This is a genomic window from Flavobacterium sp. (assembly GCF_025352425.1).
GTDB lineage: Bacteria > Bacteroidota > Bacteroidia > Flavobacteriales > Flavobacteriaceae > Flavobacterium.
On the sequence record NZ_JANXTI010000082.1, the window covers coordinates 1 to 56,034 of the forward strand.

Annotated in this window: 55 protein-coding genes and 1 tRNA gene; 27 read left to right on the forward strand and 29 right to left on the reverse strand. The window is 36.3% G+C overall.

Annotation, left to right across the window (positions count from 1 at the left end):
• Positions 1–320 precede the first annotated feature (320 nt).
• Together Q0Q99_RS10495 and Q0Q99_RS10500 are read right to left on the reverse strand one after the other, a co-directional pair.
• The gene (locus tag Q0Q99_RS10495) at positions 321–2,825 is read right to left on the reverse strand and encodes a TonB-dependent receptor (RefSeq protein ID WP_293895434.1); all 2,505 of its coding nucleotides are present in this window, start codon (positions 2,823–2,825) and stop codon (positions 321–323) included.
• A gap of 81 nt (positions 2,826–2,906) precedes the next feature.
• Positions 2,907–3,251, reverse strand: coding sequence for an ArsC/Spx/MgsR family protein (locus Q0Q99_RS10500; RefSeq protein ID WP_293895437.1), 345 nt, complete (start codon positions 3,249–3,251; stop codon positions 2,907–2,909).
• Between the two features lie 63 nt (positions 3,252–3,314).
• Between Q0Q99_RS10500 and Q0Q99_RS10505 the strand changes: the two genes are divergently transcribed.
• Both Q0Q99_RS10505 and Q0Q99_RS10510 read left to right on the forward strand, forming a co-directional pair.
• A complete protein-coding gene (locus Q0Q99_RS10505) occupies positions 3,315–4,265 on the forward strand; it encodes a type II CAAX endopeptidase family protein (RefSeq protein ID WP_293895440.1) in 951 nt (316 codons plus the stop codon).
• Entirely contained in the window at positions 4,258–5,298 is a 1,041-nt protein-coding gene (locus Q0Q99_RS10510) for an AMP-binding protein (RefSeq protein WP_293895443.1), read from the forward strand. Before Q0Q99_RS10505 ends, Q0Q99_RS10510 begins: the two co-directional genes overlap by 8 nt.
• A gap of 14 nt (positions 5,299–5,312) precedes the next feature.
• Here the strand turns inward: Q0Q99_RS10510 and Q0Q99_RS10515 are convergent, their stop codons facing one another.
• From Q0Q99_RS10515 to Q0Q99_RS10525, 3 genes are all read right to left on the reverse strand, one after another.
• Entirely contained in the window at positions 5,313–5,738 is a 426-nt protein-coding gene (locus Q0Q99_RS10515; protein ID WP_293895446.1) for a DoxX family protein, read from the reverse strand.
• A gap of 81 nt (positions 5,739–5,819) precedes the next feature.
• On the reverse strand, positions 5,820–7,445 hold the full coding sequence (locus Q0Q99_RS10520; RefSeq protein ID WP_293895449.1) for a M1 family metallopeptidase: 1,626 nt from the start codon (positions 7,443–7,445) through the stop codon (positions 5,820–5,822).
• A gap of 53 nt (positions 7,446–7,498) precedes the next feature.
• Positions 7,499–9,127: an acyl-CoA carboxylase subunit beta gene (locus Q0Q99_RS10525; RefSeq protein WP_293895452.1), complete on the reverse strand. Its 1,629-nt coding sequence runs from the start codon at positions 9,125–9,127 to the stop codon at positions 7,499–7,501.
• A 170-nt stretch (positions 9,128–9,297) separates the two neighbouring features.
• On the opposite strand from Q0Q99_RS10525, the gene Q0Q99_RS10530 reads away from it, so the two are divergent.
• From Q0Q99_RS10530 to Q0Q99_RS10545, 4 genes are all read left to right on the forward strand, one after another.
• On the forward strand, positions 9,298–9,939 hold the full coding sequence (locus Q0Q99_RS10530; RefSeq protein WP_293895455.1) for a DUF47 domain-containing protein: 642 nt from the start codon (positions 9,298–9,300) through the stop codon (positions 9,937–9,939).
• A gap of 19 nt (positions 9,940–9,958) precedes the next feature.
• A complete protein-coding gene (locus Q0Q99_RS10535; protein WP_293895458.1) occupies positions 9,959–11,314 on the forward strand; it encodes an inorganic phosphate transporter in 1,356 nt (451 codons plus the stop codon).
• A 250-nt stretch (positions 11,315–11,564) separates the two neighbouring features.
• Complete coding sequence (locus Q0Q99_RS10540) at positions 11,565–12,074, forward strand: hypothetical protein (protein WP_293895461.1); 510 nt, start codon at positions 11,565–11,567, stop codon at positions 12,072–12,074.
• A 114-nt stretch (positions 12,075–12,188) separates the two neighbouring features.
• A complete protein-coding gene (locus tag Q0Q99_RS10545) occupies positions 12,189–12,956 on the forward strand; it encodes a dienelactone hydrolase family protein (RefSeq protein WP_293895464.1) in 768 nt (255 codons plus the stop codon).
• A gap of 165 nt (positions 12,957–13,121) precedes the next feature.
• Here the strand turns inward: Q0Q99_RS10545 and lpxD are convergent, their stop codons facing one another.
• Both lpxD and prfB read right to left on the reverse strand, forming a co-directional pair.
• Positions 13,122–14,120, reverse strand: a complete 999-nt coding sequence (gene lpxD, locus Q0Q99_RS10550; RefSeq protein WP_293895466.1) for a UDP-3-O-(3-hydroxymyristoyl)glucosamine N-acyltransferase — start codon at positions 14,118–14,120, stop codon at positions 13,122–13,124.
• Between the two features lie 71 nt (positions 14,121–14,191).
• A protein-coding gene (gene prfB / locus Q0Q99_RS10555; protein WP_293895469.1) for a peptide chain release factor 2 occupies positions 14,192–15,287 on the reverse strand; the annotation gives its coding sequence in 2 pieces (ribosomal slippage) (positions 14,192–15,223 and positions 15,225–15,287; 1,095 coding nt in all).
• Between the two features lie 168 nt (positions 15,288–15,455).
• Here prfB and Q0Q99_RS10560 point away from each other — a divergent pair.
• The 3 genes from Q0Q99_RS10560 to Q0Q99_RS10570 all read left to right on the forward strand — a co-directional run bounded on the left by Q0Q99_RS10560 (position 15,456) and on the right by Q0Q99_RS10570 (position 19,817).
• Positions 15,456–16,481 (forward strand): low specificity L-threonine aldolase, encoded by a 1,026-nt coding sequence (locus Q0Q99_RS10560; RefSeq protein WP_293895471.1) that lies wholly within the window; start codon positions 15,456–15,458, stop codon positions 16,479–16,481.
• Positions 16,482–16,646: 165 nt separating this feature from the next.
• Positions 16,647–18,698, forward strand: a complete 2,052-nt coding sequence (locus Q0Q99_RS10565; protein ID WP_293895474.1) for a S9 family peptidase — start codon at positions 16,647–16,649, stop codon at positions 18,696–18,698.
• A 78-nt stretch (positions 18,699–18,776) separates the two neighbouring features.
• Complete coding sequence (locus Q0Q99_RS10570) at positions 18,777–19,817, forward strand: PLP-dependent cysteine synthase family protein (protein ID WP_293895477.1); 1,041 nt, start codon at positions 18,777–18,779, stop codon at positions 19,815–19,817.
• Between the two features lie 71 nt (positions 19,818–19,888).
• Here the strand turns inward: Q0Q99_RS10570 and Q0Q99_RS10575 are convergent, their stop codons facing one another.
• The 5 genes from Q0Q99_RS10575 to fahA form a co-directional block, all read right to left on the reverse strand.
• Positions 19,889–20,308 (reverse strand): hypothetical protein, encoded by a 420-nt coding sequence (locus Q0Q99_RS10575; RefSeq protein WP_293895480.1) that lies wholly within the window; start codon positions 20,306–20,308, stop codon positions 19,889–19,891.
• A gap of 84 nt (positions 20,309–20,392) precedes the next feature.
• On the reverse strand, positions 20,393–21,103 hold the full coding sequence (locus Q0Q99_RS10580; RefSeq protein WP_293895482.1) for a YebC/PmpR family DNA-binding transcriptional regulator: 711 nt from the start codon (positions 21,101–21,103) through the stop codon (positions 20,393–20,395).
• Positions 21,104–21,200: 97 nt separating this feature from the next.
• Positions 21,201–23,225, reverse strand: a complete 2,025-nt coding sequence (locus Q0Q99_RS10585) for a S41 family peptidase (RefSeq protein ID WP_293895485.1) — start codon at positions 23,223–23,225, stop codon at positions 21,201–21,203.
• Positions 23,226–23,231: 6 nt separating this feature from the next.
• A complete protein-coding gene (gene gcvT, locus Q0Q99_RS10590; RefSeq protein ID WP_293895487.1) occupies positions 23,232–24,314 on the reverse strand; it encodes a glycine cleavage system aminomethyltransferase GcvT in 1,083 nt (360 codons plus the stop codon).
• A gap of 90 nt (positions 24,315–24,404) precedes the next feature.
• Complete coding sequence (gene fahA, locus Q0Q99_RS10595) at positions 24,405–25,688, reverse strand: fumarylacetoacetase (protein ID WP_293895490.1); 1,284 nt, start codon at positions 25,686–25,688, stop codon at positions 24,405–24,407.
• Positions 25,689–25,796: 108 nt separating this feature from the next.
• Here fahA and glyA point away from each other — a divergent pair, with 108 nt between their 5' ends.
• The 3 genes from glyA (at position 25,797) to Q0Q99_RS10610 (ending at position 29,008) form a co-directional block, all read left to right on the forward strand.
• Positions 25,797–27,071 (forward strand): serine hydroxymethyltransferase, encoded by a 1,275-nt coding sequence (gene glyA / locus Q0Q99_RS10600; protein WP_293895492.1) that lies wholly within the window; start codon positions 25,797–25,799, stop codon positions 27,069–27,071.
• A 67-nt stretch (positions 27,072–27,138) separates the two neighbouring features.
• The gene (locus Q0Q99_RS10605) at positions 27,139–27,732 is read left to right on the forward strand and encodes a tRNA-(ms[2]io[6]A)-hydroxylase (RefSeq protein ID WP_293895495.1); all 594 of its coding nucleotides are present in this window, start codon (positions 27,139–27,141) and stop codon (positions 27,730–27,732) included.
• Positions 27,733–27,967: 235 nt separating this feature from the next.
• A complete protein-coding gene (locus Q0Q99_RS10610) occupies positions 27,968–29,008 on the forward strand; it encodes a GMP reductase (RefSeq protein WP_293895498.1) in 1,041 nt (346 codons plus the stop codon).
• A 1-nt stretch (position 29,009) separates the two neighbouring features.
• On the opposite strand, the gene Q0Q99_RS10615 is transcribed toward Q0Q99_RS10610, so the two are convergent.
• The 4 genes from Q0Q99_RS10615 to Q0Q99_RS10630 form a co-directional block, all read right to left on the reverse strand.
• Complete coding sequence (locus tag Q0Q99_RS10615) at positions 29,010–29,582, reverse strand: pentapeptide repeat-containing protein (RefSeq protein ID WP_293895501.1); 573 nt, start codon at positions 29,580–29,582, stop codon at positions 29,010–29,012.
• Between the two features lie 89 nt (positions 29,583–29,671).
• The gene (locus Q0Q99_RS10620) at positions 29,672–30,394 is read right to left on the reverse strand and encodes a DUF72 domain-containing protein (protein ID WP_293895504.1); all 723 of its coding nucleotides are present in this window, start codon (positions 30,392–30,394) and stop codon (positions 29,672–29,674) included.
• Positions 30,391–31,122 (reverse strand): DNA-formamidopyrimidine glycosylase family protein, encoded by a 732-nt coding sequence (locus Q0Q99_RS10625; RefSeq protein WP_293895507.1) that lies wholly within the window; start codon positions 31,120–31,122, stop codon positions 30,391–30,393. Before Q0Q99_RS10625 ends, Q0Q99_RS10620 begins: the two co-directional genes overlap by 4 nt.
• A 325-nt stretch (positions 31,123–31,447) precedes the next feature.
• A complete protein-coding gene (locus Q0Q99_RS10630; RefSeq protein WP_293895510.1) occupies positions 31,448–31,783 on the reverse strand; it encodes a hypothetical protein in 336 nt (111 codons plus the stop codon).
• Between the two features lie 507 nt (positions 31,784–32,290).
• Between Q0Q99_RS10630 and Q0Q99_RS10635 the strand changes: the two genes are divergently transcribed.
• Both Q0Q99_RS10635 and Q0Q99_RS10640 read left to right on the forward strand, forming a co-directional pair.
• Positions 32,291–32,614 (forward strand): hypothetical protein, encoded by a 324-nt coding sequence (locus Q0Q99_RS10635; RefSeq protein ID WP_293895513.1) that lies wholly within the window; start codon positions 32,291–32,293, stop codon positions 32,612–32,614.
• 82 nt (positions 32,615–32,696) lie between these two features.
• A complete protein-coding gene (locus Q0Q99_RS10640; RefSeq protein ID WP_293895515.1) occupies positions 32,697–33,473 on the forward strand; it encodes a Ku protein in 777 nt (258 codons plus the stop codon).
• Positions 33,474–33,616: 143 nt separating this feature from the next.
• Here Q0Q99_RS10640 and Q0Q99_RS10645 read toward each other — a convergent pair.
• From Q0Q99_RS10645 to Q0Q99_RS10655, 3 genes are all read right to left on the reverse strand, one after another.
• Positions 33,617–33,690 (reverse strand) — tRNA-Arg (locus tag Q0Q99_RS10645).
• Positions 33,691–33,747: 57 nt separating this feature from the next.
• Positions 33,748–33,897, reverse strand: a complete 150-nt coding sequence (locus Q0Q99_RS10650; RefSeq protein WP_293895518.1) for an SsrA-binding protein — start codon at positions 33,895–33,897, stop codon at positions 33,748–33,750.
• Positions 33,898–33,962: 65 nt separating this feature from the next.
• Positions 33,963–35,186 carry an MFS transporter gene (locus Q0Q99_RS10655; RefSeq protein ID WP_293895521.1) on the reverse strand — a complete coding sequence of 408 codons (1,224 nt, stop codon included), beginning with the start codon at positions 35,184–35,186 and terminating at the stop codon, positions 33,963–33,965.
• 136 nt (positions 35,187–35,322) lie between these two features.
• Between Q0Q99_RS10655 and Q0Q99_RS10660 the strand changes: the two genes are divergently transcribed.
• A complete protein-coding gene (locus Q0Q99_RS10660) occupies positions 35,323–35,913 on the forward strand; it encodes a DUF1684 domain-containing protein (protein WP_293895524.1) in 591 nt (196 codons plus the stop codon).
• The gene (locus Q0Q99_RS10665; RefSeq protein WP_293895527.1) at positions 35,913–36,557 is read left to right on the forward strand and encodes a TatD family hydrolase; all 645 of its coding nucleotides are present in this window, start codon (positions 35,913–35,915) and stop codon (positions 36,555–36,557) included. The genes Q0Q99_RS10660 and Q0Q99_RS10665 overlap by 1 nt, the downstream gene beginning before the upstream one ends.
• Before the next feature lies 1 nt (position 36,558).
• Here the strand turns inward: Q0Q99_RS10665 and Q0Q99_RS10670 are convergent, their stop codons facing one another.
• The 3 genes from Q0Q99_RS10670 to Q0Q99_RS10680 form a co-directional block, all read right to left on the reverse strand.
• The gene (locus tag Q0Q99_RS10670; protein WP_293895530.1) at positions 36,559–37,110 is read right to left on the reverse strand and encodes a ferritin; all 552 of its coding nucleotides are present in this window, start codon (positions 37,108–37,110) and stop codon (positions 36,559–36,561) included.
• A gap of 308 nt (positions 37,111–37,418) precedes the next feature.
• The gene (locus Q0Q99_RS10675) at positions 37,419–38,018 is read right to left on the reverse strand and encodes a CPBP family intramembrane glutamic endopeptidase (RefSeq protein ID WP_293895533.1); all 600 of its coding nucleotides are present in this window, start codon (positions 38,016–38,018) and stop codon (positions 37,419–37,421) included.
• Positions 38,019–38,168: 150 nt separating this feature from the next.
• Positions 38,169–38,729 (reverse strand): dihydrofolate reductase family protein, encoded by a 561-nt coding sequence (locus tag Q0Q99_RS10680; protein WP_293895536.1) that lies wholly within the window; start codon positions 38,727–38,729, stop codon positions 38,169–38,171.
• 158 nt (positions 38,730–38,887) lie between these two features.
• Here Q0Q99_RS10680 and Q0Q99_RS10685 point away from each other — a divergent pair, with 158 nt between their 5' ends.
• Both Q0Q99_RS10685 and Q0Q99_RS10690 read left to right on the forward strand, forming a co-directional pair.
• Positions 38,888–39,610 (forward strand): tRNA threonylcarbamoyladenosine dehydratase, encoded by a 723-nt coding sequence (locus Q0Q99_RS10685; RefSeq protein WP_293895588.1) that lies wholly within the window; start codon positions 38,888–38,890, stop codon positions 39,608–39,610.
• Between the two features lie 76 nt (positions 39,611–39,686).
• Positions 39,687–40,349, forward strand: coding sequence for an HAD family phosphatase (locus tag Q0Q99_RS10690; RefSeq protein WP_293895539.1), 663 nt, complete (start codon positions 39,687–39,689; stop codon positions 40,347–40,349).
• A gap of 32 nt (positions 40,350–40,381) precedes the next feature.
• Here Q0Q99_RS10690 and Q0Q99_RS10695 read toward each other — a convergent pair whose 3' ends face one another.
• The 4 genes from Q0Q99_RS10695 to Q0Q99_RS10710 all read right to left on the reverse strand — a co-directional run bounded on the left by Q0Q99_RS10695 (position 40,382) and on the right by Q0Q99_RS10710 (position 43,164).
• Positions 40,382–40,624, reverse strand: coding sequence for a hypothetical protein (locus tag Q0Q99_RS10695; RefSeq protein WP_293895542.1), 243 nt, complete (start codon positions 40,622–40,624; stop codon positions 40,382–40,384).
• Positions 40,625–40,701: 77 nt separating this feature from the next.
• On the reverse strand, positions 40,702–41,988 hold the full coding sequence (locus Q0Q99_RS10700; RefSeq protein ID WP_293895545.1) for a deoxyribodipyrimidine photo-lyase: 1,287 nt from the start codon (positions 41,986–41,988) through the stop codon (positions 40,702–40,704).
• Positions 41,989–41,993: 5 nt separating this feature from the next.
• Positions 41,994–42,692, reverse strand: coding sequence for an SDR family NAD(P)-dependent oxidoreductase (locus Q0Q99_RS10705; protein ID WP_293895548.1), 699 nt, complete (start codon positions 42,690–42,692; stop codon positions 41,994–41,996).
• A 1-nt stretch (position 42,693) separates the two neighbouring features.
• Positions 42,694–43,164: an SRPBCC family protein gene (locus tag Q0Q99_RS10710; RefSeq protein ID WP_293895551.1), complete on the reverse strand. Its 471-nt coding sequence runs from the start codon at positions 43,162–43,164 to the stop codon at positions 42,694–42,696.
• A gap of 135 nt (positions 43,165–43,299) precedes the next feature.
• On the opposite strand from Q0Q99_RS10710, the gene Q0Q99_RS10715 reads away from it, so the two are divergent.
• Positions 43,300–44,154 carry a DUF2911 domain-containing protein gene (locus Q0Q99_RS10715; protein WP_293895554.1) on the forward strand — a complete coding sequence of 285 codons (855 nt, stop codon included), beginning with the start codon at positions 43,300–43,302 and terminating at the stop codon, positions 44,152–44,154.
• A 58-nt stretch (positions 44,155–44,212) separates the two neighbouring features.
• Here the strand turns inward: Q0Q99_RS10715 and Q0Q99_RS10720 are convergent, their stop codons facing one another.
• Together Q0Q99_RS10720 and Q0Q99_RS10725 are read right to left on the reverse strand one after the other, a co-directional pair.
• Positions 44,213–45,934: a sodium:solute symporter gene (locus Q0Q99_RS10720; RefSeq protein WP_293895557.1), complete on the reverse strand. Its 1,722-nt coding sequence runs from the start codon at positions 45,932–45,934 to the stop codon at positions 44,213–44,215.
• A gap of 113 nt (positions 45,935–46,047) precedes the next feature.
• On the reverse strand, positions 46,048–48,540 hold the full coding sequence (locus Q0Q99_RS10725; protein ID WP_293895560.1) for a PIG-L family deacetylase: 2,493 nt from the start codon (positions 48,538–48,540) through the stop codon (positions 46,048–46,050).
• Between the two features lie 187 nt (positions 48,541–48,727).
• Here Q0Q99_RS10725 and Q0Q99_RS10730 point away from each other — a divergent pair, with 187 nt between their 5' ends.
• Genes Q0Q99_RS10730 through Q0Q99_RS10750 form a run of 5 tightly spaced genes read left to right on the forward strand, consistent with a single transcriptional unit; the run spans position 48,728 to position 50,204 of the window.
• Positions 48,728–48,970 carry a hypothetical protein gene (locus Q0Q99_RS10730; protein ID WP_293895563.1) on the forward strand — a complete coding sequence of 81 codons (243 nt, stop codon included), beginning with the start codon at positions 48,728–48,730 and terminating at the stop codon, positions 48,968–48,970.
• Positions 48,963–49,118: a lmo0937 family membrane protein gene (locus Q0Q99_RS10735; protein WP_293895566.1), complete on the forward strand. Its 156-nt coding sequence runs from the start codon at positions 48,963–48,965 to the stop codon at positions 49,116–49,118. The genes Q0Q99_RS10730 and Q0Q99_RS10735 overlap by 8 nt, the downstream gene beginning before the upstream one ends.
• Before the next feature lie 39 nt (positions 49,119–49,157).
• Entirely contained in the window at positions 49,158–49,484 is a 327-nt protein-coding gene (locus tag Q0Q99_RS10740) for a YtxH domain-containing protein (protein WP_293895569.1), read from the forward strand.
• Between the two features lie 27 nt (positions 49,485–49,511).
• The gene (locus Q0Q99_RS10745) at positions 49,512–49,859 is read left to right on the forward strand and encodes a phage holin family protein (protein WP_293895572.1); all 348 of its coding nucleotides are present in this window, start codon (positions 49,512–49,514) and stop codon (positions 49,857–49,859) included.
• 9 nt (positions 49,860–49,868) lie between these two features.
• Positions 49,869–50,204 carry a hypothetical protein gene (locus Q0Q99_RS10750; RefSeq protein WP_293895575.1) on the forward strand — a complete coding sequence of 112 codons (336 nt, stop codon included), beginning with the start codon at positions 49,869–49,871 and terminating at the stop codon, positions 50,202–50,204.
• Positions 50,205–50,323: 119 nt separating this feature from the next.
• On the opposite strand, the gene ccsA is transcribed toward Q0Q99_RS10750, so the two are convergent.
• Positions 50,324–53,527, reverse strand: a complete 3,204-nt coding sequence (gene ccsA / locus Q0Q99_RS10755; RefSeq protein ID WP_293895578.1) for a cytochrome c biogenesis protein CcsA — start codon at positions 53,525–53,527, stop codon at positions 50,324–50,326.
• A 155-nt stretch (positions 53,528–53,682) separates the two neighbouring features.
• Here ccsA and Q0Q99_RS10760 point away from each other — a divergent pair, with 155 nt between their 5' ends.
• The 3 genes from Q0Q99_RS10760 to Q0Q99_RS10770 are packed head-to-tail and all read left to right on the forward strand — an operon-like array spanning position 53,683 to position 55,902.
• Positions 53,683–54,444, forward strand: coding sequence for a Rossmann-like and DUF2520 domain-containing protein (locus Q0Q99_RS10760; protein ID WP_293895581.1), 762 nt, complete (start codon positions 53,683–53,685; stop codon positions 54,442–54,444).
• The gene (locus tag Q0Q99_RS10765; RefSeq protein WP_293895584.1) at positions 54,428–54,955 is read left to right on the forward strand and encodes an HAD family hydrolase; all 528 of its coding nucleotides are present in this window, start codon (positions 54,428–54,430) and stop codon (positions 54,953–54,955) included. Before Q0Q99_RS10760 ends, Q0Q99_RS10765 begins: the two co-directional genes overlap by 17 nt.
• 23 nt (positions 54,956–54,978) lie before the next feature.
• Positions 54,979–55,902, forward strand: a complete 924-nt coding sequence (locus Q0Q99_RS10770) for a geranylgeranylglycerol-phosphate geranylgeranyltransferase (protein ID WP_293895586.1) — start codon at positions 54,979–54,981, stop codon at positions 55,900–55,902.
• Positions 55,903–56,034: the final 132 nt, after the last annotated feature.

Below are 56,034 nucleotides of genomic sequence, written 5' to 3' on the forward strand. Positions count from 1 at the left end.
AAAAGGAAATCAACAAGATGACAATGGTGATTTTCCCGGATAATAAAATAAAAAAAGCCTCGAAATTCGGGGCTTTTTTTAAACAAAAAGTTTAAATTTAAACTGTTTGTCCTGCGTCTCTCTTTGCTTTTCTTTCCTGCAATAATTCCTTAACGCCTCCAAAGATCCAATAAGGAACAACAAAGGTAATTAAGAACATCATCAACCAAAAACCAATGGTTAAGATGGATAAGAAAGCCAAGAAAGACGCAGGACAAACAGTTTAAATTTAAACTTTTTGTTTAAAAAAAGCCCCGAATTTCGAGGCTTTTTTTATTTTATTATCCGGGAAAATCACCATTGTCATCTTGTTGATTTCCTTTTTGTTTCTTGTCTTTATCTTTGTCGTTTGTTTTTAGTTTGTTAAATCTGTACGTAAACGAAAGATTGATTTGACGTTGTCTCCATTGTTGTTCACTATAAGAATTTAATCTTGCCAAATGCGTTTCATTGATTCTTCTTCTGGAATTGAAAACATCATTCACGTTTAAGGCGATGGTTGCCTTGTCTTTCAAAATATCTTTACTGAACGCTAAATTAGCACTCAAAACGCCAAGGCTTCTACCTTGCGCATTACTTTGCGGCGCATTATATGTCGCATTAGTTTGCCAATCAATTTTATAAGGCAATGCTATTTTTGAAGACACTCGGGTAAACCAACTTGCGGCTGTATTGTCAAAATTTTCATTGATTACTTCTCCGGTATTTTCTAGTGTATATGAGTAATCACCATTTATTTTACTTTGGAAAAAGTTGAAGTTTCCGTTTAATTTCCACCATTTGTATGGTGTGTAATTTACATTAAATTCAAATCCGAAACGATCTTCGCGAGCCAAGTTGATAGGTGTTGATAAAATTACCGGCGTTACAATTGTTACTCCATCAACAACAGTAGTTACAGATTCTCCGTTTGGTCTTCGGATGAATTGAAAAACATCATTGGTTCTATTAAAATACATTGACGTGCTAAACGTTACTTTGTTCCATTTGTTCATATAACCAATATCAACAGCATCCGTAAGCGATGGATTGATGTCCGGATTTCCCTGGAAAATATTTACGTTACTCGAATAATTCGAAAACGGATTGATAAATCGGGAACGAGGTCTGGAAATACGCTTACTGTAGTTAAGCGAAATGGTACTGCTCTCCTTTAATTGATAGGTTAGGAAAGCGCTTGGAAATAAGTTGTTGTATTTTTTATTGTTAAAATCATTTGTTGTCAATAGGTTAATATCGATATTGGAATCTTCGTATCTCAACCCTAACAAATAAGAGAACTTATTAATTTTAGAACCAAATTGCGTGTACACCGCATTTATTTTTTCTTTGTAATCTAATTTGTTGGTGTAATTTGAATTCGGAATATAATTTCCGCTTCCGTCAATATCGCCCACATTATAATCAGTAACCAGTTCATTAAAATCGCCTTTGTAACCTGCTTCAAACTGACTGTTTTTACCAATAGGCAGCACATAATCGGATTGAATTAAATTTCTGCTTTGTGTTTGAAAATTCTTTGATGATTCTTTGGTCGCCATAGTTTCTTGTCCCACTACAAAATCGGTTATGGTCGAAGAATCGTTATCTAAATTCTTCGAAGACGAAATGTCGACAGTTAGTTTATGACCGTCTTTCTTAAATTTTTTGGTAAAATTAGTCGAATACTCAATATCCTGCGTTCTTGTAAACTGATCGTTATACCTGTTACGAACAAAATCGTTACTGCTAACAGGAAAATAATTGTATAAAAAAACATTATCCGGATTGGAGCCGTCATTTTTTCTGTAATTAAAAGAGTTCGTCCATGTTAAGGTTTTGTCCAAATACCAATCTACACCAATGGTATAATTAAAGCCTTTCCTGCCTCTTTCTCTGGCGCTTCTTTCGTTTATCGTTTTTTGGATGCTGCCATCAGGATTTAAATAATCGGTATCCGTTTTCGATTTTCCCGGTGCTTTGCTATCATTGTATCCTAATGTTGAGAATAGATTGAAGTTTTCGCTTTTGAAATTTACATTCGTTACTAAGCCATAATTTCTCGGATTACCAACGGTACCAATGATAGTTCCGTTGATTCCTTGATTTTTTCCTTTTTTTAATAAAATATTAATTATTCCGCCACCGCCTTCAGCATCATAACGTGCGGATGGATTGGTAATCACTTCAATTTTATCTAAAGCATCCGCGGAAATTGTTCTTAGTGCATCAGCAATGTTAATCGCATTTGATGGTCTTCCGTCAATGAGTATTTTTACATTATCATTGCCCCGCAAAGCTACATTTCCTTCAGCATCAACAGTAACCGAAGGCACATTGTCCAATACATCACTGGCAGTTCCGCCTTTTACAATCATATCCTGGCCAACATTGTAAACTTTTTTGTCGAGTTTTATTTCAACAGTAGTCTTTTCGGCACGAACTATTACTTCGTTTAATTGGGTAGCGTCTTCTTCCAAACCTATTGTTCCCAGATTTGTAGATTCTGTTAATTGTTTTTGGGTGATAGTTGTTGGTTTAAAAGAGATGAATTCCAAAGTAATATCATAAATTCCAGGAACAATATCGATGCTGTAATCTCCTTTATTATTGGTAATTCCGCCAAAAATCAGTTTTGGATTTTTACTGTTTTTTAAAGTTATGGTTGCGTATTCAAGCGGAAGTTTACTTGTCTTTTCAATGATTTTCCCAGTGATGGCAATCTTGGCCCGTTCAGTTTTTTCTTGTCCGAAAACAGTAATTGAGAGTAATAAAAGTGTAGATAAAAGATAATGAAACTTTTTCATGTAGGCATAAATAGTTAAGCAGTTTAGAGGCCACAAAAATACTGCTTGGATTATGCCTGTTCTCCCAAATCTTTGTTAATTTTATCTAAATAAATCATCCAGTTTGTCTTTATCTCGAGCAATTATTGCATTGTCTACATCAATGATAATAGGTCTTTGTATCAAAATTGGGTATTTTGATAAGGCATTTATGATTTGCGTATTTGTCAAAGATTTGTCTTTATATTTTTCAATCCAAATCGGTTCTTTTTGACGAACAATTTCAATTGGTTTGATTTTCAATTTTTTAAGCAAAACTTTTAATTCGGCAACCGATAACGGATTTTCTAAGTAATTTATGATTTCAAATTCCAGTTGCGATTCTGTTGCGAAAGCCAAACAGTCTCGCGATTTTCCGCATCTTGGATTGTGGAGTATTTGTAACATGTTTTTTTTGCAAAGTAATTGATTTTAGTAGAAAAAAGTTATCTTAGGCGAAACAAAAAAGCTATGTTTTTAGAGAAAGGATTTTTACCTGCAAATAAATTCTGGAAGTATTTAGTGGGCTCTACGATAATTATTATTGCGGCAACTATTGGTCAAATGCCTTTGGCAGTCGCTATTTTGATTAAATCATTCAAAACAGGGAAGCCGTTTCCAAAGACAGAAACCGATATGATGACTTTTTTGTCATTAAATACAACCTTATTTTTATTGTTGTTTTCTTTCGTGGTTGCTTTTATCTCTATTGTTTTAGTAGTCAGGTATTTCCACAGGCAAGCCTTTTTATCGGTCACGACATCCAGAGAAAAAGTGGATTGGAAAAGGATATTTTTTGCGTTTTCGTTGTGGGGACTTTTTACGGTTGCTTCCACATTAATAATGTTCTACAGCAGTCCTGAATCTTTTATTTTAAATTTTAAACCAATTCCATTTTTAATACTAGCGATTATTGGCATTCTTTTAATACCAGTTCAAACCAGCACCGAAGAATATGTTTTTAGAGGCTATTTGATGCAGGGATTTGCAGTTTTGGCTAAAAACAGGTGGTTTCCTTTGGTGATGACTTCGGTTATTTTTGGAACGATGCATATTGCCAATCCCGAAGTTGAAAAAATGGGTTATATTGTTCTGGTATATTATATTGGAACAGGCTTTTTCCTCGGAATTATTACGCTGATGGATGAAGGAATGGAATTGGCTCTTGGATTTCATGCAGCGAATAATTTAATGACAGCCTTATTGGTAACTTCAAATTGGTCTGCTTTTCAAACCAATTCTATATTTAAGGATGTTTCGTCACCATCAGCCGGATTTGAAATTTTGGTGCCAATCTTTATTATTTTTCCAATGCTGTTATTTATCTTTAGTAAAAAATACAACTGGTCAAACTGGAAAGAAAAACTAACCGGAAAAATTGAAGTGCACAAACCAATCACAAACGTTGAAGAATATGAGTAATCCAACCTATGAAAACGTACACAATTTATTTAAGCTGAGCGGATTTCATCTCGACAGGGAAGACTTATGCCGTGTGGCATATAGTTTTATTAAAGAAGGAGAAGATTTTGAAAAGCCGGTCGGCGATTTCCTTTTAGATTGGTTTGATAGTAAAAATTTTATAGAAATGGAAACTTCGGGTACAACCGGAACTCCAAAGAGGATTTCTGTAAGCAAACAAGCCATGGTTGATTCCGCATTGGCAACGGGCGATTTTTTTGATTTGCAACCTGGAGATAAAGCACTGCAATGTTTACCCGTAAAATATGTAGCCGGAAAAATGATGTTGGTTCGGGCTATGATTTTAGGGCTAGATTTAGAGTTTGTGGCTCCAAGTTCACATCCATTAGACAACAACGAAATTGATTTTGATTTTGTGGCAATGGTACCTTTGCAGGCGCAAAATTCAATCCCTGAATTAAAGAAAGTAAAGAAATTGATTGTTGGTGGTGCAGCCGTAAATAAAACATTGGAAAAACAATTACAAAAATTGCCAACTCAAGTTTATGAAACTTATGGTATGACAGAAACGATTACACATATTGCAGCCAGGAAACTAGGGGAAAAAGCATTTACCGTTCTGCCTTATGTTACAATCTCGTATGATGATAGAAACTGTTTGGTTATCCATGCCCCAAGAATTTCAGATGAAGTTATTATCACTAATGATATTGTTGAATTGGTCAATGAAAATCAATTTATTTTCCTTGGCAGAATGGATAACGTTATCAACAGTGGTGGGATTAAATTAATTCCGGAGCAAATTGAAGAGAAGTTAGCCAGCAAAATTCACCAACGCTTTTTTATTGCATCAAAATCAGATAATGAATTAGGGGAGAAAGTAGTATTGGTTATTGAAGGTGAAAAACAGGAATTGGATGATTCAATTTATGAAGCTCTGGATAAATATGAAAAACCAAAAGAACTTGTTTTTGTTCCTAAGTTTAAAGAAACTACAACCGGAAAAATTTTGCGGAAAGAAACATTCCAATAATAAAAGCATCTATCTTATTTTTCCATTTTGAAATAGTAATCTGCTGAATGTTTTCCGCTACCATAGACGGTATAAAAGGTACTTACTGCCAAAGTTACTAATGAAATAATTAAATTGACTACATTCATTTCTCCAACAAAATTTATTAAGACCGCACCAATGAGAATTGGCAATTGTGCTATTAATGCCCAACGTGTCAACAATCCGAAAACAATCATAATGCCACCCATAATGTGAGCTGCAGCAATATAATGGAAGGTTAACATACCGCCCATGAAATTACTTACGGGAGCAATTACATCTTCAAAGTCCCGACTATTGCTGACGAAGTAGCCTCCTTTATAAATTAAAAAAATGCCTAAAATAATTCTGCCGGCGTCGAACCAAATAGTAGAATGTGCATTTGCCCATTTGTTCAAACTTTTCACTGAAGTATCCATAATAACATAGTTTAAAATTTAGTCTAAAATACTAATTTTTAATTATATATAAAAGATTCCAACAATAAAGTTGTGGGTGTGTTAATTAACATTGATAAAAAAATCATTGGTCAGAACTTCTACATCTTTGGTTTTACTGATATTGTATTTAGTATTATGCCAGGTATTTGTTGGATAAAGGCGAATTTTTTTTCCTTTAACTTTAATGTCCACAGGCATATTGAATTTAGCTTCCTCTGTTTTCCACCGAACCACTAATTTTCCTTTGGTTTTTTTCCATTCCAATTTTGGAATAGCGGCATATCTAAGATACTGATTAAAAACAGGCGTGAGATTCATTCCAGTTTCGGCACTAAAAAAGTTGACAACAGTTTCGGTATCAATTATTTTATAATGGAAAGTTTTAGAGTATTTTAATAACATTTCCCACCATTTATCATCATTGTTTACAACATGTCTTAGTGTGTTTAACATCAAAGCTCCTTTGTCATACATATCTCCGGAACCTTCTTTATTAACTCCATAAGGACCAATAATTGGTTTGTCATTATCAACATTATTTTTCAAACCGTTTATGTATTGTTGCCCTTTATCATAACCATATTGACATTCAACAAAAACAGATTCACTGTAAGTTGTAAAGCCTTCGTGAATCCACATATCTGCAGAATCTTTTGAAGTAATGCTATTGCCAAACCATTCGTGCCCACTTTCGTGAATAATAATGTAGTCGAAAAGCAACCCAATTCCGGTTCCGGATCTATCGGTTCCCAAATAACCATTTACATATTTATTCCCGTAAGCCACAGCACTTTGATGTTCCATACCTAAATAAGGAGTTTCCACCAATTTGTACCCGTCATTGAAAAAAGGATATTTTCCAAATTTAGTTTGAAAGCAATCCATCATCGGTTTTACCTGCGCAAAGTGGATTCTGGCTGCAGTTTCATTATCACGGAGAACATAATAATCCAAATCCAGGCCCTTATAATTTTCGTGAATGTTCACATAATCGCCAATGCTAACGTTAATGGAATAGGTATTTATCGGATTGTTAACTTCCCAATCCCAGCGTGTATAGCCATTTTTTAAATCTTCGCTACCTGTCAATCTTCCATTGGATACATTCATCAAACCATTAGGAACTGCCACTTTAATTGTAGTGCCAAAATCAGGCTCGTCGGTTTGAGAATCTTTGCATGGATACCACAAACTGGCTCCGGTTCCCTGACAAGCTACACCAATCCAAGGTTTTCTTTGACTGTCTTGAGTAAATACAAAACCTCCATCCCAAGGAGCATTTCTGGCAATTATGGGTTTTCCGGAATAATAAAATCTAATAATTTTTCCTTTATTTCCAATGCTCTGTAATACTTCTGGGAAATCAATAAACACCGCATTGAATTCCCTTTTATAGGTGAGTCTTTTAGAATTATAGATAATGGAATCTACTTTCATATTATCAAATAAATCTACTTGAATAACATCGCTTTTTCCCTCCATTCCGAAAGTGATTTCGTTATAACCTACAATCGATTTGTCTTCAGGATTGATTTTGATATTCAAATCATAATGCACCACATCATAACAAGTTCTTTCGGGACGTAAACCACCCTGAAGCGAGTCTTTACGCGTAGTTGTTTCTTGTGCTATGAGGTTCTGGAAACCAATAAAAGTGATGCAAAGGAGCAGGATTTTGTTCATCATATAAGAATAGAATCTAGAGCATAGTAGGTTTGATTTGGATTTTGTTACGATTATCAAACCTGGATCACACCCAAATTAAATTTCTTTTCAATAGGTGAGTGGTTTGCAGCTTCGATTCCCATTGAAATCCAAGTGCGTGTTTCTAAAGGATCAATAATCGCATCTGTCCATAATCGAGCAGCAGCATAATACGGAGAAACCTGTGCATCGTAGCGTGCTTTAATTTTGTTAAATAATTCTTGTTCTGCTTTTTCGTCCACAGTTTCGCCTTTGGCTTTTAGAGAAGATGCTTCTATTTGTGCCAATACTTTAGCGGCTTGTGTTCCGCCCATAACGGCTAGTTCGGCACTTGGCCAAGCGAATATTAATCGAGGATCATACGCTTTTCCACACATGGCATAATTTCCGGCACCATACGAATTACCAACAATAACCGTAAATTTTGGTACAACCGAATTAGAAACAGCATTCACCATCTTGGCGCCGTCTTTAATAATTCCGCCATGTTCTGATTTGCTTCCAACCATAAAACCGGTAACATCCTGTACAAAAACCAATGGTATTTTCTTTTGGTTACAATTGGCAATAAAACGTGTGGCTTTATCTGCAGAATCAGAATAAATCACACCGCCAAATTGGATTTCGCCTTTTTTAGTTTTAGAAACAGTTCGTTGATTAGCAATTATTCCCACCGCCCAACCGTCTATTCGGGCATAACAAGTGATAATGGATTTCCCATAATCGGGTTTGTACATATCCATTTCTGAATTGTCAACCAAACGTTTTATGATTTCCATCATATCATATTGATCTGTTCTTGATTTTGGAATAATTCCATAAATATCACTTTCTGGCAATGCGGGTTTTTGAGGAGTTTCCCTATTGAAACCCGCTTTTTCGTAATCACCAATCTTGCCTACAATACTTTTAATTCTATCCAAAGCATCTTTATCGTCTTTGGCTTTATAATCGGTAACGCCTGAAATTTCGCAATGTGTTGTTGCTCCACCAAGCGTTTCATTATCTATATTTTCACCAATAGCTGCTTTTACCAGATAACTGCCGGCAAGGAAAATACTTCCGGTTTTATCAACAATCATCGCTTCATCACTCATAATTGGAAGATAAGCGCCACCGGCAACACAACTTCCCATAACTGCCGCAATTTGTGTAATTCCCATACTGCTCATAATGGCGTTGTTTCGAAAGATGCGTCCGAAATGTTCTTTATCAGGAAAAATTTCATCCTGCATTGGCAGATAAACGCCGGCAGAATCAACCAGATAAATTATTGGTAACCGATTTTCCATTGCAATTTCCTGTGCGCGAAGGTTCTTTTTAGCGGTAATCGGAAACCAAGCTCCCGCTTTTACAGTAGCATCATTGGCAACGACAATGCATTGTTTTCCTTTGATGTAACCCATTTTTACCACAACGCCACCGGAAGGGCAGCCGCCATGTTCGGTATACATTCCATCTCCAACAAAAGCGCCAATTTCTATACTTTTAGCTTTGTCATCAAGCAAATAATCAACGCGTTCCCGAGCTGTCATTTTTCCTTCGGAATGAAGTTTTTCGATGCGTTTTGGTCCGCCACCCAGTTTTACTTTGGCAAAATGATTTTTTAAATTGGCTAATAAAAGTTTGTTGTGATCTTCGTTTTTATTGAAGTTGATATCCATGATAGTATATTTGTACTGCGTTTAGTGTGTGCTAAAATACAAAAACGTTTTCAATAAGATAATTTCGATTGATTTGAATTATAAATCAATAAAAAAAGCCATATTTTTGATGAGTTAATATTCACTTAACATTAGAAAAATACATTTGCACCTATATAAATAGAAAAACGATGACTCTTAACAATATTTTCCAGTTTTTGGTTCCAAAGGATAAAAAGTTCTTTCCTTTATTCGAACAGGCTGCGGCAGGTTTGATTTTATTGGCTGAAACACTTCATGAAGCTGTTAATGCACCAAAGGCAGAGAGAGAAGAATATTTTAGGAGAATAGAAGAACTAGAAGCAGAAATTGAAGAGATTACACATAAAACCCATTTGGAATTAAGCAGAAATTTCATCACGCCTTTTGACAGAGAAGATATTCACTCGTTGATAAAAGCTATGGATAATGTTGCCGATAATATGCATGGCGCTGCCAGCAGAATGCGTTTGTATCAGGTAGAGAAAATCACCAAATCAATCCGTAAATTAACTGAAATTAACCTGGAAGCTTGTCAATTAATTGGTATTGGTATTAAGGAATTGAAAGAGATGAATCATAAAAATATAAAAGATACCTGCAAAAAAATAAACAAATTAGAAAGTAAGGCAGATTCGGTATTTGATAAAGCCGTTGCCGACATTTTTGAAAATGAAACCGATGCTAAAAACGTTATCAAATATAAAGAAGTGCTTTCTGCATTGGAAATGGCATCAGATAAATGTAAAAGTGTTTCCAACGTAATGGAACAGATTTCAGTTAAACACTCTTAATATAATCGATTAGGAAATTATGACTTTACTAATTGTAATTATAGTTCTTGCCTTAATATTTGATTACATTAATGGTTTTCACGATGCCGCTAACTCGATTGCGACTATTGTTGCCACAAAAGTACTGACGCCATTTCAGGCTGTATTGTGGGCCGCTTTTTTTAACTTTTTAGCGTATTGGGTTTTTGGTTTTGGTGTTGCCGATACTGTTGCCAAAACAGCGAAAACCGATAGTATTAACCTCACGGTTATATTAGCCGGAGTTGTTGCTGCTATTATTTGGAATTTAATGACTTGGTGGAAGGGAATTCCATCTTCGTCTTCACATACTTTGATTGGCGGTTTTGCAGGAGCAGCATTAGCTCATGCAATTTCACTTCATGGGTTTTCTGATTATTTCGTGGTAGAAGATGGTGTGCAGGTCACAAAGCATTGGTATAATATTGTCAATTGGTACAAACCCGGAGAGGACGGAAGTTTGCCTTCCGGCGTGTCAATAATTATAGCTTTTATAGTATTGGCTCCATTGCTGGGAATGTTAATTTCCTATTTTGTTTCGCTTTGGCTCATGTATTCTTCCAAAAAAAGCATTTATCCCAAACTATTTACCGTATTCTTAATGCTATTGGTAGCCTGGTTTTTGTCAACCGTTTTGGTGGGTTATGATGATATAAAAAAACCGCGGTTTGAGGGCCATTTTTGGAGCGTAATTTTTGAACCTTCCAATATCAAATGGTCATTAGTGGCAATCATCTTTTTTAGTATAGCTATATTCAATTTGGTGTTTAGTAGTTTTTCGACAGCAAAGGCAGAAAAGATCCTCAGGAGAATGCAGTTATTATCTTCAGCTTCTTTCAGTTTGGGCCATGGCGGAAATGATTCACAAAAGGTTATGGGAATAATCGCAGCCGCTGTAGCGGTTTACTTAAATACACATCCCAATACTAATATGTCTTTTGGATGGTTAGACTTGGATGTGGTATTACCTTCAGAAAAAAATGGTATTAAGATAGATGGGAAAATGCCTTCCTGGATTCCGCTGACATGTTACACTGTTATCGCCTTGGGGACCTTGAGCGGTGGATGGAAGATTGTAAAAACCATGGGTTCAAAAATCACAAAAGTAACTGCCTTTGAAGGAGTTGTAGCCGAATCTGCAGGAGCCCTGACCTTATTTATTACGGAGCATTTTAAAATTCCGGTATCAACAACGCATACGATAACTGGTTCCATTATTGGAGTAGGCGTTACCAAGAGGGTTTCCGCCGTCCGATGGGGAGTTACAGTTAAACTCCTATGGGCATGGGTTTTGACCATTCCTGTTTCGGCAATAATAGCAGGACTAACATATCACTTCCTGAAAATATTTATATAAATACATACAATTAAAGCTAAACTCCTATTGAATCTTCATTAGGAGTTTTTTTTTGTTATTTTTTATCGATTTTCTTAAGTCTATTAATAACAGGGCTTGGCAGGTTTTCAATGTTAAGTTTTTCGCTGAATTGAAAACTTAACATTGGCGAATTACTTTAAAGAGTATTTTTGTTAACATAAAATTTACATCAAATTAACATCAAATTAACATCAAATTAACATAAAGCTTAACTAAACAAAAAATTATTATGATAAAGAGAAGAGTAGTCGCAAACAAACCGACGGTTGCGGAAGAAAATAAAAAGCCATCAATAATTGAACCCACCGATTCTAAGCCTGAAACTGCAGTCACGGAAGCAAACGAATCAGACGCTAAACCAAAAGTAACACCAAGACGTTCAAGAACAAATACCGCAACATCCACGCGCACCAGAACAACAACTGCAAAACCAGAAGTAAAAAAAGAAGTTAAACCGGAAGCAATAGTAGCTATTCCTTCCAATGAAGAAAATGTGCAAAGTATGAAAGATTCGGACAAAGAAAAAGCCAAAAAAGCAAAGGCAAAAGAAAAAGAAAAAAAGGATAAGGCCAAGAAAAAGGAAAAGGCTAAAAAAGAAAAACAAAAAGCGAAAGACAAGGAAAAGAAACAAAAATCCAAAAAGAAAAAAGCTGAAAAGGCGAAAAAGCAAAAAGATAAAGCAAAATCCAAAAAGAAGGATAAAGCAAAGAAAAAATCAAAATCCAAAAAGAAAAAATAATATTCTTTAAAATCAGACCGATAGTTAGCTATCGGTTTTTTTATTTAATACCCAATTAACAATTTTAACTGTTTTAATTTTTTACTTTTATTGATTACATTAACAACTATAACCATGAAAAATAAAATCACTTACCTATTTGTTTTTACCATGATTGTTTCTCACTCTTTCGCTCAACCAACGGCAGTCGAATACAACGACGGCAATCAGGTATTAAGCGGATTATCCATAAAGCCTGCAAAACAGTTAAAAAATAAACCGGGGGTTTTAATCCTTCCTGCGTGGATGGGAATTCAAAACCATGAAAAAGAAGTTGCCTACAAGTTAGCAGAATTAGGTTATCAATCGTTTATAGCGGATATTTATGGTATTGACAAACGTCCATTAAATTATAACGAAGCTGGAAAAAAAGCAGGTTATTTTAAAAAAAACATAAAAGAATATGAAAGCAGAATTCAATTGGCTTTAGATCAATTGATAAAGCAAGGCGCCAATCCCGATGAAATAGTAGTCATAGGATATTGCTTCGGTGGCACTGGTGCCGTAGAAGCAGCGCGAACCAATAAGAATGTGAAAGGCATTGTTTCGTTTCATGGTGGCTTGGGTCGCGATGAAACCAGAACCATAGATTTGATTTCTCCCAAAGTTTTAATACTTCACGGTGCCGACGATCCTTACGAATCAAAAGAAGAGATTGAAAAATTCCAAAACGAGATGCGGACAGCCAAAGCCGACTGGCAGATGGTTTATTATGCTAATGCAGTTCACGCCTTTACCGATAAAAGTGTCGGCAATGACAATTCAAAAGGGGCTGCCTACAACGAAAAAGCAGATGAACGTTCGTGGCAGGCACTGCTTGATTTTTTAAAGGAAGTGTTATAAAATACAAAAGTCGATCTGGAGCGATCGACTAGTGCGGTGAGGTGTAACTCCCTTTCGGAATCCTCGATACAAATATAAAATATAATTACGAATTAGGAATTATAAATTACGAATTCTTTTCTGAAAAATTATTTCAAGCCGTAATTCGTAATTCCTAATTCGTAATTATTTACTTCTGTCTTTTGCTAATCTTTTTAAAACAGCCCATTGTTTAAGAGCATCACGGGCATCAACAGCCGGATAACCTAGAACAACTTTTCCGGCTTCAACATCTGCTGCTACTCCGGAACCCGCACCAACAATAGCGCCGTCGCCAATAGTCAAATGGTCTTTTATGGAAGCGCTTCCGCCAACAATTACGCCGTTTCCTAAGGTTACTGAACCAGCCAGTCCTGAATTTCCTGCCATGATGCAGAATTTACCGAGTTTTGAATTGTGCCCAATTTGTACCAGATTATCAATCTTGCAACCATCACCTAACACTGTTGAACTGAATTTTCCTCGGTCAACACAAGAGTTTGCGCCAATTTCAACATTGTTTCCAATAATAACATTTCCAATTTGTGGAATTTTCACCAAACCTTTTTCCGGGCACGGCCTAAACCCGAAGCCATCCGCACCAATAGTGCAGTTTGGATGCAATATGCAATACGCACCAACATGGCAGCGTTCTCTGATTACCGACCCTGACCAAATAGTGGTGTTCTTACCAATGCTGCATTCGTCAAGTATGGTAACATTAGGATAAATAGTTACGTTTTCTCCTAGTTGAACATTAGGTCCAATATAGCTTCCCGCACCAATTCGTGTTCCGTTTCCAATCGTTGCCGATTTATCAACTATCGCTGTAGGGTGAATATCCACTTCAAAAACAGGCGGAGCAGGAGCAAAGAGTTCGAGCACCTGAGACATCGCCAAGTCGGCATTCTTAACTTTTATAAAAGCGCGGTTTTCACCAGGTTCAATAGAAATATCCTGATTTACTACAGCAACACAAGCTTTTGAGGTTTGCCAAAATCTTTCGTATTTTTTGTTTCCAATAAAAGAAATTTCGGTTTCCGCTGCCGCCTCCAATTGTTCCGGCGCAGTTATTTTGCAGGAAGTTGTCCCAACAATTTCGCCATGTAATATGTCATTAATTTCCTCAATTGAATATGAATTCATAATTTTTCGATTTTAATAGGGTACCAAATAAATGAAATCGAATCTGAATTTCCTAAAAAAGATAGTTAAAACTACTCTTCTTTTTGCCCCATCATCATCAGATAGGCTTTCAGAAATTTATCAATATTTCCGTTCATAACGCCATCAACATCGCTGGTTTCGTGACCCGTACGTACATCTTTAACCAGTTTGTAAGGCTGCATAACATAGTTTCGTATTTGCGAACCCCATTCTATTTTCATCTTTCCGGCTTCAATGTCGGCGCGTTGGGCCTGCTGTTTTTTTAATTCAATTTCGTACAATTGGGAACGCAGCATTTGCATAGCCCGTTGCCTATTATCCTGCTGCGAACGTGTTTCCGAACACTGAACCTGAATCCCAGTTGGTTTATGAACCAACTGCACTTTAGTCTCAACCTTATTTACATTCTGCCCACCGGCACCACTAGAACGTGAAGTCGTGATTTCAATATCTGCTGGATTAATGTCAATTTCAATGCTGTCATCAACCAATGGATACACATAAACCGAAGCAAACGAAGTGTGGCGTTTGGCATTGCTGTCAAAAGGAGAAATACGCACTAATCGATGCACACCGTTTTCTCCTTTTAAATACCCAAAAGAATATTCGCCTTCAAACTCCAATGTCACCGTCTTTATTCCGGCTACGTCACCTTCCTGAAAGTTAAGTTCCTTGATTTTATAACCTTCTTTTTCTCCCCACATCATATACATCCGCATCAGCATCGAAGCCCAATCGCAACTTTCTGTTCCGCCGGCACCGGCAGTTATTTGAACAACTGCGCTCAATTTATCTCCTTCGTCAGAAAGCATATTTCTGAATTCTAAGTTTTCGATATGTGTATTGGTAAGCTCAAAATGAGAGTCGAGTTCTTCTTCGGTAGCATCGCCATCTTTAAAGAACTCATAAATAATCTGAAGTTCTTCGGCCATAGCATTGCCTTTTTCAAAATCTTCTACCCATTTCTTCTTGGAACGCAAAGCCTGAACAATAGCTTCTGCTTCTTTTGGGTTGTTCCAAAAATCGGGAGCAAAAGTTTTTTCCTCTTCGTTAGTAATTTCTATAAGCTTGGCATCAATGTCAAAGATACCTCCTCAACGCACCAAGGCGCTCCACAATACCTTTAATTTGTTCGGTATTTGTCATAAATAGTGTAGTTTTGTGTTTTGTTATTTGAAGCTATTCCCGCTATCCGTTGCAATCTGTCATTGCGAGGCACGAAGCAATCTAATCATGATTGTCTTTCGCAATGCCAGGATTTTCACTGTTATCGGGGCTAGGAATTCACCACAAAAATAGACTAATATTCTTTATATGGAAATAAATTTAATCAGCGATACCGTTACCAAACCTTCTACCGAAATGCTTCAGGCGATGTTCAGTGCCAAAGTAGGCGACGACGTATTCAAACAAGATCCAACCGTAATCGAATTCGAGCGCATCGTTGCCGATTTATTCGGAATGGAAGCCGCCATGTTTTTTCCAACAGGAACTATGGCAAACCAAACAGCGATTAAATTAAATACCAATCCCGGAGACCAGATTATTTGTGATAAATGGTCGCATATTCATTTGTATGAGGCGGGTGGAGCTTCTGCTAATAGTGGTGTAAACTTCAATTTATTGGACGGAAACCGCGGAATGATTACTGCAGAGCAGGTTAAAGAAGGCATTAATGACCCCGAGTTTTATCACGTTCCGCTATCAAAAATGGTTGGGATTGAAAACACTACCAATAAAGGTGGCGGTGCCTGTTATGAAATTGAAGAATTGAGGAAGATAAAGCAGGTTTGCAAAGACCATAACCTTAAATACCATCTTGATGGTGCGCGTTTGTGGAATGCATTGATTGCCAAAAAGCAGCAGCCAAAGCAATTCGGAGAATTATTCGATACTATTTCGGTTTGTTTCTCTAAAGGATTGGGAGCGCCAATTGGTTCCGTTTTACTTTCCGATGCCGAAACAATACATCGTGCTTTGCGTATCCGAAAAATATTTGGCGGTAACCTTCGCCAGTCGGGTTATTTGGCCGCAGCCGGAATCTATGCGTTGCAAAACAACATCAACAGGCTGGAAGAAGACCACCGCAGGGCAAAAGAATTAGGAAGTCAGTTGGCACAATGTTTTTGGGTTGCTATTGTGGAACCTGTAGAAACAAATATTGTGGTATTCTCAGCCCAACCCCATATTAAGGATCAGGAAGTTATAAAAAAACTAAAACAAAAAGGCATTTCGATTAGTTTGTTAGCCAAAGGTAAACTGCGTATCGTTACGCATCTCGATTACCGCCAGGTGATGCATGAATATGTATTGGAAGCTTTAGAAAAGTTAACATTTTAAATCTTATTTCCTTATCCTTTAAAGGTAATTTTTTTCACATAAAACACTCATGAGTAACGTTTCAGTGGATCAGTGTTATGTTAACTTCTAAGTGCATAACTTCTTGAAACATCTAAAACTCACGCTTACATAATACTTATTTTTGTATTGATAAAACGACTGTAAATGCCAAAATCACCGATTGCCAAAATAATTCCACACACTTTGGAAGAACACGGTCATGTTCGCACCGATAACTATTATTGGCTAAATGACCGGGGAAATCCGGAGGTAATTGATTATTTAAATCAGGAAAACGATTACTACCAGCAATCAACTGACCATACCAAAGCTTTTCAGAACGACTTATTTGAAGAAATGAAAGCCCGAATTAAGGAAGATGATGAGTCGGTTCCTTATTTTTACAATGGTTATTACTATATAACGCGTTTTGAAAAAGGAAAGGATTACCCTATTCATTCGCGAAAAAAAGGAAGTCTTGAAGCCAAGGAAGAAATCTTATTTGATTGCAATGAGTTGGCAAAAGGGCATGCTTATTTTAATCTGTCGGGTTTGAGTATCAGCGAAGACAATACAATGGTGGCATTTGGGATAGATACAGTTTCAAGAAGACAATATAGTATCCAAATTAAGAATTTAGTTTCGGGCGAAATCCTTCCTATAAAGTTAGAAAATACCACGGGCGGTTCTACCTGGGCAAGCGATGACAAAACGCTGTTTTATTCCCGAAAGGATGAAGTAACACTTCGTTCCGATAAAATATACAAGCATAAACTTGGCACCGCTGCTGATAAAGACACTTTAGTTTATTTTGAAAAAGATGAAACATTTGACGTTTCGGTTTACAAATCAAAGTCAAAAAAGTATCTGATTATCCATTCGGGTAGTACGATGACCAGCGAATACCAAACGGTTTTGTCGGCTACTCCGGACGCCAAATTTAAAGTTTTTCAAAAAAGAACCCGTGGCCTGGAATATTCTGTTTCGCATTATGGGGAGCATTTTTACATTCTGACCAACAAAGACAAGGCCACCAATTTCAAACTGATGAAGACGCATGAAGACGCAACATCAAAGGAAAATTGGGTTGATCTTATTGTGGATCGAGACGATGTGTTGCTGGAAGATATTGATATTTTTAAAGATTATCTTGTTGTTACGGAACGCTTCGATGGGTTGAACCATATACGTATAATGCCGTGGAGTGGGAAAGGCGAGTACTATCTGCCTTTTGACAGCGAAACCTACATGGCATATACCACAACCAATCTCGATTTTGATACCGAAATACTTCGGTATGGTTATCAATCGCTGGCAACTCCCGCTTCAGTAATTGATTTTAATATGAAGACAAAGGAGAAATCCATACTGAAGGAGCAAGAAGTTTTAGGAGGAAAATTTGATAAGAACAATTATAAAGAAGAGCGCATTTGGGCAACCGTAAAAGACGGTACAAAAGTGCCCATCTCGATAGTTTATACAAAAGAAATTAAAAAAGACGGAAAAAATCCGTTGTTGCTATATGCTTATGGTTCGTATGGTGTGACTATGGATTGCCATTTTTCATCCGTTCGGTTATCATTGTTGGACCGCGGATTTATTTATGCGATAGCGCACATTCGTGGCGGGGAAGATTTAGGAAGACAGTGGTATGAAGACGGAAAGTTGTTGAAAAAGAAAAATACGTTTACGGATTTCATTGATTGTTCTCAGTTTCTAATTGATAAAAAGTACACATCAACCAATCATTTATATGCCGAAGGAGGCTCTGCCGGTGGGCTTTTGATGGGAGTTATTATAAACATGGCACCAAACTTGTATAACGGGGTCGTCGCACAAGTGCCGTTTGTAGATGTTGTTACTACGATGCTAGATGATACAATACCATTAACAACGGGAGAATATGACGAATGGGGAAATCCAAAAGTAAAAAAATATTATAATTATATGCTTTCGTATTCGCCTTATGATAATGTGATTGAACAAGCGTATCCCAACCTGTATATTTCAACAGGTTTACACGATTCTCAGGTACAGTATTGGGAACCAGCGAAATGGGTTGCTAAATTACGGGTTTTGAAAACAAATAATAAGCAATTATATTTGGATACCAATATGGTTGCGGGACATGGTGGTTCATCGGGAAGGTTTGAAGCCATTAAGGAAATCGCCAAAGAGTACAGTTTTTTATTAGATTTAGAAGGAATAAAAAGATAGTTTAAAATATTTTATTAAATTTGCAAAGTTTACAAGCCCGTAAAATTGGCTTCGTAATATGCCTTGACTAGTTTATTTATGAAACAAGATATAAAAGCTCACGATAATGTTTTAAGCCTGATAGGGAATACACCTCTGATTAGACTAAACAAAATCACCGAATCTTTACCAGGAAATTTTTATGCTAAGGTTGAAGCTTTCAACCCGGGACATTCCACCAAAGATAGAATTGCGTTATATATTATTGAAGAGGCCGAAAGACAAGGAATTCTTTCTCCGGGTGATACTATTATTGAAACTACATCGGGAAATACCGGATTTAGCCTTGCAATGGTAAGCATTATCAAAGGATACCACTGTATTTTGGCAGTTAGTTCAAAATCTTCCAAGGATAAAATCGATATGTTGCGCAGCTTAGGCGCAAAAGTATATGTTTGTCCGGCTCACGTTTCTGCAGATGATGAACGTTCTTACTACAATGTAGCCAAGCGTTTGCACGAAGAAACAAAAGGCTCTATCTATATTAATCAATATTTTAACCAATTGAATATTGATGCGCATTATAAGTCGACAGGTCCTGAAATCTGGGAACAAACAAATGGAAAAATTACACACTTAATTGCTTGTAGCGGAACCGGTGGTACCATTTCCGGCGCTGCGAAGTATTTAAAGGAAAAGAATCCAAATATTAGAATTTTAGGTGTTGACGCTTTTGGTTCGGTATTGAAAAAATACCATGAAACCAAAGAGTTTGATGCTGATGAAATCTATCCATACAGAATAGAAGGTTTGGGTAAGAATCTTATCCCTACAGCAACCGACTTCGACTTGATTGATCATTTCATGAAAGTTACCGATGAGGAAAGTGCACATACTACAAGGGAAATCGTCAAAAGAGAGGGATTATTTGTAGGTTACACTTCGGGTGCTGTGATGCAGGCCATCAAACAATATGCAGAAGAAGGAGAATTTACAGAAGAAAGCAATGTTATTGCAATTTTCCCTGATCATGGTTCCCGTTATATGAGCAAAGTATTCAGCGATGACTGGATGAATGAGCAAGGTTTCTTTGACAGCATCAACGCTGAGGAAGTTCAGAAAGTAGAGTTTATAAAGTAGAGTTTATAAAGTAGGCATCAATATTTGTATTAAGATATAAAAAAACCTCCGATAATTTCGGAGGTTTTCTTTTATCTCATCGTTTTGCTAACGTCGTTGTCATCATATTTTGCCTTAAACCGTTTTAGGTTGTCTAGATTGATATCGCCTTTCAGGTCAATTACTTTTTCTTCAAGCAGTAAAGCAATCAGGAAATCCCATTTTCGGTTGCGGAAGGTTTTGGATTGGATAGTTGTATTTTGTTTGGCAAAAACTATTTTCTTTCCGTCGTCAACCTTGCTTTCTGTGTTATTGTTGTCAACAATCATGTTGAGCACTTCTTCTTTGGTGTTGAGTTTGTAAACATACAACTCATTGTTCAGTGATTTTTTGGCAAAGCTGAAAGCAGGTTTATCACTGGAATAAACAACATCATCCTTTAGTTTGATTTCCTGTGCGGTAAGTGAGGCTGTTGTTAAAAGTAGTGCCGCTGTATAAATTAGATATTTCATAGCTTTAGATTTTATATTAGCTAAGATACGAAAAATAAAAACTCCGAGCATCACCCGAAGTTTTCTATGACTAATTGCTAATTTCTATTCCTCCATCGTATGATACACATTCATCACGTCATCATCCTCTTCAATTTTATCGATTAGCTTTTCTACGTCGGCCATTTCAGCTTCGGTTAGTTTTTTGGTAAGCTGTGGAATTCTTTCAAAACCTGAAGATAAGATTTCAATGCCACGGCTTTCCAGTTCTTTTTGAATTGCTCCAAAACTTCCGAAAGGCGCATAGATTAATATTCCGTCTTCATCAGCAAAGATTTCTTCGGCACCAAAATCAATAAATTCCAATTCTAATTCTTCAATATCAACGTTGTTATTCGGTATACGAAAATTACAGGTATGGTCAAACATAAATTCCACCGAACCCTGTGTTCCCATTGTACCGTTGCATTTGTTGAAATAACTTCTGATGTTGGCAACCGTTCTGTTGTTATTATCAGTCGCGGTTTCAATTAAAAGCGCAATTCCGTGTGGTGCATAGCCTTCAAAAAGTTGTTCTTTGTAGTTCGCAGTATCTTTATCAGTTGCTTTCTTAATCGCTCGTTCAACATTTTCTTTCGGCATGTTTGCCGATTTTGCATTCTGGATAACAGCACGCAGACGAGAGTTGGCTTCAGGGTTTGGACCGCCTTCTTTCACGGCCATTACAATATCTTTTCCTATACGTGTAAACGCTTTAGCCATGGCTGACCAACGTTTCATTTTTCGTCCTTTTCTAAATTCAAATGCTCTTCCCATTGCTGCGACTATTTTTTAATGCTAAATTGAGGTGCAAAAATAAGGTATTATTCGGTTATTGCAAATGATAAATAATTCATCAGCTAAGATTACCGCTTTAGGGTTTTAAATTATTTATATCATACAAAATATGAGTCGCTTCGAGAATATGAAAGTTTTGGTGAATATTTTTTATTCTTTCCGTAGTATTGGTTTTCATGAAATCATCCTTTTTCTGATTTTTATCATCGGCTATATTTAGCTCTACAGTTATTGGATATACTTTTTCCGTTTCCTTTTTTATTTCTTTCCAAAGTGAATTAACTCGATTTACGTCATCAAAAACATAAGTAAACTGTAAAACCACAGGTGGCAAATCAGCTTCATATAAAGGAGTGATTTTGGTATTTAAGTTTTCTATTTCAATCGCGTCAATGCTTTCGGCTATTCTTTTTTTACTGGCTGCAATCGCATCGGCATAAATAGGGTTTCTGATGTAATTGTAATTAAAAACCCCGCCGATTTCGTCATTTTTAAGTGCTGTTGCCTCGCTATTTTCCCTTGGCATTTGCTTGTCGAATAACAGTGGAATTTCAACATCTGGTTTAATGCCATTGTATTGATTGCTTTTTCCGGTTATCCGATAAAATTTTTCAAGAGTCAGTTTCAGAAACTGGTCGTTATATAAATTTAAAGGAAGTATTCGCTGCATCGTGGCTTTCCCCAAAGATTTATTTCCGACAATAATTGCCCGATTGTAATCCTGCATCGCGTTGGCGAAAAATTCGCTTGCAGAAGCTGAAAATCCGTTAATCATAATCACCATCGGACCATTGTAAATAGTGCCAAGAATGGAATCTCCGATAATTTGCTTATCGTTCTTATTATTATTCATAATTGCCAACGGACCATCGTTTATAAACAAACTCGAAAGCTGAACAGCTTCTTCCATTGAACCGCCACCATTATTCTCAATGTCAATGATTAGTCCATCGATTTTATCTTCTTGTAATTTATCTAATTCTTTGACTACATCACTTGTAATACTTGACTTTCCATTTTCAAAAGTGGAATAAAAACTAGGGATTTTGATATAACCAAAGGTGGAATTATCTGTTCTCAGTTTGAAACTAAAGACATTGTTTTGGTAATCTTTCAGTACTTTTTTTACCAGTCGGACACTATATATTTCGCCGCTTTTTTTTCTAAAAGTAAAAGTTGCCTTTGTATATTTTTTTGAAGTGATAATTTCATCAATCTTTTTCATCGAAGCACAGGCAATTTCATAGGCTTCATCTTTATACTGGATTTTTAGCAACTGGTCACCAACATCTATTTTATTACTAAAATGGGCTGAACTTCCCGGCATAATACCGTCAATAGTTATTTCATCTTTATCAGACATTGAAACATAGAGTCCAAAAGTCAGATTGTCGGAACTAACTGTTGAGAAAAATTCTGATTTATTATTTTCTGAAAAATATTCGGTATGTGGATCAAAGTAGGAGCAAAAGACAGAGTAAAATATAGCATTAAATTCATCTTCCGACATTTGGTAGCTTTCTGTTTTGCATTCAAATCGGTCGAAAACCTTAAGTTTATTTGAAATGGCAAGTGCGTCAAAATTGGAAACCAACGAATCTTTGTTCGTACTTAACTCGGCTATATCTCGCAAAACATTGAATAGAATTCGCTTTCTGTACATGCGCTTTAACTCTGTTTCATCGGCGGCATAAGGAAATGCCTTTTTGGAGAACACCACTTTTTCTTCACTTGAAAATTGAAAGTTGGAGACTTTCAATTCCGTAATAATAGCAGAATAGCGTGAAACAGATTTAGAATATGTGGAATAAAAATCATGAAGAAAAGAGCAATTATGGGTATTTATGTAATCATCAATTTCGTATTCATGCTTTTTTAACTCGGTGATTTCAGGTGCAATAAATAGCCTGTTTTCCTCATCCAACCGACTTAAAAAGGTTTTGAAAGCATAAACGGATAAACTATCGTCGATTGGTTTTGGACGATAATGATTTTCCTGAATTAAGGCGTTGATGCTTGATAAAGTTTCACATGGGTTTTTCTCTTTTTGGCTTAAAGACAAAAGAGGAAATAAGATTACTAATTGAAACAAATTTTTCACTCACGATTATTTTTTGTAGAAAGGCATTTTTACCACTTTTGCGGCGACTTTGTTGTTGCGAATTTGAATAAAAATGTCACTATCAACTGCCGAGAATTCGGTTTTTACATAACCCATTCCGATTCCTTTACCCAAAGATGGTGCCATTGTTCCTGAGGTGACAATACCAATGTTATTTCCATCGGCATCTACAATTTCATAATCGTGACGTGGAATTCCTCTTTCGGTTAACTCGAAACCAATAAGTTTTCTGGTAACACCTGCCTCTTTTTGTTTTTTCAGATTTTCAGAGTTGGTAAAATCCTTAGTGAATTTGGTAATCCAACCCAATCCTGCTTCTAAAGGTGAAGTAGTATCAGTAATATCATTTCCATAAAGACAGAATCCCATTTCCAATCGTAAAGTGTCACGTGCTGCTAAACCAACCGGTTTTATTCCGAATGCTTTTCCGGCCTCGAAAACTTTATTCCAAACCTGCTCTACATCGGAGTTTTTGCAATAGATTTCAAATCCACCTGAACCAGTATAACCGGTAGCCGAAATAATCACGTGTTCAATTCCCGCAAAATCGGCAACTTCAAAATGGTAATATTTTATGGATGATAAGTCGATAGAAGTCAATGATTGCATAGCTTCAACAGCTTTCGGTCCCTGAATCGCTAACAAAGAATAGTCTTCTGAAATGTTCCGCATTTCAACGCCTAAATCATTATGTGACGAAATCCAGTTCCAGTCTTTGTCAATATTGGAAGCGTTTACCACCAACAAATATTGATTTTCTTTCATACGGTAAACGATTAAATCATCTACGATTCCCCCATCGTTATTTGGCAAACAGGAATATTGAGCACGACCAATTTCCAAAACAGAAGCATCATTGGATGTTACCTTTTGGATTAAAGCCAAGGCATTTTCACCCGAAAGTAAAAACTCACCCATATGTGAAACATCAAAAACGCCCACGCCATTTCTAACAATTTCGTGTTCGGCATTTACTCCTTCATATTGAACCGGCATATTGTATCCTGCAAAGGGAACCATTTTCGCTCCTAAACTTTCGTGAATGTGTGTTAACGCTGTATTTTTCATTGTAATTTATTATAATATTTACCGCAAATCCGCAATTTTTTTAAACTTATATTTTAATTTTCGAATTTGCGGTTGAATTTTAGTTTATATTTATTTTCTAACGAATGGCGGCAATAATTTGCTTGAAACTTCACCAAAACCAATTCGCACCGACCTATTTTCGCAATAGCCTTTCATGGTTACCGTGTCATTATCGTTGATAAATTTTCTATCAGTTCCATCGTTCATTTTGATTGGATTTTTTCCGCCCCAACTTAGTTCGAGCATGGAGCCAAAGCTATCGGGAGTTGGTCCTGAAATTGTTCCGGAACCCATCATGTCACCCGAATTTATTCGGCAGCCATTTGACGTGTGGTGCGTCAGCTGTTGTGACATTGACCAATACATATATTTAAAGTTGGATTTTGAAACCAAAGTAGCCTCTACATTTTCGGGTTGTATATATATCTCTAAGTTGATATCAAAAGCATTTTTACCTTTTTGCTGAAGATAGGGAAGCGGTGTAGGTTCCTGTTTTGGGCCTTTAGCCCTGAAAGGTTCCAAAGCATCCATAGTTACTATCCATGGAGAAATTGATGAAGCGAAGTTCTTGGCTAAGAAAGGTCCGAGCGGCACATATTCCCATTTCTGAATATCACGCGCACTCCAGTCATTCAATAAAACCATTCCGAAAATATAGTCTTCGGCCTCGTTTATGGGAATGTTTTCTCCCATTACATTGGCATCGGTCGTGATAAAAGCCGTTTCCAATTCGAAATCTATCATTCGTGACGGACCAAAAACCGGAGTGTTTTCACCATTTGGTAATGTCTGTCCCATTGGGCGATGCACCGGAATCCCGGAAGGTACAATCGTAGAGCTTCTTCCATGATAAGCCACAGGCAAATGAAGCCAGTTTGGCAATAAAGCGTTTTCAGGATCGCGAAACATTTTACCTACATTCGTTGCGTGTTCTTTGCTTGAATAAAAATCAGTATAATCACCAATCAATACCGGAAGCTGCATTTCTACATCTTCCATTTTGAATATAACAATATCACGGTGTTCCTGATTGTCCCGAAGCGCAGCATTATTCTGTTCAAAAATATCACTAATCCTATTGCGGACTAAACGCCAGGTTTTTTTTCCATCGGATATAAAATCGTTCAAAGTATCCTGCATGAACATGTCATCGGTTAATTCAATTCCCTCGAAATAGTTTAATTGTTGTAAAGCTCCCAAATCGATAGCATAATCACCAATTCGGGTTCCTATGGTGATTACATCTTCCTTGGTTAGGAAAACGCCAAAAGGAATATTCTGAATTGGGAAGTCGCTGTTTTTGGGAACAGTAAGCCAGGATTTCCGATTAGGATTATTTGTATTTATAGGCATTTCGCGTTGAATTAGTTGTTGAAAAATTAGTAATCAAATATATCATTTACTATTAATTTACCAAACGATTTTTGTAATTTTGAACACAATTAAACGAAATATTTTCAAATGCAACGCGACAAACAAATTTTTGACCTTATCCTTGAGGAACAAGACAGACAAATACACGGAATTGAACTTATTGCCTCTGAGAACTTTGTGAGTGATCAGGTGATGGAAGCCGCAGGTTCAGTACTTACAAATAAATATGCCGAAGGTTATCCCGGAAAAAGATATTATGGTGGATGCGAAGTAGTAGATGTTATTGAGCAAATTGCCATCGACCGAGCTAAAGAACTTTTTGGTGCTGATTATGTAAACGTGCAACCACATTCCGGTTCACAGGCTAATACTGCAGTTTATGCCGCTTGTCTGAAACCTGGTGATAAGATTCTTGGATTTGATTTATCACATGGCGGACATTTAACTCACGGTTCTCCGGTAAATTTCTCCGGTAAATTATATTCTCCGGTTTTTTATGGTGTTGATCAGGAAACGGGTGTATTGAATTATGATAAAATTCAGGAAGTGGCAACAAGGGAAATGCCAAAAATGATTATCGCAGGCGCATCCGCCTATTCACGCGATATGGATTTTAAACGTTTCCGTGAAATTGCAGATAGCGTTGGTGCACTTTTATTGGCCGATATTTCGCATCCTGCAGGGTTGATCGCTAAAGGTTTGATGAATGACCCAATTCCACATTGCCATATTGTTACCACTACTACTCACAAAACATTGCGTGGACCAAGAGGCGGAATTATTATGATGGGGAAAGATTTTGAAAATCCATGGGGTTTAAAAACACCAAAAGGAGAAATTAGAATGATGTCACATGTTTTGGATATGTCGGTATTTCCGGGGAATCAAGGTGGTCCGTTAGAACATATTATCGCGGCGAAAGCAGTTGCTTTTGGAGAAGCTTTATCAGATGAGTTTTTTACTTACGCAATGCAGGTCCAAAAAAATGCCAAGGCTATGGCGGCGGCTTTCGTAAAAAGAGGATACAATATTATCTCTGGCGGAACAGACAATCACATGATGCTGATTGATTTGCGTAACAAAGGAATTTCTGGTAAAGATGCCGAAATTGCATTAGGTAAAGCCGAAATAACAGTGAATAAAAATATGGTTCCGTTTGATGATAAATCGCCATTTGTAACTTCCGGAATCCGTGTAGGAACTCCTGCAATCACAACACGAGGAATGATAGAAAGTGATATGGAAGCTATTGTTGATTTAATCGACAGAGCGATTACAAATACTGCAAATGATGAATTATTAGAAGAAATGGCCGATGAAGTAAACGACATGATGAGCGAAAGAGCCATTTTTGTTTACTAGATTTATAAAATAAAAACACTAAAAACCTTCAGAAGCTATTTTGAAGGTTTTTTTAATAAATAATAAAATGGGAGTACTACGATTAGAGTTGCCGACAGACCCAAGATGGGTAAACATTGTTGAAACAAACATTGAAGAAATCCTGACTGATCATGCCTGGTGCGAACAAAAAGCAGCCACCAATGCGATAACTATTATCACAAATAACTCCGAACACGAAGATTTGGTTACCGATTTATTGGCTTTGGCCAAAGAAGAACTGGATCATTTTGAACAAGTACATGATATTATAAAAAAACGCGGTTTAAAGCTTGGTCGTGAGCGCAAAGACGATTATGTAAATGAACTTGCGCAATATATGAAACGAAACAATAACGGAAGCCGAGTTTCGGGATTGGTGGAACGATTACTGTTTTCGGCAATGATTGAAGCCCGAAGTTGTGAACGTTTTAAAGTACTTTCAGAAAACATACAGGACGAAGAACTATCAAAATTCTACAGGGAATTAATGGAAAGCGAAGCCGGTCATTATACTACTTTTATCACATACGCCAGAAAATATGGAAAAGGAATTGATGTTGAAAAACGTTGGCGCGAATGGATTGCCTTCGAAGCTCAAGTAATTGCTAATTACGGAAACAAGGAAACCATTCACGGGTAATGGTATACTGTATTTATTGCACTATTAATTTTTGGTAAGGCTTCAACAAGTTCTCGACAAGGCTTCGATAAGTTCTCGACAAGGCTTCGACAAAATGTTTTCTAATATTAGCGGACAAAATGTTTTTAAGGCTAAAATATTTTGCATGTTGATAAATTACTGATTACTTTTTAGGAATTAGGTTCGATTTCTATCCTCTAAATTCTATATTTGAATTCACCAGAATTTTACCAAAATGAGAATCGAAACCGATATAAAACTAGGATTTAAGGATGTAATGATTCGCCCGAAACGTTCTACGTTAAACAGTAGGGCACAGGTTGCTCTGGAACGGGAATTCAAATTCATGCACAGTACGGTTACGTGGACAGGAATCCCAATTATGGCCGCCAATATGGATACTGTTGGTACTTTCGAAATGGCATTGGCTTTAGCCAAAGAAAAACTCTTTACTGCAATCCACAAACATTATACGGTTCAACAATGGAATGATTTTATCAAATCTGCTCCAAGCGATATCTCCAATTATATTGCCGTCAGCACCGGAACAGGAAAAAATGATTTCAAAAAGATAGCAGAAATATTTGAACACAATCCACAACTAAAATTTATCTGCATTGATGTTGCCAATGGATATTCGGAGCACTTTGTTGACTTTTTGCGTCAGGCGCGAAAACAATATCCGGACAAGGTAATAATCGCCGGAAATGTAGTTACCGGGGAAATGGTAGAAGAATTGCTTTTAGAAGGTGCCGATATTATAAAAGTGGGTATTGGACCAGGTTCAGTTTGTACTACAAGAGTAAAGACAGGTGTTGGTTATCCGCAGCTTTCTGCAATTATTGAATGTGCCGATGCCGCTCACGGACTTGGCGGACATATTATCAGTGATGGTGGCTGTGCAACTCCGGGCGATGTAGCCAAGGCTTTTGGTGCAGGTTCCGATTTTGTAATGCTCGGCGGAATGTTAGCCGGCCATACCGAAAGCGGTGGAAAAATGTTGGAAATTGACGGTGAAAAATTCAAACAATTCTATGGAATGAGTTCCGAAACGGCAATGAAAAAACACGTTGGAGGCGTTGCCGAATATCGCGCCAGTGAAGGAAAAACGGTTCAAGTGCCATTCAAAGGCGATGTAATCGGAACATTGCAGGATATTTTAGGCGGAATTAGAAGTACGTGTACTTATGTTGGGGCTTCTAAACTTAAAGAACTCACCAAACGCACTACTTTTATCAGAGTGATTGAACAGGAAAACCGTGTTTTTACAAAGTAAATTACTTTATAACCAAATCATACTTTTCCAAAAGACCTTTTAAACCGTCGGTTGAGAAAACTGCCTTCTTTAGCTTGTTTTTTTCAGGGTCGATAGTGTAATCATAGCTTGTATAGAAATCCGCTTTGTTGGCAATAGTGTCAATGAAAACAGCTCTTCTCAAATTGCAATTATCAAAAACAACTTCAGTTAAATCGCTTGCCATGAAATCCGCCGAAATCAGGCTGCAATTAATGAACTGCATTTTCTTTAGTTTCAATGCATAGAATTTTGCATAATCCAGCAAACAGTCTTTGAAGTTAAACTCATAAATTACCTGATCTGTCATGGCAAAGTTGACATTGGTAAAATTACATGCCGTAAACTGCACACCGCGTAAGGATACATAATTGATTTTGGTGTCGTTAAAATTGCAATCAAAAAAATTACAATCTACAAAAGTCACCGTTTGAAAAGTACAATCTGTAAAGTCACAGTTGTGAAACTTACAATTTTCATATTCTTTGTATTTAATATCTGCTTCGAGAAAGAAGATATCGTCAAATTTTTCGTCAAGTATATAATCTGATGACATAATAATTTTTAAAAGGGTAAAACTAACGTTTTTTTGAATGTATTAATAACATTTAAATGCTTGAAGTTTTCAGTTTCGATTTAAAAAAACTAAAATAGTTTCTTCATTTCAACTGCGTTTAAGATTCCCGAAATGCTTGCTGTGTTATTAAAATAAACGAAAACTTTCTTTACTGAATTATTATTTAAAATTAAATCTTTAAACTTTTCCAAATCTACTGTGCCGTAATCTGAGTAGAACATACTTGGTCTCCCGTGAAGTCTGAAGTATGTTTGTGAGGAAGCCATAAAAATAGTTTCCGGCAAATTTGGGTGGCTGACACTACATAATGTAATGTTGTTTTCTGCCAATTTGTTCTCTACTTCTGGCATCCACCAGCTTTCGTGGCGAAACTCCAGTACATTGTTATAATACAAATTGAGTTTACTGATTATGAGTTCCAATCTTTCCTGACTATAATGATAACTTGGCGGAAATTGGAATAGAACAGAAGCCAATTTATGTTTTAATCCCTCCAGAGCCCGTGTGTAAAAATCATCAAGCAACCGTTCGCAGTCAATAAATTTATTTATATGGGTTATTAGCTTCGGTGCTTTTACAGAAAGCAAAAAATCATCAGGAGTTCTATTGAACCAGTTTTGAAATATCCTTAATGTTGGAAATTTGTAAAATGTCGCATTGACTTCAAACGTATCGAAATGTTTGCAATAGTAATCAAACCATTCTTTGGTGGGCAATTCTTTTGGATAAAAAACATCTCGCCAGGCTGCAGTGTAAAAACTGGAACAACCTATGTGAACCTCTTTTTTCATTCGTATAGTTTTTGGCAGTTGGTACAGAAAAAGCTTCTGCGTCTTTTTAATCCCGTATGCTTTTTTGTGAAGGGTAAATCGCATCGTGGACATGTTTTTTTTGTATGCGCTAGCCAATGTTTCTTGAGTTCGTATTTCTTTTTCCATTCAAGAAACTGAAAACTGTAAACAACAGCTTCTTTAATGATTTCATTTATCTTACGTGCGGGAATTTTATCAATCAAGGATTCAGGGTGAACATGAACGCGAAACAGAACTTCATTTTTTATAATATTTCCAACGCCCGAGAAAATGTTCTGTTCCAATAAAGCATCGCAAATCATTCTGTCCGGCATATTTTTCAGTTTTTTCTTTGCCGATTTTGGATTCCAATTTTCATTCATCACATCCTCAGTCCAATCATAATGCTGATTAAGATCTCCTTCCAGAAATTTCACGGAACAAGTATAAAAGTTTAGTTCGCCGTTTTCAAATGTCAGACTCAATCGGGGAGGAGAATCCTTTCTTTCATTAATTCGATATGTACCAAACATTAGTAGATGAATCTTTATAGTAAAATCCACAAAGCAAATAAGGAAATTTTTGCCCCAGGTTTTGAATGCAATAACAGTTTGATTTTGTATTCGTTCAATCCCAATTTTACTATTCCCGGAAACGGATATAATTCTTTGGCCGACAAACGGCTGCACTTCTTCCTTTAAAATTACTATGGATGGACCTTCGGGCATTTTTATTAATTAAGAATATAAAAAAAACAGTGTAAAATGAATTACACTGTTTTTCTGTGCAAAAGCACTTCTAATCCGGAGAATTAGTATACATGTGGTATTGTGTTATCAACAACTGTATACGAGCTGGTTGTTATTGCTTCGGAAAACTATTTAAATCTCTCTCTAAAGAGTATCATCTGTAGTTGTTCTTTTATCATCGCACTTTTGTTCATCAATCTGAATCTTGTACATCGAACAGATTGAATTCCCAACCATTGCGCTAACTGAAGCCCTCTGCAGCACTAATCCTGATTATGTTTTTAAGTATTTCACTTATTGGTTATCACATATAGTGATTTCGGTGAGAGCCATTACGCGTCGGACTATTGTATCTGGTCTCATTGTTACTTTTTTCCTGTTCTTCTGAATCAAAATCGGTGCTTTCATTTAATCCAGTCTCATCATTCTCAGGGGTGTCATAATTAAAAGAATCTTCGTCGCCAACAGAAGTTTCATACTCGCTTTCATCACCGCCAATATTGGCATTTCCTTTGGGTGATAACTGCTTATTGTAGCCTTCGTTTGGATTGTTCTGATTGTTTGGATACGCTTTACTTTCGTTGTCACCGCTTAAAAAATCGTCGTCATTTACATCCTCATTGTTTTGAATTGAGCTCATTGTATTGCAATTTAAATTATTTAATTTTCTCATCTAAAGTCTGTGCATGACCAAATGAAGTATTTCCTTGCTGTTATTTTCCTCTGGTTGGGTTTTACTCTGACTACTTACTGTTGTCTCATAGCTTTCCTCTTCCTCTTTTTTGCATGAATTCACTAAGAACAAAGTTATTAATAGCATAATTAAAATGGCTATGGTAAAAAAAGAATTTCGGTTCTCAGAGCTTTGATGTCTCATTTTCATGCTGCTTTGATTATACTTTTGTAACGATTATCATTTACAAATTTGCAATACAATCACAGGAATTTGTTATATAATTATCCAACAATGTTATATGATTTTCGGCTTGATAATAAACAGTATAAGTTCCACCAATTTTTATGACAAGTAACAATACTTTATAATAAAATTATGTAAGATATCCTTAAAAAAGTATAATATGAAAATATAGGAATAGTATAAACTTTGTGGAACGTTTAACTATATAATTTAAAAACTATCATTATTATGGACCTAATTAAAAGTATTGAAAATTTTTTAGGATTTGGTGACGAACCAAACAATGAGCCTGATGTAAAGCAATCAACTTCTGCAAAAGCGCCTAAAAGCAAATCTACAACCGCTAAGCCAACGGTAAGGAAAACTAACTCATCATCTACTGTGAAGACCTCGAAACAGACTAAAGATGTTAAAACTGCTAAGGCGGGAGAGTCTTCAAAAAAACCGGTAAAATCAGCAACTGTGAAAACTACAGCTAAAGACGAAGGTTCTCCAGTTAAAAAAACCGGAAAAACAACAATTTCTTCTAAAAAGAATACTGCAAAAAAATAGCAGTATTAGACAAAAATTGTTCAAACTGAATTGTGATTTCTGTAATATTCTTAATTGAAATTGCTCATTTAAATTTTTAGTGATGAAATCAATATGGACAGGCTCAATTAGTTTTGGATTAATTAATATACCCGTTAAATTGTTTTCGGCCGTTGAAGAAAGTTCATTAGATATGGACATGCTTGATAAAAGTGACCATGCACATATAAAATTCAAACGTGTAAATGAAAACACAGGTAAAGAAGTAACTTTTGGCAATATTGTCAAAGGATACAAGATTGAAGATTCCTATGTAATCCTTGAGGACGCCGATTTTGAAGCTGCAGATGCGGAAAAAACGAAAACTATCGACATACTGAATTTTACCGAAGAAAAGGAAATTGACAGTATCTATTATGAGCAACCTTATTATTTGGAACCTGATAAATCCGCTGTTAATGCTTATGCGCTACTTAGGGATGCATTACAAACCTCTAAAAAAGTTGCGGTTACAAGTTTCGTTTTGCGAACAAAGGAAGGACTTGCAATTTTAAAGCCATATAAAAATGTAATTGTATTAAACAGGATACGTTGGCAACAAGAGATTCGGGACACTTCTGAATTAAAACTTCCACCCGTTTCCAAAACTAAACCCAAAGAAGTTGAAATGGCCCAAAAATTGGTTGACCAACTAACGGAAAAGTTTGATATAAGCAGTTATAAAGACGAGTACACTGCAAAACTGCTGAAGATTATCCTGGACAAAGCGAAAGGCAAAAAACAAGTTGCCCCAAAACTAAAAGTGGTTCACAAACAGAACGATGACTTAATGAGTATGCTGAAAGCCAGCCTCGAAACCAAAAAGAAAAAAACATCTTAATCTCTTTTCTTGCCTTAAAAAAGCATTAAATATTAAGTAACTTTCCGCTTTGAAAAACAATCGCTAGCGAACTGGATAAGCAATACTAAAAACAAAAAAACGCTCAAGTGAACTTGGCGTTTTTTATTATTTGAGTTCATTCGTGACCTCGACTGGATTCAAACCAGTAACCTTCTGAGCCGTAATCAGATGCGCTATTCAGTTGCGCCACGAGGCCTTTTTTGTGGGTGCAAATATAGGTAATACTATTAAATCCACAAATGAATAGGGAACTTTATTTCTTAATTTCCAATGACCGTGTTGTGACATAATAACGCCAGCCAATAATAGCCATCTGCCATTTTTTAGCTTTACTTAAATCCAATTGCTGCCTTGTAAAACTCGGCAACATAAACTTATTTAGCTTGGCTAACATTTTATACATAATTGCTATTTTATACAAAAGTAAAAAGCAAGTAATTACGACTTACTTTTATTATTTATTTTAACTTATAGTATTCTGAGTTCTCTCTGAATTAGGCGGAAAACCCAAATACCCGAAACCATTCCCAATAAACCGAGAGCTCCCATCACAAACCAGTTCATTTGATAACCATAATATTCGATTATTTCCATCCCAACCTTGGAACTTAAGATATGTGCCAGACTAAAACTCATAGTATAAATAGCCATATAGCGTCCTTCATGTCCTTTTGGTGCCCGACTTAGCGCCACCGAATTGGAAAAAGGGAAGGCAAACATCTCTCCAACCGTCATAAAAAGCATCATGACAATTAGTATCCATGCCCAGGAGTTAAGAAGCATAAGGAGTAGGCTGATTGCCATTAAGAAACAGCCTGTCGACACCACTTTAACTTTACTTATTTTATTCCGTTCCACATAGCTAACAATCGGCATTTCGAGAAAGAAAATAAGCAGGCCGTTCATGGTTAAAAGCAATCCGGTTTGAAATTCTGTTAAATTAAATTGCTCTTTATGATACAAGGGAATTGTTGTAAACACCTGAAAGAACAACACGCCCGAGGCCAGACAGGTAAAGAGAAAGATCATAAAAGGTTTGTCCTTAAATACGGAATGTGTCAAAACATCATCGGGATGTTTCTTATCAATAAAAGGCGACTTCTTCTTTTCCTTAACCTTAATCCAAAAAATTAAAATAGCAATAATACACGTAGCGCCATCCACCCAAAACAAGCCACTATAGCCAATCCCCATAATTATTAACCCGCCCAAAGCCGGTCCCGCAGCAAAGCCAAGATTGATTGCCAATCGGACTAAAGTAAGCGCCCGCGTTCTGTTTTCGGGTTTGGCATAAGCACCAATCGACACAAACATGGCCGGTCGAAACATATCGGCAATAATCATCAGCAAAAAGAAACCAATGCAGAGCCCGACAAAGCTGGTAATAAACTGAACAAAAAACAATAAGACACCCGTAGTAAACAAACTGAAAATCATGATTTTATAAAACCCGATTTTATCCGAGAGTTTGCCGCCCAGCCAAGAACCAATAATAGAACCGGTGCCAAAACAAACCATAATCCAGCCTACTTCGCTATAGCTGAAATGCAAATCTTCTTTCAAATACTTCGACAAAAAGGGCAATACCATTGTCCCTGCACGATTTATAAAAGTGACGAAGGTAAGTATCCAAATTTCCCGCGAAAATCCCTTGAAGTTGTTGATATAGCGTTGAAAGGCAGTTTTGAGCATTGATTACTTCGTCTGTTCGAGCGTTGCTCTCGAGTGTTGATTGATGTTGCAAAGTTACAAAGTTTATGAGTTACTGTGTTGCTAAGTTTTTGAGTTATCAAACAAATTTTACATTATTTTTGTTGAAAACTGTCCGATGAAAAACATACTTTTCCTTTTGTTATTGATGAATGTTGTTACGATTTCAGCTCAAGAAACATCTTCAAAAGAATACCAACAAATACTCAATAAAGAATATGGTGATAAAGACGAAAGTCCGCTAACCGAAGAAGATTTTAAGTCATTCAAAGAATTGGATTTTTATCCAATAAGTGAAAAGTTTATTGTCGAAGCAAAGTTCGTCCGAACTCCGGAAGAGAAAGTTTTTAAGATGAAAACTACTGGTACGCGTACACCCGACTATGTGAAATACGGTCAATTGATTTTTAATCTTGACGGAAAAGAATTTAAATTATACCTGTATCAGAATATTGACCTGATTAAAAAAGAAGGCTTTGCAGATTATCTTTTTCTACCTTTTTCAGACTTGACTTGCGGAAAGGATAGTTACATAGGCGGACGCTATATTGATATGCGGATTCCAAAAGAGAAAACAGTGCTCCTTGATTTTAATAAAGCCTATAATCCTTACTGCGCTTATAACCACAAATATTCCTGCCCGATTGTGCCGCTAGAAAATGATTTGCCGATTGAAATCCTTGCGGGTGTCAAAAAGTTCCATGACTGATGCAGTATTACAATTTACATACGCACAAATTCACTAACAATCCTTCCATTTTAGAACTGGTCAATCAATACCCCTGTGAGTTTGATGACAACATTCCGCGGTATTCTATTGGCATTCACCCGTGGCATATCAGCGAAGAAAGATTGGCAAGTGATTTAAAGGTTATTGAGCAGAAGCTAAAGATGGATGAATGTCTCGCGCTAGGTGAATGTGGATTAGACAAGCGCATTAACATCCCAATGGCATTGCAGATTGAAGTTTTTGAAAAGCAGATTGCTTTGGCAGAGAACTATCAAAAGCCGTTAGTATTGCATCTGGTTGCTGCTTTTGATGAACTAATCAAAATCAAAAAACGGCTTGGGATATCGGTGCCAATTATTATTCATGGGTTTTCAAAGAATGAGCAGGTAGCCAGACAATTATTGATTAACGGATTTTATCTCTCTTTTGGAAAGTACCTGTTGCGAAACCCGGAACTTAAGGAAGTGTTTCAGGGGGTTTCGAATGACAGGTTCTTTCTCGAAACGGATACGATTGAGGAAACCTTAGAAGAGGTTTATACGGTGGCTGCGGAATTTAAAGGTATGACTATAGAAGAAATGCAAAAGCAGGTTGCCGCCAATTGGAAAAGCGTTTTTAAATAGCTTACGGATTATCCGTAGTAACATCCTGTGCCAATGTCGCATCATCGGGCATATTTCCTAAATCCTTATTCAATTCATAAAGCGCAACAGGCGTAGCGTTTTCTCCACCCATAATCTTTATTTTGTCCAATAGTTCCAACGCAAGGGTTTCCTCTTCAATCTGTTCGTTTACAAACCACTGCATGAAATTAAAGGTAGCCCAGTCTTCTTCTGTATGCGCCATCTTTACTATCCTGTACACGGGACTGGTGTTGTCAACTTCGTGCTCGAGAACTTTTTCGAAGAGTTGGGGTATTCCTGAGGGGTCTGCTGCAGGAGGTGGAATAGCCATCACTCTGGCTTTGGCGCCTCTTTTTAAAATATACTCCAGTACTTTCATCATATGATTCCGCTCTTCAGCGGCGTGGCGAAAAAGGAAATTGGCTATGCCACCATACCCTTCGTTATCTGCCCAGGCGGCGTAGGATAGATAGATTTGCGAGGCATGTGCTTCCTTTGTCAGTTGGTCGTTTAAGGCTTGAGTGAGTGTTTCGGAAAGTCTGTTTGTTTTCATTTATTGGAAAGGTGTTAATTGGATAGTATAAATTTAGAACTATCCGAAGCAAAAGCGTTTTACAATTTTGCCAACAAATTACAGGATACCCATACAAAATTTTAATGTCTGTTAATACAGACCATATTAGCGTTGTTATAACCTTACAATTTTGTAGTCCCATTCGACACGCCTTTGCGAATTGTAGGATTGGGGAGTGTCTTGACAATGCTGTCTTTTTTGGTATAATAATAGTTTACTGAGACGGCTGAAAATGTTGTTGCTAATTATTATGTTTTAATACTTCCTACAAAATGCACTATTGAATATTAATAATGAGGACTCCGGACCATGAAGCCCAATGCAATCAAATCAATTAGGATATGGCAAGCAATAAGGGCATAAATATTCCTGTATTTCCAATAATGAATGGAGAACACAAGCCCAATGACAAAAGGACCTATCATATTGGTGAGGGTTCCAAAACCGTAATGTATGGCGCCAAACAACGCCGAGCTTATTAACATTCCTGCGACGGGGCTTTTGAAAAGTGCTTCCAAGCGGGGCTGCATGTAGCCTCTAAACACATATTCCTCTACAATGCCTGCCGTTATGGCAACTAGGGGAAGCATGGAGGAATGGTTTACCAATATCGATTTTATATTTGATAGTACCGGACTGACCCGATTAAGCCCGCTTACCGAAATAAGTAACTGTATAGGTATCATCACCAGCAATACGGCTAAATAAAGCAACACTACATGCCCTAAAAAGATGTGGATTTTGAAATTATGGTTTTTCCATAGCAGTAAACCCTGTTTTTCTATTTTGAGGGCATAACCAATGAGTAGGAGTAGCAACATCCATTGCTCTATACGCGACCCCAATAAAATCCAAACGTTTGCTTTTTTCACCCCTAAGTATTCCATCAAGAGCGAATTAAAGAATGTGCAGGTAAGGAGGTATATAAGGCAAAAGACTATTCCGCAAAGCATTAAGCGGTTTGTATTCCTATTGGTTCGAATCATTAAGTTGGTGGTGGTTATAGGGATACATGTCTAAATCAATGTCGGTGAAGTTTAATCTTTTTTGGGTTTGTAACTGAGAACAGTTTTCCCACCAGGATAGAGTTTTGAATGTATGGGTGTAAATTTCCGCATGCTGTCAACAGATTTAAAAATAGTCATACCATTACTAATAGCTGTTGGATTTACAATAAAATGATATTCGTCAATCAGTCCTTCATTTATCAGAGAGGAAACAAAATCTGCACCGCCAAAGACAATAATGTCTTTCCCGTTTTGCTTTTTTAGGTTGGCTACCTCTTCTGCAAGATTTCCTTTTGCTAAAGTGGTGTTGTTCCATGTTGATTTGTCAAGTGTTTTAGTAAATACAATTTTTGGCATAGTAACTATTTGTCTTGCAAATGGGGTGTCCGGATTCTTAACATATGCATCCTCCCAAAACTTTATAAAGCCATCCGCCGCCAATTTCCTTCCAAGCAACATCGTATCTGAAGAATCAATAAGAGAATTGAGGAAAGCCAAAAACTCCGGGTCAGGATTCCAGGTCATCCAGTCGTTTTCACCATTGGGTCCGGCAACATATCCGTTGATGGTCATTTGCATTTGTAATTTCACTTTTCTCATTTTGCTTTGCTTTCTTATTGGTGGCAGCCTCTGGTTTATGCTAACCATCAGTGCGTCCAATATATCTTACAGTAAAAATAGAGAAATAGTTTAACATAAAACATCGCGATGAATTGTTTATTTTTGCCACTTCTATAATGATATTTCAAATGGTTAAATGGCAGGAAAGGACAGAGCTCCTATTTAAAACAGAAGGTTTAAACAATTTAAAGAATTCCAACGTATTGGTTGTCGGACTTGGAGGCGTAGGTTCGTTTGCAGCTGAATTTTTGGCTCGTGCCGGAGTAGGGAACCTGACCATTGTGGATGGTGATGTTGTAGATATTACGAACATCAACCGGCAACTACCGGCGTTGCATTCTACCGTTGGTATGCCAAAAGTCCATATTGTTGGCAATAGGCTGATGGATATCAATCCGGAACTGAATCTGACTAGAGTAGAGGAATTCCTTTCTCCGGAACGCTCTTTGGAAATTGTCACTCCCGATTTTGATTATGTGTTGGACTGCATCGATAGTGTTACACCAAAGCTCAACCTTATTGCGGCCTGCAAAAGAAAACGGGTAAAAGTGATTTCGAGTATGGGAGCTGGAGGAAAGATGGATGCTTCGAAGGTGAAGGTTGCCAATATAAAGAATACCGCGCATTGCCATTTGGCGAAGACCATCAGAAAACGTTTAAAAAAAGTCCATATAGACAAACTTAAAGTAGTCTACTCTTCTGAAATACAGGATGCCAGTAGTTTAAAAATGACAGATGGCACTAATTACAAAAGATCTTTTTATGGAACCAACAGTTATATGCCGTGTCTTTTTGGATTGTATGCTGCGGAGACGGTGATTCGGTATTTGTTAAAGAAAACCGAAGGGTAAGGGAATAGAGATAAATAAAAAGAGTTATTCGTAATTCGTAATTTTTAATTCGTAATTTTTAATTCGTAATTTTTTAATGATACAAACCGTAATCTTCGATATGGATGGGGTAATTGTTGACACGGAACCTGTGCATCACTTTGCCTACAATGAGCATTTCAGGCAACTAAATATTGATGTTAGTCCGGAATTGTATGCATCGTTTACGGGCAATTCGACTAAGAATATATTCGAACGGCTGAAACTTCAGTTTAATCTGGCTGAAGAAGTTAACACCCTGATCGAAACAAAGCGCAACTTGTTTAACGATGCTTTTGACAGTAAAGAAGATTTGTATTTACTGGAGGGTGTAGAAGATTTGATTACCGATTTGCACAGCAACGGAATGCAGTTGGTTTTAGCTTCATCATCGGCAACGGTTACAATCAATAGGATTTTCAATCGTTTTGCATTGCACAAATATTTCAGTCATATTGTTTCGGGAGAAGACTTTCCAAAGTCGAAGCCGCATCCCGCTATCTTCATTAGGGCGGCAGCATTGGCGCAAACTCCGGTTGAAAACTGCATTGTTATTGAGGACAGTACGAATGGAATTAAAGCTGCAAAAGCGGCAGGCATTTATTGCATAGGGTACGATAGTTTTCATTCTAAAATGCAGGACTATTCGCTTGCCGATAGGGTCATTAGTAACTTTAGGGAGTTGAATTATAAGGAAATTGTAAACATTAAAAGCCAGTAGGAACTGGCTTTTAATTTGTTTAGTGTTTATGTTTATTTCTTGATGTTCACATCAACATCTTTACTGTTCATTTCGACCCCGTTTTTGTCTATTTTTACGGATGTCCCTTCTTTAGGCGCTTCATGTTTTACGACTATTGTGTCATTGTTAGGTGCAGGTGCCTCGGTAGTGGTAGTTTCAGTAGTTGTAGTTTCTGTTTGTTGTTCTTCTTTTTTTCCACAGGATGATACTATTAATACTGTTACCAGTCCAAGGCATAAAACGATTTTTTTCATAGTAATATAATTTTGAATGAATGGTAAAGTTACTTAAAAAACAATAATCAGGCAATATTTTTTTTGATTTTTGAAGATTACCCAACTGCAGCTTTATACACTATCAGGCAGCGTTGCCTTGCTTCGTTGTGATCTACAATAGGCTTTGGATAGACATCAGTTCCAAACTCAGGTATCCATTTTTTGATGTAGACTAAGTTTTTGTCAAACTTCTTAACTTGTTCCGCCGGGTTGAATATCCTAAAATAAGGAGCCGCGTCAACACCACTTCCTGCTGCCCATTGCCAGTTTCCAACGTTGCTTGCCTGTTCGTAATCCAATAGTTTTGTTGCAAAGTAGGTTTCTCCCCAACGCCAATCAATTAATAAATGTTTGCACAAAAAACTCGCTACTATCATCCGTACCCTATTGTGCATGTGCCCCGTGGCGTTCAGTTCGCGCATTCCTGCATCTACAAACGGATAACCTGTTTTCCCGTCGCACCATTTTTGGAACAAATCTTCATTATTATGCCATTTGATGTTGTCGTATTTTGGTCGGAAACTAGAATTGACAGTGTGCGGAAAATGCCAAAGGATTTGCATAAAGAACTCTCGCCAGATTAATTCTTTCAAGAAAGTCTCGTTTTTGCTTTCCAATGCTTTAGCCACCATTTGACGAATAGAAACAACTCCAAATCGTAAATAAATTCCAAGATAAGAAGTTTTATCCATTGCAGGAAAATTGCGAGTAACTTCGTAGTTATCGATTAAGGCATCTGAAATATCATATGGCGTTACTTGTATAGAAGAAGGTTCGAAACCAATAGTTTTTAAACTCAAAAACGGATAGGAGTGAAGTGTTATTTTATTTAGTAAATCTTCTGATTTGTAATGAATTAATTTAGTTTTCTTAAAGTTATCTTTCCATTTATTGTAGTAGGGAGTATAGACCACATAGGGAGTTCCGTCATCTTTAACAACGTCACTTTTTTCGAAAATAACCTGGTCCTTACTGGTTTTAAATTCGATGTTGTTATCCTTTAATAAATGATATAATTCCAAATCACGTTTGCGTGCGTAAGGTTCATAATCGTGATTGGTAAATACGGTCGTAATTTGGTTTTCGTTAATCAACTTGCCGAAAACCTCAAAAGGATTTCCGTGAAATACAGCTAATGATTTTCCGACAGCGTGAAGTTGGATTTGTATATTCTCTAACTGTTTATAAATAAATGTTACTCGGGCATCGTCTTTAGGTAATTGCGAAAGAATAGTTTCATCAAAAATAAATATGGGCAACACGTTTTCATCACTATTTAAAGCGTGAAAAAACCCAACATTATCATCTAACCGCAAGTCGCGTCGAAACCAGAATATATTCATAGAAATTATGTGTTTATCAATAAGGCAGACATGCCGCCATCTACATGAAAGATTTGTCCTGATATCCAGGAACTTTTTTTATCCAATAGAAAGCTTGCCATTTGGGCTATATCTTCTGTTGTTCCTACTCTTTTTAAAGGATGACGTTGTGCTGACTTTTCTTTTTTCTCCTCATTACTTAAAAATTTGTCTGCCAATGGTGTATCTGTTAATGATGGAGCAATTATATTAACCCTGATTTTTGGCGCATACTCAGCAGCTAATGCTTTGGCAAAACCTTCAATGGCACCTTTGGCTGCAGCAACGCTGGTATGAAAAGGCATTCCCATTTTAACTGCAACCGAGCTAAACAAAACTATACTTGACTGTTCTGAAGCAGTAAGTTGAGGTAAAACTCCCTGAATAACTTTTACCATTGAAAAGAAATTAAGATGCATATCACTTTCAAATGTTTCTATTTTTAGTCCTCTAAACGGACGGAGGTTAATACTTCCCGGGCAATAAACCAATCCATCAAGAATATCAGGTAACTTCGATGCATCTAAAGTATCAGTAGTGGCATCAAAAGGGATGTGTGTTACCTGTAAACCGAATAGATTTTCGCTGGTTCTGCATGCTACAAAAACGGTATATTCTTGCTGCAATTCTTTTGCCAATTCATAGCCAATGCCATAAGAACCTCCTATTAACAAAATATTTTTCATATTATACTTCTTTAAACTCGCCAAAAAGTTCGATTAGTTTATCTTTACGATAATTAAAGATTTCACTGAGCGTAGGTTTTACTAAAAAGGGATGAACGATTCTACCCAAAAAACCCATCGGAATTTTGTAATCAACAATATCCTCTATTTCAACGCCTCCGGGAATTTCTTTTATAAAATGTTTGTGATGCCAGAAAGCATAAGGTCCAAATCGCTGTTCATCAACAAAAAATTCTTTATTTACAACATGAGTAATTTCTGTAACCCATTTCATTGAGATTCCAAAGAAAGGTTTAACGATATATTGAATAATCTGCCCCGCAAACATATCTTTTTCATCTCCGGAAACGGTTTTAAAGTGCATATATTCAGGGGTAATTGTTTTTAGGTTTTTTGGGTTTGCCAAAAATATCCAAGCCTGGTCTAAGGAAATCGGTAGATTTTGTTTGGTGTGTAATGTGTAAATTTTCATCTCTTATTTTATACAAAAGTAATAATATTTGTTTATTTATTTTTATAAAACGTTAAACAAATATATTTAAGTTATTCTTAACATACACTAATTCTAGTATTTATAAATTTGATAAACTTTCTAAACAATTAACTCATGAAAAGAATTATTTTCGTTTTAGCAACTATAATTGCTAGCTATGTACTTAACGCTCAGGTAAAAACTCCCCAACCAAGTCCCCATTCTACATTAACACAAGTTGTTGGGCTGACTGATGTAACAATAGATTATTCCCGCCCAAGTGCCAAAGGAAGAATTATTTTTGGAGATTTAGTACCTTTCGGTAAACTTTGGAGGACAGGTGCCAATGCAAATACAACCGTTTCTTTTAGTGAAGATGTCGTAATTAATGGTACTACACTAAAAAAAGGTAAATATGCTTTATATACTACGCCAAAAGCTGATATGTGGGAAGTGGTTTTCTATACAGATTCAGATAATTGGGGAACACCGGACAACTGGGATGCTAATAAAGTCGCTGTTTTAGTCAATGTTGATCCTGTTGCCCTTAATAATGCAGTGGAATCATTCACTATTTCGGTTGGTAACCTAACCAATGATAGTGCGACTTTGGATATTGCCTGGGAGAAAACAATGGTTTCTGTAAAGTTTGACGTTCCTACACAAAAAACCGCAATGGCAAGTATCGAAAAAGCGTTAGCCGGGCCAACAGCCGGGGATTATTTTTCTTCAGCTCAATATTACTTTCAATCAAATGGTGATTTGAACAAGGCATTAGAATATGTCAATAAAGCGACTTCTATGACAAAATCCGGAGAAGATGTTCCGTTTTGGTACTTGCGTCAAAAATCGCTAATCCAGGCAAAATTGGGTGACAAAAATGCTGCAATTGCAACTGCAAATTTATCGTTGGCCGGAGCAACTAAAGCCAAAAATAATGACTATGTTAAGATGAATAACGATAGTATAAAAGAATGGAGTAAAAAATAGTTTATTTTTTTATCAATATAATAATAACCACGATTTCCTTATAGGATTTCGTGGTTTTTTATGCAACAACTTTTTGTTTGCTCTTTAAAACGAATTGGGCAAGCATCGATAAAATTACGGTAAGCGAAGCCCCGATAAAATTCAGCCATAGATAACCTAATTTTTCCTGCCCAGTTGGATAGATATGAATGGTGTAGTAGTAAATAAAAAATATAGTAATCTGACTGACAACCGCACTATAGAAAATGGCATTGGCTTTCACAAACTTAATATAAAAGCCAACTAAGAACACACCTAAAACTGTTCCGTAGAAAATGGAACCTACAATATTAACCAACTGAATCAGATTTTCAAACAATGTGCCTACGCAGGCAAAACCAATTGCTATCACGCCCCAAAGCAAGGTGAAAGCCTTTGTAGCATTTACAAAGTGTTTTTCTGTTTTTTCTTCAGTAATGTTTCTTTTATAGATATCGATTGCCGTGGTCGAAGCCAATGCGGTTAAACCGGAAGCAGAAGAAGACATCGCAGCAGAAAGAATTACTGCCAACAAAAGTCCGATTAAGCCTGAAGGTAAATAGTGCAAAATGAAATAGATAAATACATAATCCTTATCATTGGTTTCTGCTTTTTCATCGACTTTGCTGATGATTACCTTGGCTTCCTCATGCAAATCTTTTTCTTTTCCGGATAGTGAAGTAAGCTTGTTTCTAAGAATCGGATTGTCGTATCCCTGATTTAGGTGGTCAATATAAAGCAAATTAAATTCTTTCTTTTCCTCTGACAATTGGGCTAATTGCTTTTCGAGCGAATGATATTCACCAGCATATTTTGATTTTTCAATCGCGGCTTTGTTAACAGGATTGAAATTGAGCGGCACAGGATTGAACTGAAAGAATACAAATACCATTACGCCGGTTAATAAAATAAAGAACTGCATAGGTACTTTCAAAAACCCATTCATGATTAAACCCATTTGACTTTCCCGATTTGACTTTCCGGATAAATATCGACCAACTTGTGATTGATCAGTTCCAAAATAAGAGAGCATCAGGAAGAATCCACCGGTAATTCCGCTCCAGACAGTATACCTGTTTTCAGGATCAAATGAGAAATCTAAAATGTTCATTTTGTCATTGGCACCGGCAATATGCATTGCGTTAGAAAAAGTCATATCGTTTGGCAGCAAATGCAATATCAAAAAAAACGTGATAATCATGCCTAGCATAATGACAAACATCTGTTGTTTTTGGGTAACATTCACGGCTTTGGTTCCACCCGCATAGGTGTAGATCATAACCAAAATCCCAATGATAATATTGAGCATGGTTAAATTCCAGCCCAATATAGAGGAGAGAATAATGGATGGTGCATAAATAGTCAAACCTGTACCTAAGCCTCTTTGAATAAGAAATAAAATCGCAGTGAACGACCGGGTTTTTAAATCAAATCGCTGTTCAAGATACTCGTAGGCGGTAAATACTTTTAGCTTGTGATAGATAGGAATAAATGTCATTGAGATGACTACCATTGCAATTGGTAACCCAAAATAGAATTGCACAAATCCCATTCCGTCATGATAGGCTTGTCCCGGAGTTGAAAGAAATGTAATAGCACTGGCTTGAGTTGCCATTACAGAAAGACCAACCGTCCACCATGGCGTTTCTTTGTTACCCAGAATATAGTCTTCCACATTTTTGCTTCCTTTGGTTTTATACACACCATAAAAAACAATAAATAAAAGTGTTACCGATAAAACAATCCAGTCAAGTTGTTGCATGGCTTAAAAGAATATTTGCATTAAAACGAAAAAGATAATGATGTAAATGGCATTAACCACTAAGAGCCAGGTATACCGGTTTTTCCAAGCAGATGTTTTTCTATTTTTCATAATTATTTTCCTACTGCTATTATATTGGCTAATAATCTAAAAGCGCCGGCAACCCCTTCGGGAAGCTCCCTAAAGAAACTCAATCCGGTGTAAACATAATATCCCTTTCCATATTTTGCGATTAACAAGGCACCATTTTTAGGTGTTTCACCTTTGTCATTAGCAGATAGAATAGGAGTGAAGGCTGCGTTCCATTCGTTCGGATAATATAATCCCTGTTCTTGCTTCCAATCCTTAAAATCATCAGTTGTGATTTTATTTGGATAATTCAATACAGGATGTTTGGGATTCAGAAATCGGACTTCGGCATTTTCTTCGGTTACCCTATCGCGCGAAATCTTTAATGGAAAGGGAGATATATCCTTTGTCACCAAATCGTCTGTAGTGTTGTATTGCACAATCATGGTTTTGCCATTTCTCACAAAATCCAACAACACGTTTTGTTTAAAAGCCAATGCATTAATTACGTTATAAGCACGAATTCCAGTCATAACGACATCATAGTTTTGGAGCTTTTCTGTAGAAATTTCTTCAGGCTTAATGATGTCAACTTCATAGCCCATTTGCGCCAAGCTTTTTGGAACCTCATCTCCGGCTCCCATGATATAAGCAATCTTTTCATTCTTGGTTTTAATTTTCAACCGAATTGCTTTGGCTTCGGCAGGTTTGAGTACCATTTGTTTGTAAATATGAGGATAGTTGATATCTATTTTGTTTAAATTGAAAGTTTGCCCGTCAACGTTTACAATGCTTTTGATGCTTATTTCAGTAGTTTCTTTGGATGGAGATACGTTAAAAACAGCTAATACTTCCTTTCCTTTTTTATCAATGGTAAAAAGATTTTCTGCAGGTGATACTTCCCAACCTTCTGGCACATCCAATTTAATATTGCCATTGATACTGTCTTTACCCGCTTTAACTTTTACGGTGACGGTTTTTTCTCTGTCACTGTTAAAAATATAAACCTTTTCAGCGAATGCTGAAGTCACAACAGGAACAATATCTAGCGGTTGAAACACTTCGCCTTTAACATCGTCATTATATTTATAGGCAACGTTTCTTTCAATTGGAATATCGATACCATCAATGTTTACCCAAATGCCAACTTTTAATTGCCTAATGACATCCGGTAAACCAATATTTTCCTGGTTGTCTACACGATACATTCCCGTTGTTCCTTTTTCGTTAAGCCAATAAGCATTTGTATAATTGAATTCGTTTGGTATGTCTAATTCAATAGCTGTGGTGTAAGGAATATTTTCCCTTAAGTCTGCAATCTTTTGGGAGTCAGAAACATAAACCGGAACAGAGCCTATCCCATTCAATTTCATTTTTATTAAACTTCTGTTTATGACTTCTACTTTTACTTTTAACTTACTGTTTGGGGTAATTTCCTGTACATCAGAAACAGCTTCAAAATAAAGTCCGGCGCAACCTTCAATAATTTTTATAAGCGCTGCAGATTTTACTGTTTGCCAATGTGAATTGTCTAAGTTTTCAATTAAACCATACGCTTTTATTAATTCAGGGATACTGGCTGACGGGTTTTTAAAATCAAAGTTTTTTTCGACACCAGAAAGAATATCTCCGATTGCTTTTCCGCCTTTTATCCGATTCCAAGTGGTGTCAATACCATCAAAAATGTTTGTTTTGTCTTTGAGAGCATCACCTTTCAGGAATTCTAAATATTCATCATCTTCGCCACGGGTTCCTGTAGAACCAAAACCTTGGGACTGATGACGACTTCTGCTAAGCGCCGCAATTTCCTGATTGGATTTGCCCAATGATTGATAATAGGTGCCAATCTGCAGCTTACTTAAATTGCTTTTGTCTGCGGCTTCAAATTTTTCCTTGCTCCCATAAAACCACCAGGAAGTGTTAAAAAACAAGCGTTTAGGTTGCCATATTGTTGTGTATTGCAACTGATTTGGAAAAATATTTGCATCATTTACTTTATCAAAAGCTTCATAACTCAACATTGCAGATGACGTGTGATGGCCATGTGTCGTTCCAGGAGAACGGTGATCAAAGCGATTGATGATTACATCGGGCTGGAATTTCCGAATAACCCAAATGATGTCACTTAGCACTTGCTCTTTGTCCCAAATCTGCAATGTTTCATCTGGATTTTTGGAGAAACCAAAGTCATTTGCACGTGAAAAAAATTGTACGCCGCCATCAATTTTCCGGGCTTCTATAAGTTCTTGCGTTCGGATAACACCAAGTTGCTCACGTAATTCCGGACCGATTAAATTTTGTCCACCATCGCCGCGAGTCAATGATAAATAACCGGTTTGCGCTTTGATATCATTGGATAAATAAGCAATTAACCGCGTGTTTTCATCATCAGGATGTGCTGCAATATATAAAACTGAACCTAAGAAATTTAATTTTTGGATTTGATTGTACAGTTCTACTGCGTTAGGTTCGACAGGTTGTTGAGCCAATCCTTTTGCGCTTATTATTAGGTAGGATAAGAGTATAATGTATTTCATGTAAAGTATTTGCAGTTGCTCAAATATACTAAATCTTGTTCACAATTGTTATTAGTAATTGATGTGTAATTTATTTAAAAAATTATACATTTTTATGGGAAAAATATAACTAATTTTTAAAATCGTGTAAGGCTTTTTTAGGTAGTATTAACCAACTTTGTAATGATCTTTAAAACCATATTAAATTATGAATGATACAAATGAGTCTTTTAAAATTTCAGGAGATTGGAAGATACTCTCTAAACTACTGAGACGAAGATTTCCGGAACTGACTCCTTCAGATTTAGAATTTGAAATGAATCGGGAAAGCGATTTGCTCAAACGAATTGAAAAACGGCTTAATAAAAAACAAACCGAAGTAATTGAAATTATTAACAAAACAATACCTAACAAATTTATTAACAATCTAAAAATTAAATATCATGAGTAATCTACTTTACACTGTTGCAGTAATCTTAATCATACTGTGGGCATTAGGCTATTTTGCCTACGGAATGGGTAATATAATCCACATTCTTTTAGTCATAGCAATCATTGCTATATTATTTAGAGTTATAAAAGGAAATGATCCGATATAAAACCGTCTTATAAAGTAATAATTTAAAAATCAGAATAAAATGAAAAATTCAGGAAGTACAAAAAAAGTGGTAGGTGCCCTAGTTTTAGGAGCGGCCGCCGGAGCAGCAATAGGCGTATTATTTGCACCTAAAAAAGGTTCAGAAACCAGACAAGACATTTCAGATAATGCCAAAAAATTATCAAACGACCTTAAAAATAAAGTTCAGGGTCACGTAGACGATTTGAAAAATCAAGTGTCTAAAGCTGAAAAATTTCTTCGTGAAAACGTAACAGAAACTAAAAACACTGTCGAAGATAGATTTGCTAATGCAAAAAGCAATGTAGAACACAAAATTGGCAATGCTATTGATTCAGCGAAAGCCTAACTGATATTAACCATTATTGTCTTCTATATGCAACTAAATGAAAAGTTAGAAGCGATTACAAACAGCTTAAAAGAGTATGCTGACACTAATTATGAGCTCATTAAATTGGAGGTAATTGATCATTCTTCGGATATAATTTCTGGGTTAGTCAGTACACTCGTAGTTGGAGTTGCATTACTTATATTTCTTCTTTTTGGAAGTCTTTATGCTGCTTACTATTTATCAGACTTACTTCAAATGGATTACATTGGTTTTGCTATTGTGGGCGGATTTTATCTTCTCGTTGCACTCATTTTTCATTTCAATAAAAAGAAATTAATTGAAAGTCGAGTTTGTGACAATTTTATTAAAAGAAAGATGGCAAAAAAATCATAATACTAATCTATGGAAGCTAAAGTGATATCGTGCGAAAAGCATTTAATGGATAGAATTGCAGAATTGAAAGTCCTCAAAGCGCAACAAGAAGAAGTTATCAGTGCGCAGTTTAAGGAGTTAAAAGATTCTTTAAATATCGGAACGGTTTTGAAGGAATCTGTTGCACATATTGCACATGATAAAGAAACCCGAAAAAATCTGGTTACACTTGCAGCTACCACAGGAACAACTTTTCTTATAGAGAGGGTTATAGGAAGTAATAATAGCATCAAAAGATTTTTCGGTTCAATGCTTGCGGAAAAAGTTTCAAATACGTTCATAGGGAAACTGATTTCTAAGTTTTAGAAGAATATTTTTTAACGCTGAAATTATACGTTATATTATATCAAAAGCCTCTTATAATATAAGAGGCTTTTGATATTGATGTATTGTCTAATTGTAAAACTTGTTATACTATTTTTGGGCTAGTTTCTTTTTTTATAATACTTTCGATATTTTGGATAGGTAAGTATTCCAATAATACTTATCGTTCCGACTGAATACCAAATCCAGCTTAATGATTTTGCTTCTCCACTCGCATACGAATGCAAACCAACCAAGTGGAAATTCACACCATAATATGTAAACAAAATCGACAGAAATGCATACATTGCCATCAGGTTAAACAGCCATTTATTGCGCAGTAAAGGAACAAAGCGTGCATGAATTACAAACGCATACACCATAATGCTAATCAATGCCCAGGTCTCTTTTGGATCCCAACCCCAATATCTTCCCCAACTTTCATTAGCCCATTGCCCGCCAAGGAAGTTTCCGATGGAAAGCATTACTAATCCAACTGTCAAAGCCATTTCATTAATATATGTAATCTCCTTGATGTTCAATTCCATTTTGGCTTTGTTCTTTTCAGTAGTACAAAATATTAACAACAATGAAATAAAACCTAAAATCATTCCTAATGCAAACGGTCCATAACTAGCTACAATAACCGCTACGTGAATCATTAACCAATACGAATTCAAAACCGGTTGCAAATTGGCAATTTCAGGGTCAATCCAGTTCGCGTAAGCTGCTGTTAATATCATAGCCGATACAAATGCACAGGCAGCAACAGTTAATTTGGATGTACTTTTATAATATATTCCGAAAATTACAGCACCTGCAAATTTAATTGAAAATGCAGGTTTCATTTTCCATGCAAATGCCAATCCGAAAAACATAGTTGACCAAGCAACATAAACAATGGCTTCATAGGCATTACTCCATGGTGCATGACCCGAAATATACCAGCGGAAAAGTAAAGCTATAGTATGCAAACTGAAAAGCAAACCTATTATTACATGCAAACCATTCACTACATTTGTCACCCATTTCCTTTCCTTAAAAATACCGATTATAATAAACAAAAACATCAAAGCTGATGCTGTCAGATACCAATAAGGCAATTTTTGTAGTATGTCATATTTATTATACAATATTTCATAATCAATCTTTTTATCCGATGGACGAACGGCCTTTCCAAACTTCTTTTGGTAATTTTCAATGCCTACTAAATACGTATTCGCCATCGTATAATTGTTATCCTGCGTCGCTGTAAGCAAGGCATCAAGATAAACAGGCAAAGCATTTTTAATTGTATCCAACGCTGTTCCTGTTGGATGATTGGCTTCTAAAAACGAAATCCATTTGTTATTGGTATCTTTCGGAATTGGAAAAATTCGCAATATCTTTCCGCTTAACGCCGCGTTCAATAGATTAACTTTTTTATCGGTTTCAACAAAATCCTTTTCAAACTGATTGGGATTAGCCGCTTTATAAGATTCGTCCAAATAGGGCGATAATTTATAATTTCCCATGTCGTCAAAACACGAACGAAACGTGGCATATTTTGCATCGGGATTAATACCCAGAATTTTTCGAATACTGTCATTACCACTTTTGATATAAATCAAAGGAACTTCAAACCAAACGGCAGGAAACTGCGTCATTGAGATAAATGCCTGGTCTGAATTCATCTCGTTGTACCTGTCTTTATGGCTTACTTTCCGCAACAATTCGGATGAAAACGTGTTGATAGGTTTCATTCTTCCACCGTCATCCTGGATAATTAATCTGCCGAATTGAGCCGAATGTTTTTCTGAAACTTTGTATTTATTCAGAACCGAGTCAATCTGTTTTTGCGAAGGCGGATTGTTGGCCTGGCCACCATGATTTTGTCCAAATCCATTAAAAGAAATCAGTAGAATCAGTACTGATAATAATTTTGCCTTTTTCTTTTTCACATTTTCAAGTTTTCGTTTCAAATCAGCAAATCGTGTGTTTTTAACAAATAATATTGCCATCATACAAAAAAACAACATGAAATAACCAATGTACGTAATTGTTGTTCCCCAAAAATCATGATTGACAGAAAGCACCGTTCCTTTTTCGTCCGGATCAAACGATGCTTGGAAGAAACGATACCCTTTATAATCTAAAATGTGATTCATAAATATTCTGGCATCAAACTTTTTGGCAGAATCCAAAACGGTAACTTTACTCTCAAACGAAGAAAAACTTTTCTCCGTTCCGGGATATTTTTGTGCGATGAAATCATTGAGTTTTAAGCTAAAAGGCAGTGTGTACACTTTACTTCCATAACTTAGTGTAAACTCCAAGTCGCCCAACTTCACAACCTTTGGTTCGCCTTGCTTTCCTTTGTAGCCAACAAGCGTGACTTCCTGTTCTTTATCGCCGGTTTTCAAAAGCAGCGTAATCGCATCATCACCATTTTTTGCCCTGAAATCGCCACTTGCTTTATAGGTTTTATTTCCTTTTTTTGGTTGATCCGGAATTACAAACTGGGCACCACCAACATTATACAACGAACGATACATCAGGTTTTGAACAGAATCTTTTGTTACTTTTCCCTGCAGTTTGTCAGCCATTCGCATAAATTGTCCATCGAACGGAGAAGAAATCGTATTGGTTTGTGTATCAATATTAATAGCGCCTTTGGTTGGTTTGTTCAAAGCAAACAACACATTGTGGATATCTTGAATTTCGCCCTCTTTCAACATGTGCTCGTGCCGTGTTCCTCCGCCAGATTCTACTAATTTCAAATAAACATTACCCGTAGCTGATTCTTTAATGGTTTCTTTGGCATCAAGAACAAAATTTTTGTACTCAATTTCAAACGGAATTTTATCAAACTTATCGTCAATAGAAAAATGGTTGTTGGTAACAGGCGACATCAGTAATGATTTTTCAAAAACCCTGCGCATCATTTTTCCTTCGTAAATGCCATCAACAAAAACCGTTAAATAATTCTTGTCGGAAAAAAACTGTTTGGAAGTAGCGCCTTCTCGAATGGGCATCATGCCTTCAAAACTAATATATCGCGTAATAAAAGCACCGGAAATTATAAAGATAAACGACAAATGCAGCAACAGGGTTGCCCATTTTTCTTTTTTATAGAGTTTGTAACGCTTGATGTTTCCAATAAAATTTATCACAAAAAACAACATAATGGCTTCAAACCACCAGGCATTGTAAACCAAAATCCTTGCTGTATCCGTGTTGTATTTACTTTCGATAAATGTTCCTGCAGCCATCGCGACAGCGAATCCAAGAAACAAAACAGCCATTAAACGTGTAGAGAATAAAATCGAGTATAGTTTCTTTTCCATAAGTTGCAATAATCTTTTTTAAAAAAGTGATACAAAAATAATGTAAATAAATAGATTCTCACTTCATTTATCAGTGGTTTTATTTCTTTTTTAAGAGTTGTTGATTTCTTTTATTTAAACTAAAAAATGAAATTTATTTTCAATAATTTAGCCCCATGATTCGATTGTCAATTATTGGTTCCGGAAATGTTGCCCAACATCTGATTCAGGCATTTAGTAAAGCTACTGATATTGAATTGGTTCAGGTATTTTCAAGAAAGGCAGCATCGGTTTCCCATTTGATCCCAATAGACAAGGTAACTTCTGATTTCAGTCAATTAAAACCCGTTGATCTTACAATTATTGCTGTAAGCGACGACGCAATTGCAAACGTTTCGAAGCAACTTCCATTTGAAAATCAGTTTATTGTTCATACTTCGGGAAGTGTTTCAATAGAAGCAATAGACAGCAAAAACCGTCAGGGAGTTTTCTATCCGTTGCAAACGTTTTCCAAATCAAAAGAAGTTGATTTTAAAATAATTCCGATTTGCCTGGAAGCGCAAAACGTGAAAGACTTTGAAATACTGGAAACTGTCGCTAAATCTATTTCAAATACGGTATATGAAATCAATACAGAACAGCGAAAAGCATTACATATAGCGGCTGTTTTTGTGTCTAATTTTGTCAATCATTTGTATCAGATTGGTAACGATATTTGTATTGAAAATGAATTGCCCTTTACTATTTTAAAACCATTAATTCAGGAAACGGCCAATAAAATTTTGACACTTTCACCGGAAGAAGCGCAAACAGGTCCGGCGAAAAGAAAGGATACACAAACACTAAACGCACAGCTGAACTTTTTGACCGATGCTACTCAAAAAGAAATTTATAAAATGATAACAAAATCTATTATCGACAATGGGAAAGAGTTATAAAGAAATATTAAACAACATCACCACTTTCATTTTTGATGTAGATGGTGTCTTGACCGACAGTTCGGTTCATGTAACACAAACGGGCGAAATGCTGAGAATCATGAACATTCGCGATGGTTTTGCCATGAAAGCCGCCATTGAAAGCGGTTATCATGTTTGCATCATTTCGGGAGGAAATAATGAAGGTGTCCGCATCCGCTTGAAAAATTTGGGTATTACTGATATCCATTTGGCTGCGCCGGATAAAGTAGCCACTTTTAATGAATACATTCAACAATACAAGATAAATCCGGAACAGGTTTTATATATGGGCGATGATATTCCCGATTATCACGTCATGCAGTTAGTTGGTTTACCGGTTTGTCCACAGGATGCAAGTCCGGAAATCAAAGCAATCTGCAAATACATTTCACATAAAAAAGGCGGAAAAGGCGCCGTTCGGGAAATGATAGAACAAGTGATGAAAGTGCAAGGCAAGTGGCATATGTACTATAATGGAAAACATGATTAACCTAAAAAAGAGTACTTTATAATATGAAATACCTAAAATTAATACGTTACCAAAACCTACTGCTACTGGCTTTCATGCAGCTTCTTTTTCGCTACGGATTTTTAAAATTCCAGAATATTTTTCTTTCATTAACCGATTGGCAATACGGATTGCTGGTTTTAGCAACAGTTTTAATTGCAGCTGCCGGATATGTTATTAATGACATTTTGGATCAGGAAACAGATTTTGATAATGATAAGGAAAATGCAATTGTCGGTAAATTTATTTCTGAAAAAGGGGCGTACAATCTGTATTTTATTTTAAATATAACTGGTGTTGGTATTGGATATTATTTAGCTAATGTAATTCACAAACCTAGCTTCGCTGGTGCATTTATAATCGTTTCCGCTACTTTATACATGTATGCTACAAGCTTAAAACAAATGCTGTTGATAGGCAATATCGTTGTTGCTTTGCTCTTGTCTTTTAGTGTTATCATTATTGGACTTTTTGATTTATTACCTGCTACTTATGAAGGTAATCAGGCAGAAATGGGAGTGATGTTTTCTATATTAATTGACTATGCCATTTTTGCTTTTATCATTAATCTGATTCGGGAAATAGTGAAAGACATGGAAGATGTTGATGGCGATTACAATAATGGAATGAGCACATTGCCAATAGCAGTTGGAAATGAAAAAACGTCGAAGATAGCGGGAGCATTAGGCATAATTGCTACGTTAATTCTGCTTTGGTATATTAATAGTAATCTAATGTCATCTAAGCTTTATTTTGCAGTGATTTATGGTTTGTTTTTTGTCATAGCTCCAATGATTTTCTTTGTAGTTAAAATTTGGAATGCCAAAACAAAAGAAGAGTTTCATTTGATAAGCACTGTTTTGAAATGGATAATATTTTTTGGGATTCTTTCCATTTTGGTTATCAATTTAAATATAATGTATCATTAATGTCCGATAAAAAATAAAAAAGACTATTTTTATTTTTTATCTAATTGTTATTCAGTTATTTAATTTTTAAAATCTCTCGTTTCTCAAAACAAGGCATCAAAAAAATGACAGTTGTTTTATTTCAGACTTATC

Excerpts from the sequence above, each read along its gene's own strand:
- Q0Q99_RS10715 (WP_293895554.1), top strand. The coding sequence starts at position 43,300 with ATGAAAAGAATTATTTTCGTTTTAGCAACTATAATTGCTAGCTATGTA.
- lpxD (WP_293895466.1), bottom strand. The coding sequence starts at position 14,120 with ATGAATTCATATTCAATTGAGGAAATTAATGACATATTACATGGCGAA.
- Q0Q99_RS10705 (WP_293895548.1), bottom strand. The coding sequence starts at position 42,692 with ATGAAAAATATTTTGTTAATAGGAGGTTCTTATGGCATTGGCTATGAA.
- Q0Q99_RS10505 (WP_293895440.1), top strand. The coding sequence starts at position 3,315 with ATGTTTTTAGAGAAAGGATTTTTACCTGCAAATAAATTCTGGAAGTAT.
- Q0Q99_RS10750 (WP_293895575.1), top strand. The coding sequence starts at position 49,869 with ATGGAAGCTAAAGTGATATCGTGCGAAAAGCATTTAATGGATAGAATT.
- Q0Q99_RS10545 (WP_293895464.1), top strand. The coding sequence starts at position 12,189 with ATGAAAAATAAAATCACTTACCTATTTGTTTTTACCATGATTGTTTCT.
- glyA (WP_293895492.1), top strand. The coding sequence starts at position 25,797 with ATGCAACGCGACAAACAAATTTTTGACCTTATCCTTGAGGAACAAGAC.
- Q0Q99_RS10660 (WP_293895524.1), top strand. The coding sequence starts at position 35,323 with ATGAAAAACATACTTTTCCTTTTGTTATTGATGAATGTTGTTACGATT.
- Q0Q99_RS10695 (WP_293895542.1), bottom strand. The coding sequence starts at position 40,624 with ATGAAAAAAATCGTTTTATGCCTTGGACTGGTAACAGTATTAATAGTA.
- gcvT (WP_293895487.1), bottom strand. The coding sequence starts at position 24,314 with ATGAAAAATACAGCGTTAACACACATTCACGAAAGTTTAGGAGCGAAA.
- Q0Q99_RS10605 (WP_293895495.1), top strand. The coding sequence starts at position 27,139 with ATGGGAGTACTACGATTAGAGTTGCCGACAGACCCAAGATGGGTAAAC.
- Q0Q99_RS10495 (WP_293895434.1), bottom strand. The coding sequence starts at position 2,825 with ATGAAAAAGTTTCATTATCTTTTATCTACACTTTTATTACTCTCAATT.
- Q0Q99_RS10630 (WP_293895510.1), bottom strand. The coding sequence starts at position 31,783 with ATGAGCTCAATTCAAAACAATGAGGATGTAAATGACGACGATTTTTTA.
- Q0Q99_RS10690 (WP_293895539.1), top strand. The coding sequence starts at position 39,687 with ATGATACAAACCGTAATCTTCGATATGGATGGGGTAATTGTTGACACG.
- Q0Q99_RS10565 (WP_293895474.1), top strand. The coding sequence starts at position 16,647 with ATGCCAAAATCACCGATTGCCAAAATAATTCCACACACTTTGGAAGAA.
- Q0Q99_RS10665 (WP_293895527.1), top strand. The coding sequence starts at position 35,913 with ATGCAGTATTACAATTTACATACGCACAAATTCACTAACAATCCTTCC.
- Q0Q99_RS10685 (WP_293895588.1), top strand. The coding sequence starts at position 38,888 with ATGGTTAAATGGCAGGAAAGGACAGAGCTCCTATTTAAAACAGAAGGT.
- Q0Q99_RS10710 (WP_293895551.1), bottom strand. The coding sequence starts at position 43,164 with ATGAAAATTTACACATTACACACCAAACAAAATCTACCGATTTCCTTA.
- Q0Q99_RS10520 (WP_293895449.1), bottom strand. The coding sequence starts at position 7,445 with ATGATGAACAAAATCCTGCTCCTTTGCATCACTTTTATTGGTTTCCAG.
- Q0Q99_RS10575 (WP_293895480.1), bottom strand. The coding sequence starts at position 20,308 with ATGAAATATCTAATTTATACAGCGGCACTACTTTTAACAACAGCCTCA.
- Q0Q99_RS10620 (WP_293895504.1), bottom strand. The coding sequence starts at position 30,394 with ATGAAAAAAGAGGTTCACATAGGTTGTTCCAGTTTTTACACTGCAGCC.
- Q0Q99_RS10615 (WP_293895501.1), bottom strand. The coding sequence starts at position 29,582 with ATGTCATCAGATTATATACTTGACGAAAAATTTGACGATATCTTCTTT.
- Q0Q99_RS10625 (WP_293895507.1), bottom strand. The coding sequence starts at position 31,122 with ATGCCCGAAGGTCCATCCATAGTAATTTTAAAGGAAGAAGTGCAGCCG.
- Q0Q99_RS10640 (WP_293895515.1), top strand. The coding sequence starts at position 32,697 with ATGAAATCAATATGGACAGGCTCAATTAGTTTTGGATTAATTAATATA.
- Q0Q99_RS10500 (WP_293895437.1), bottom strand. The coding sequence starts at position 3,251 with ATGTTACAAATACTCCACAATCCAAGATGCGGAAAATCGCGAGACTGT.
- Q0Q99_RS10570 (WP_293895477.1), top strand. The coding sequence starts at position 18,777 with ATGAAACAAGATATAAAAGCTCACGATAATGTTTTAAGCCTGATAGGG.
- Q0Q99_RS10670 (WP_293895530.1), bottom strand. The coding sequence starts at position 37,110 with ATGAAAACAAACAGACTTTCCGAAACACTCACTCAAGCCTTAAACGAC.
- Q0Q99_RS10760 (WP_293895581.1), top strand. The coding sequence starts at position 53,683 with ATGATTCGATTGTCAATTATTGGTTCCGGAAATGTTGCCCAACATCTG.
- Q0Q99_RS10745 (WP_293895572.1), top strand. The coding sequence starts at position 49,512 with ATGCAACTAAATGAAAAGTTAGAAGCGATTACAAACAGCTTAAAAGAG.
- Q0Q99_RS10735 (WP_293895566.1), top strand. The coding sequence starts at position 48,963 with ATGAGTAATCTACTTTACACTGTTGCAGTAATCTTAATCATACTGTGG.
- Q0Q99_RS10535 (WP_293895458.1), top strand. The coding sequence starts at position 9,959 with ATGACTTTACTAATTGTAATTATAGTTCTTGCCTTAATATTTGATTAC.
- Q0Q99_RS10580 (WP_293895482.1), bottom strand. The coding sequence starts at position 21,103 with ATGGGAAGAGCATTTGAATTTAGAAAAGGACGAAAAATGAAACGTTGG.
- Q0Q99_RS10655 (WP_293895521.1), bottom strand. The coding sequence starts at position 35,186 with ATGCTCAAAACTGCCTTTCAACGCTATATCAACAACTTCAAGGGATTT.
- Q0Q99_RS10610 (WP_293895498.1), top strand. The coding sequence starts at position 27,968 with ATGAGAATCGAAACCGATATAAAACTAGGATTTAAGGATGTAATGATT.
- Q0Q99_RS10675 (WP_293895533.1), bottom strand. The coding sequence starts at position 38,018 with ATGGAATACTTAGGGGTGAAAAAAGCAAACGTTTGGATTTTATTGGGG.
- Q0Q99_RS10650 (WP_293895518.1), bottom strand. The coding sequence starts at position 33,897 with ATGTATAAAATGTTAGCCAAGCTAAATAAGTTTATGTTGCCGAGTTTT.
- Q0Q99_RS10720 (WP_293895557.1), bottom strand. The coding sequence starts at position 45,934 with ATGCAACAACTTGACTGGATTGTTTTATCGGTAACACTTTTATTTATT.
- Q0Q99_RS10765 (WP_293895584.1), top strand. The coding sequence starts at position 54,428 with ATGGGAAAGAGTTATAAAGAAATATTAAACAACATCACCACTTTCATT.
- Q0Q99_RS10700 (WP_293895545.1), bottom strand. The coding sequence starts at position 41,988 with ATGAATATATTCTGGTTTCGACGCGACTTGCGGTTAGATGATAATGTT.
- Q0Q99_RS10635 (WP_293895513.1), top strand. The coding sequence starts at position 32,291 with ATGGACCTAATTAAAAGTATTGAAAATTTTTTAGGATTTGGTGACGAA.
- Q0Q99_RS10525 (WP_293895452.1), bottom strand. The coding sequence starts at position 9,127 with ATGGATATCAACTTCAATAAAAACGAAGATCACAACAAACTTTTATTA.
- fahA (WP_293895490.1), bottom strand. The coding sequence starts at position 25,688 with ATGCCTATAAATACAAATAATCCTAATCGGAAATCCTGGCTTACTGTT.
- Q0Q99_RS10540 (WP_293895461.1), top strand. The coding sequence starts at position 11,565 with ATGATAAAGAGAAGAGTAGTCGCAAACAAACCGACGGTTGCGGAAGAA.
- Q0Q99_RS10510 (WP_293895443.1), top strand. The coding sequence starts at position 4,258 with ATGAGTAATCCAACCTATGAAAACGTACACAATTTATTTAAGCTGAGC.
- Q0Q99_RS10740 (WP_293895569.1), top strand. The coding sequence starts at position 49,158 with ATGAAAAATTCAGGAAGTACAAAAAAAGTGGTAGGTGCCCTAGTTTTA.
- Q0Q99_RS10725 (WP_293895560.1), bottom strand. The coding sequence starts at position 48,540 with ATGAAATACATTATACTCTTATCCTACCTAATAATAAGCGCAAAAGGA.
- Q0Q99_RS10515 (WP_293895446.1), bottom strand. The coding sequence starts at position 5,738 with ATGGATACTTCAGTGAAAAGTTTGAACAAATGGGCAAATGCACATTCT.
- Q0Q99_RS10730 (WP_293895563.1), top strand. The coding sequence starts at position 48,728 with ATGAATGATACAAATGAGTCTTTTAAAATTTCAGGAGATTGGAAGATA.
- ccsA (WP_293895578.1), bottom strand. The coding sequence starts at position 53,527 with ATGGAAAAGAAACTATACTCGATTTTATTCTCTACACGTTTAATGGCT.
- Q0Q99_RS10770 (WP_293895586.1), top strand. The coding sequence starts at position 54,979 with ATGAAATACCTAAAATTAATACGTTACCAAAACCTACTGCTACTGGCT.
- Q0Q99_RS10560 (WP_293895471.1), top strand. The coding sequence starts at position 15,456 with ATGGAAATAAATTTAATCAGCGATACCGTTACCAAACCTTCTACCGAA.
- Q0Q99_RS10530 (WP_293895455.1), top strand. The coding sequence starts at position 9,298 with ATGACTCTTAACAATATTTTCCAGTTTTTGGTTCCAAAGGATAAAAAG.